This is a genomic window from Herbaspirillum sp. FG34 (assembly GCF_057809315.1).
In genome coordinates this window covers 56791-113590 of record NZ_JBMDJS010000005.1, presented here as the reverse complement: position 1 = coordinate 113590, position 56800 = coordinate 56791, and the positions used below count along the sequence as shown (strand labels likewise).

General features: G+C 62.5%; 53 protein-coding genes (2 of these 53 running past the window's edge). 35 read left to right on the top strand and 18 right to left on the bottom strand.

The annotated features are described in order from the left end of the window. Both ACODSZ_RS08455 and hrcA read left to right on the top strand, forming a co-directional pair. Nucleotides 1–485, top strand: the 3' portion of a protein-coding gene (locus ACODSZ_RS08455) for an HAD family hydrolase (RefSeq protein ID WP_488927392.1). It extends 244 nt beyond the left edge of the window; only the last 485 of its 729 coding nucleotides appear in the window; its start codon lies off the left edge, out of view; its stop codon occupies nt 483–485. 70 nt (nt 486–555) lie between these two features. Next, the gene (gene hrcA / locus ACODSZ_RS08450; RefSeq protein ID WP_008325480.1) at nt 556–1584 is read left to right on the top strand and encodes a heat-inducible transcriptional repressor HrcA; all 1029 of its coding nucleotides are present in this window, start codon (nt 556–558) and stop codon (nt 1582–1584) included. A gap of 118 nt (nt 1585–1702) precedes the next feature. Here the strand turns inward: hrcA and fur are convergent, their stop codons facing one another. Then, complete coding sequence (gene fur, locus ACODSZ_RS08445; RefSeq protein WP_008325479.1) at nt 1703–2128, bottom strand: ferric iron uptake transcriptional regulator; 426 nt, start codon at nt 2126–2128, stop codon at nt 1703–1705. A 212-nt stretch (nt 2129–2340) separates the two neighbouring features. Between fur and ACODSZ_RS08440 the strand changes: the two genes are divergently transcribed. From ACODSZ_RS08440 to ACODSZ_RS08420, 5 genes are all read left to right on the top strand, one after another. Then, entirely contained in the window at nt 2341–2889 is a 549-nt protein-coding gene (locus tag ACODSZ_RS08440; RefSeq protein WP_008325478.1) for an outer membrane protein assembly factor BamE, read from the top strand. Nucleotides 2890–2925: 36 nt separating this feature from the next. Next, nucleotides 2926–3732 (top strand): 4-hydroxy-tetrahydrodipicolinate reductase, encoded by an 807-nt coding sequence (dapB, locus tag ACODSZ_RS08435; RefSeq protein ID WP_008325477.1) that lies wholly within the window; start codon nt 2926–2928, stop codon nt 3730–3732. 157 nt (nt 3733–3889) lie between these two features. After that, nucleotides 3890–4585 (top strand): MotA/TolQ/ExbB proton channel family protein, encoded by a 696-nt coding sequence (locus ACODSZ_RS08430; protein WP_008325475.1) that lies wholly within the window; start codon nt 3890–3892, stop codon nt 4583–4585. A 33-nt stretch (nt 4586–4618) separates the two neighbouring features. Beyond that, nucleotides 4619–5062, top strand: coding sequence for an ExbD/TolR family protein (locus tag ACODSZ_RS08425; protein ID WP_175344238.1), 444 nt, complete (start codon nt 4619–4621; stop codon nt 5060–5062). 12 nt (nt 5063–5074) lie between these two features. Further along, the gene (locus ACODSZ_RS08420) at nt 5075–5401 is read left to right on the top strand and encodes a barstar family protein (RefSeq protein WP_175344239.1); all 327 of its coding nucleotides are present in this window, start codon (nt 5075–5077) and stop codon (nt 5399–5401) included. A gap of 63 nt (nt 5402–5464) precedes the next feature. Here ACODSZ_RS08420 and ACODSZ_RS08415 read toward each other — a convergent pair whose 3' ends face one another. The 6 genes from ACODSZ_RS08415 to ACODSZ_RS08390 all read right to left on the bottom strand — a co-directional run bounded on the left by ACODSZ_RS08415 (nt 5465) and on the right by ACODSZ_RS08390 (nt 11221). Beyond that, nucleotides 5465–6286 (bottom strand): phosphodiesterase, encoded by an 822-nt coding sequence (locus ACODSZ_RS08415; protein WP_175344240.1) that lies wholly within the window; start codon nt 6284–6286, stop codon nt 5465–5467. Continuing rightward, a complete protein-coding gene (locus ACODSZ_RS08410; RefSeq protein ID WP_488927391.1) occupies nt 6283–7377 on the bottom strand; it encodes an ABC transporter ATP-binding protein in 1095 nt (364 codons plus the stop codon). The genes ACODSZ_RS08415 and ACODSZ_RS08410 overlap by 4 nt, the downstream gene beginning before the upstream one ends. Further along, entirely contained in the window at nt 7374–8177 is an 804-nt protein-coding gene (locus ACODSZ_RS08405; protein WP_008325465.1) for an ABC transporter permease, read from the bottom strand. Before ACODSZ_RS08405 ends, ACODSZ_RS08410 begins: the two co-directional genes overlap by 4 nt. Before the next feature lie 10 nt (nt 8178–8187). Continuing rightward, nucleotides 8188–9045, bottom strand: coding sequence for an ABC transporter permease (locus ACODSZ_RS08400; protein WP_008325462.1), 858 nt, complete (start codon nt 9043–9045; stop codon nt 8188–8190). 21 nt (nt 9046–9066) lie between these two features. Continuing rightward, nucleotides 9067–10074 carry an ABC transporter substrate-binding protein gene (locus ACODSZ_RS08395; RefSeq protein WP_008325461.1) on the bottom strand — a complete coding sequence of 336 codons (1008 nt, stop codon included), beginning with the start codon at nt 10072–10074 and terminating at the stop codon, nt 9067–9069. A 61-nt stretch (nt 10075–10135) separates the two neighbouring features. Next, nucleotides 10136–11221 carry a LacI family DNA-binding transcriptional regulator gene (locus ACODSZ_RS08390; protein ID WP_008325460.1) on the bottom strand — a complete coding sequence of 362 codons (1086 nt, stop codon included), beginning with the start codon at nt 11219–11221 and terminating at the stop codon, nt 10136–10138. Between the two features lie 523 nt (nt 11222–11744). On the opposite strand from ACODSZ_RS08390, the gene leuS reads away from it, so the two are divergent. The 15 genes from leuS to ACODSZ_RS08315 all read left to right on the top strand — a co-directional run bounded on the left by leuS (nt 11745) and on the right by ACODSZ_RS08315 (nt 27309). Then, entirely contained in the window at nt 11745–14393 is a 2649-nt protein-coding gene (gene leuS / locus ACODSZ_RS08385; protein WP_488927390.1) for a leucine--tRNA ligase, read from the top strand. Nucleotides 14394–14421: 28 nt separating this feature from the next. Further along, a complete protein-coding gene (locus ACODSZ_RS08380) occupies nt 14422–14967 on the top strand; it encodes an LPS-assembly lipoprotein LptE (protein WP_175344243.1) in 546 nt (181 codons plus the stop codon). Between the two features lie 18 nt (nt 14968–14985). Continuing rightward, the gene (holA, locus tag ACODSZ_RS08375; protein ID WP_175344244.1) at nt 14986–16005 is read left to right on the top strand and encodes a DNA polymerase III subunit delta; all 1020 of its coding nucleotides are present in this window, start codon (nt 14986–14988) and stop codon (nt 16003–16005) included. Between the two features lie 48 nt (nt 16006–16053). After that, complete coding sequence (locus ACODSZ_RS08370; RefSeq protein WP_488927389.1) at nt 16054–17322, top strand: glutamate-5-semialdehyde dehydrogenase; 1269 nt, start codon at nt 16054–16056, stop codon at nt 17320–17322. A gap of 27 nt (nt 17323–17349) precedes the next feature. Next, the gene (locus ACODSZ_RS08365; protein ID WP_008325441.1) at nt 17350–17775 is read left to right on the top strand and encodes a CopD family protein; all 426 of its coding nucleotides are present in this window, start codon (nt 17350–17352) and stop codon (nt 17773–17775) included. 70 nt (nt 17776–17845) lie between these two features. Further along, nucleotides 17846–18451: a 2-hydroxychromene-2-carboxylate isomerase gene (locus ACODSZ_RS08360; RefSeq protein ID WP_008325439.1), complete on the top strand. Its 606-nt coding sequence runs from the start codon at nt 17846–17848 to the stop codon at nt 18449–18451. 99 nt (nt 18452–18550) lie between these two features. Continuing rightward, the gene (locus ACODSZ_RS08355; protein ID WP_175344246.1) at nt 18551–19807 is read left to right on the top strand and encodes a THUMP domain-containing class I SAM-dependent RNA methyltransferase; all 1257 of its coding nucleotides are present in this window, start codon (nt 18551–18553) and stop codon (nt 19805–19807) included. A gap of 175 nt (nt 19808–19982) precedes the next feature. Next, complete coding sequence (locus ACODSZ_RS08350; protein ID WP_008325429.1) at nt 19983–20396, top strand: DoxX family protein; 414 nt, start codon at nt 19983–19985, stop codon at nt 20394–20396. A gap of 167 nt (nt 20397–20563) precedes the next feature. Further along, on the top strand, nt 20564–21421 hold the full coding sequence (locus ACODSZ_RS08345) for a dioxygenase family protein (RefSeq protein WP_488927388.1): 858 nt from the start codon (nt 20564–20566) through the stop codon (nt 21419–21421). Between the two features lie 52 nt (nt 21422–21473). After that, nucleotides 21474–22385, top strand: coding sequence for a LysR family transcriptional regulator (locus tag ACODSZ_RS08340; RefSeq protein ID WP_008325420.1), 912 nt, complete (start codon nt 21474–21476; stop codon nt 22383–22385). A gap of 332 nt (nt 22386–22717) precedes the next feature. Then, nucleotides 22718–23254, top strand: coding sequence for a 2,4'-dihydroxyacetophenone dioxygenase family protein (locus ACODSZ_RS08335; RefSeq protein WP_008325415.1), 537 nt, complete (start codon nt 22718–22720; stop codon nt 23252–23254). A gap of 11 nt (nt 23255–23265) precedes the next feature. Further along, a complete protein-coding gene (locus ACODSZ_RS08330) occupies nt 23266–24000 on the top strand; it encodes an SDR family NAD(P)-dependent oxidoreductase (protein ID WP_175344248.1) in 735 nt (244 codons plus the stop codon). A 228-nt stretch (nt 24001–24228) separates the two neighbouring features. Further along, nucleotides 24229–25518, top strand: coding sequence for an MFS transporter (locus tag ACODSZ_RS08325; protein ID WP_488927387.1), 1290 nt, complete (start codon nt 24229–24231; stop codon nt 25516–25518). Between the two features lie 95 nt (nt 25519–25613). Continuing rightward, a complete protein-coding gene (locus ACODSZ_RS08320) occupies nt 25614–26339 on the top strand; it encodes an SDR family NAD(P)-dependent oxidoreductase (protein ID WP_175344250.1) in 726 nt (241 codons plus the stop codon). Nucleotides 26340–26511: 172 nt separating this feature from the next. Next, complete coding sequence (locus ACODSZ_RS08315; protein ID WP_175344251.1) at nt 26512–27309, top strand: IclR family transcriptional regulator; 798 nt, start codon at nt 26512–26514, stop codon at nt 27307–27309. A gap of 45 nt (nt 27310–27354) precedes the next feature. On the opposite strand, the gene ACODSZ_RS08310 is transcribed toward ACODSZ_RS08315, so the two are convergent. Continuing rightward, nucleotides 27355–28974 (bottom strand): alkaline phosphatase D family protein, encoded by a 1620-nt coding sequence (locus ACODSZ_RS08310; protein WP_488927386.1) that lies wholly within the window; start codon nt 28972–28974, stop codon nt 27355–27357. A gap of 180 nt (nt 28975–29154) precedes the next feature. Further along, on the bottom strand, nt 29155–29997 hold the full coding sequence (locus ACODSZ_RS08305; protein WP_488927461.1) for an oxidoreductase: 843 nt from the start codon (nt 29995–29997) through the stop codon (nt 29155–29157). 162 nt (nt 29998–30159) lie between these two features. On the opposite strand from ACODSZ_RS08305, the gene ACODSZ_RS08300 reads away from it, so the two are divergent. Together ACODSZ_RS08300 and ACODSZ_RS08295 are read left to right on the top strand one after the other, a co-directional pair. Then, nucleotides 30160–31104 (top strand): AraC family transcriptional regulator, encoded by a 945-nt coding sequence (locus ACODSZ_RS08300; RefSeq protein ID WP_175344254.1) that lies wholly within the window; start codon nt 30160–30162, stop codon nt 31102–31104. Nucleotides 31105–31441: 337 nt separating this feature from the next. Continuing rightward, nucleotides 31442–32644, top strand: a complete 1203-nt coding sequence (locus ACODSZ_RS08295; protein WP_008325388.1) for an ammonium transporter — start codon at nt 31442–31444, stop codon at nt 32642–32644. Nucleotides 32645–32810: 166 nt separating this feature from the next. On the opposite strand, the gene ACODSZ_RS08290 is transcribed toward ACODSZ_RS08295, so the two are convergent. Next, the gene (locus tag ACODSZ_RS08290; protein WP_175344255.1) at nt 32811–33410 is read right to left on the bottom strand and encodes a TetR/AcrR family transcriptional regulator; all 600 of its coding nucleotides are present in this window, start codon (nt 33408–33410) and stop codon (nt 32811–32813) included. Between the two features lie 206 nt (nt 33411–33616). On the opposite strand from ACODSZ_RS08290, the gene ACODSZ_RS08285 reads away from it, so the two are divergent. From ACODSZ_RS08285 to ACODSZ_RS08275, 3 genes are all read left to right on the top strand, one after another. Then, the gene (locus tag ACODSZ_RS08285) at nt 33617–34402 is read left to right on the top strand and encodes an SDR family NAD(P)-dependent oxidoreductase (RefSeq protein ID WP_488927385.1); all 786 of its coding nucleotides are present in this window, start codon (nt 33617–33619) and stop codon (nt 34400–34402) included. 87 nt (nt 34403–34489) lie between these two features. After that, on the top strand, nt 34490–35302 hold the full coding sequence (locus tag ACODSZ_RS08280; RefSeq protein WP_175344257.1) for an oxidoreductase: 813 nt from the start codon (nt 34490–34492) through the stop codon (nt 35300–35302). 356 nt (nt 35303–35658) lie between these two features. Next, nucleotides 35659–36672, top strand: a complete 1014-nt coding sequence (locus ACODSZ_RS08275; RefSeq protein WP_175344258.1) for an NADP-dependent oxidoreductase — start codon at nt 35659–35661, stop codon at nt 36670–36672. 292 nt (nt 36673–36964) lie between these two features. Here ACODSZ_RS08275 and ACODSZ_RS08270 read toward each other — a convergent pair whose 3' ends face one another. The 3 genes from ACODSZ_RS08270 to ACODSZ_RS08260 all read right to left on the bottom strand — a co-directional run bounded on the left by ACODSZ_RS08270 (nt 36965) and on the right by ACODSZ_RS08260 (nt 39612). Continuing rightward, nucleotides 36965–37993, bottom strand: a complete 1029-nt coding sequence (locus ACODSZ_RS08270) for a methionine synthase (RefSeq protein WP_175344259.1) — start codon at nt 37991–37993, stop codon at nt 36965–36967. A gap of 26 nt (nt 37994–38019) precedes the next feature. Beyond that, nucleotides 38020–39003, bottom strand: coding sequence for a DUF1852 domain-containing protein (locus tag ACODSZ_RS08265; RefSeq protein ID WP_488927384.1), 984 nt, complete (start codon nt 39001–39003; stop codon nt 38020–38022). 276 nt (nt 39004–39279) lie between these two features. Continuing rightward, complete coding sequence (locus ACODSZ_RS08260; RefSeq protein WP_488927383.1) at nt 39280–39612, bottom strand: hypothetical protein; 333 nt, start codon at nt 39610–39612, stop codon at nt 39280–39282. Nucleotides 39613–39906: 294 nt separating this feature from the next. Here ACODSZ_RS08260 and ACODSZ_RS08255 point away from each other — a divergent pair, with 294 nt between their 5' ends. After that, nucleotides 39907–40659 carry a GAF domain-containing protein gene (locus tag ACODSZ_RS08255; protein ID WP_008325383.1) on the top strand — a complete coding sequence of 251 codons (753 nt, stop codon included), beginning with the start codon at nt 39907–39909 and terminating at the stop codon, nt 40657–40659. A gap of 59 nt (nt 40660–40718) precedes the next feature. Here ACODSZ_RS08255 and ACODSZ_RS08250 read toward each other — a convergent pair whose 3' ends face one another. Together ACODSZ_RS08250 and ACODSZ_RS08245 are read right to left on the bottom strand one after the other, a co-directional pair. Beyond that, nucleotides 40719–42524 (bottom strand): putative bifunctional diguanylate cyclase/phosphodiesterase, encoded by a 1806-nt coding sequence (locus tag ACODSZ_RS08250; RefSeq protein ID WP_175344261.1) that lies wholly within the window; start codon nt 42522–42524, stop codon nt 40719–40721. Between the two features lie 3 nt (nt 42525–42527). Beyond that, on the bottom strand, nt 42528–44105 hold the full coding sequence (locus ACODSZ_RS08245; protein ID WP_488927382.1) for a methyl-accepting chemotaxis protein: 1578 nt from the start codon (nt 44103–44105) through the stop codon (nt 42528–42530). Between the two features lie 32 nt (nt 44106–44137). Here ACODSZ_RS08245 and ACODSZ_RS08240 point away from each other — a divergent pair, with 32 nt between their 5' ends. Beyond that, nucleotides 44138–44635, top strand: a complete 498-nt coding sequence (locus ACODSZ_RS08240) for a hypothetical protein (RefSeq protein WP_488927381.1) — start codon at nt 44138–44140, stop codon at nt 44633–44635. Here ACODSZ_RS08240 and ACODSZ_RS08235 read toward each other — a convergent pair. The 3 genes from ACODSZ_RS08235 to ACODSZ_RS08225 all read right to left on the bottom strand — a co-directional run bounded on the left by ACODSZ_RS08235 (nt 44623) and on the right by ACODSZ_RS08225 (nt 48584). Beyond that, entirely contained in the window at nt 44623–46578 is a 1956-nt protein-coding gene (locus ACODSZ_RS08235; RefSeq protein WP_488927380.1) for a putative bifunctional diguanylate cyclase/phosphodiesterase, read from the bottom strand. The two genes, ACODSZ_RS08240 and ACODSZ_RS08235, sit on opposite strands and share 13 nt — an antisense overlap. A 348-nt stretch (nt 46579–46926) precedes the next feature. Beyond that, nucleotides 46927–47787 carry an IclR family transcriptional regulator gene (locus ACODSZ_RS08230; RefSeq protein WP_175344264.1) on the bottom strand — a complete coding sequence of 287 codons (861 nt, stop codon included), beginning with the start codon at nt 47785–47787 and terminating at the stop codon, nt 46927–46929. After that, nucleotides 47784–48584: an IclR family transcriptional regulator gene (locus tag ACODSZ_RS08225; protein WP_488927379.1), complete on the bottom strand. Its 801-nt coding sequence runs from the start codon at nt 48582–48584 to the stop codon at nt 47784–47786. Before ACODSZ_RS08225 ends, ACODSZ_RS08230 begins: the two co-directional genes overlap by 4 nt. A 339-nt stretch (nt 48585–48923) precedes the next feature. On the opposite strand from ACODSZ_RS08225, the gene ACODSZ_RS08220 reads away from it, so the two are divergent. The 6 genes from ACODSZ_RS08220 to ACODSZ_RS08195 all read left to right on the top strand — a co-directional run. Next, nucleotides 48924–49883, top strand: a complete 960-nt coding sequence (locus ACODSZ_RS08220; protein WP_008325343.1) for an MBL fold metallo-hydrolase — start codon at nt 48924–48926, stop codon at nt 49881–49883. Between the two features lie 54 nt (nt 49884–49937). Continuing rightward, a complete protein-coding gene (locus ACODSZ_RS08215) occupies nt 49938–51683 on the top strand; it encodes an FAD-dependent oxidoreductase (RefSeq protein ID WP_488927378.1) in 1746 nt (581 codons plus the stop codon). Between the two features lie 41 nt (nt 51684–51724). Next, nucleotides 51725–51952 carry a DUF2783 domain-containing protein gene (locus tag ACODSZ_RS08210; RefSeq protein ID WP_008325340.1) on the top strand — a complete coding sequence of 76 codons (228 nt, stop codon included), beginning with the start codon at nt 51725–51727 and terminating at the stop codon, nt 51950–51952. Nucleotides 51953–52019: 67 nt separating this feature from the next. Continuing rightward, a complete protein-coding gene (locus ACODSZ_RS08205) occupies nt 52020–53387 on the top strand; it encodes an MFS transporter (RefSeq protein ID WP_008325338.1) in 1368 nt (455 codons plus the stop codon). A gap of 359 nt (nt 53388–53746) precedes the next feature. After that, nucleotides 53747–55492, top strand: coding sequence for an ABC transporter permease (locus tag ACODSZ_RS08200; RefSeq protein WP_488927460.1), 1746 nt, complete (start codon nt 53747–53749; stop codon nt 55490–55492). A gap of 14 nt (nt 55493–55506) precedes the next feature. Next, nucleotides 55507–56800: the 5' portion of an ABC transporter ATP-binding protein gene (locus ACODSZ_RS08195; protein ID WP_008325332.1), read on the top strand. The gene runs 44 nt beyond the window's last position; only the first 1294 of its 1338 coding nucleotides appear in the window; it begins with the start codon at nt 55507–55509; its stop codon lies off the right edge, out of view.

Sequence of the window (56800 nt, the reverse complement as noted above, 5' to 3'; positions counted from 1 at the left end):
AGCTGCGCCATACGGCGCTGTCCGAGGTCTTCCGCGAGCATGACGTGGACCTGGCGCTGGTCGACCCGGCCATGGCCGTATTCTCCGAGGCGCGCAGCACGGTGGCGCTGTTCGATGACGTGGAACCGGCGCTGCTGCGCATGAGGGGACGGCTGACGCTGGGCTCGGTCTCCAACGGCTTTGCCGACCTGGATCGCATCGGCCTGGCCGGTCACTTCGGCGTCTCGATTGCCGCGCACCGCTTCGGCCGCGCCAAGCCCGACCCGGCCATCTTCCATGCCGCCTGCGAAGCGTTGCAGGTTGCCCCGGCGGCCACTGTCTACGTGGGCGACGACCCGCTGCTGGACGTACAGGGCGCACAGCAGGCCGGCCTGCGGGCGGTGTGGATGAACCGTTTTGAGCGCACGCTGCCGGCAGGCATCACGCCGGACGCCATCTGCCGCGACCTGCATGAGCTGCATGACTGGCTGCAAACGCAGGCCTGATTCTTCGTACAATGTCCCCCAGGACGGAGTCGCCGTCACATTTGGCGGATATGCCGCTAGAATATGCCCCATGCAACTCGATAACCGCGCCCGCACACTTTTGAAGGCCCTGGTCGAACGGTACATCGCCGACGGCCAGCCTGTGGGCTCGCGCGCCCTGTCGAAACTGTCCGGTCTGGAACTGTCCCCGGCGACCATCCGCAACATCATGGCCGATCTCGAAGAGATGGGCTTCGTCGCCAGCCCGCACACCTCGGCCGGGCGTGTGCCCACGCCGCGCGGCTATCGCATGTTCGTCGATACCCTGCTCACCGTCGAGGCCATCGACGAAAGCGCCCTCGAAGGCCGCCTGCAGTCGCGCCTGCAGCACAGCGGCTCGTCCCAGAAGATCATCACCAATGCGGCCCAGGTGCTGTCCTCGCTGTCGCAGTTCGCCGGTGTGGTAATGACTCCCAAGCGCGAATCGGCGTTCCAGCAGATCGAATTTCTGCGGCTGTCGGAAAAGCGCATCCTGCTGGTCATCGTCGACCAGGGTGGCGATGTGCAGAACCGCATGCTCTTGACCGAGGTCGATTACACCCCCAGCCAATTGACCCAGGCCGCCAACTACATCAACCAGCATTACGCCGGCCAAAGCTTCGACCAGGTGCGTGTGCATCTGCAGGGCGAGCTGCGCCAGCTGCGCGACGACATGACCACGCTCATGCAGGCCGCCGTCGAAGCCGGCAGCGACGCCATGAGCGAAGAGGCAGACAACAGCGTGGTCATCTCCGGCGAGCGCAACCTGCTGTCGGTGACCGACCTGTCCTCCAACATGAATTCGCTGCGCCGCCTCTTCGACATGTTCGAACAGAAGACCGGGCTGTTGCAGCTGCTGGATGTCTCCAGCAAGGCCACCGGCGTACAGATCTTCATCGGCGGCGAATCCCAGCTGGTACCGATGGACGACATGAGCATCGTCACCGCGCCCTACGAGGTCAACGGCCGCATCGTCGGCACCCTGGGCGTGATCGGGCCGACCCGCATGGCATATGAAAGGGTCATTCCCATCGTCGACATCACCGCCAAACTGCTCTCCAGCGCGCTGAGCCAGCACTGAGCCCGGCCAGCACAACCATCCCGCCAGAACGCAAAAAAGCCACGTGCGACCACACGTGGCTTTTTGCATTTTGCTTCACGCTGCCTTGCTCAAATCGAGCCAGGAAGCGATGGCGGGCTTATTTCTTCACTTTCTTGCAGTTTTTGCAATGACCGTAGAGGGCCAGGGCGTGGTCGGCGATCTCGAAACCATGCTCCTGGGCAATCTTGATCTGGCGCTTTTCGATCTCGGCGTCGAAGAATTCCTCGACCTTGCCGCAATCCAGGCAGACCAGGTGATCGTGGTGCGAGCCTTCGTTGAGTTCGAAGACGGCCTTGCCGGTTTCGAAGTGATTGCGCTGGAGCAGGCCGGCCTGCTCGAACTGGGTCAGCACACGGTACACGGTGGCCAGACCCACGTCCAGGTTGTCGGAGAGCAATTGTTTGTAGACGTCTTCGGCGCTGAGGTGGCGCACCGAAGTGTTCTGGAAGATCTCAAGGATCTTCAGGCGCGGCAGGGTCGCCTTCAGGCCGCTGGCCTTCAGTTCGGATGGATTGTTCGGCATGGTAGAGTGGGTTCCCGGGGTTTACTGGTCTCGAACAGGCGCGGCGGTCCACTGGGAAGACCTGGCGGACCGTTCCGGCGGGGCGGTGGGGAACGCCCTTTTACACCCGGAACGCACTCATGCCTATTTAAGAAGTAAGTTCTAGCTTATCATATAGTGCTTTAGGCTCATGGCTCAACCCGGTTGAAATCTTTATGCGCATGCTTTCCCGAATGAAGTCCCGTCATCACACCGCTGCCCTCGGCCTGTTGGCCGCACTGGCCGTCACGCTGGCCGGCTGTTCCTCGACCAAGGCGCCGGAACAGGCGGCGCCCACCGATACCTCGGGCGTGAAGGTGACCGGCAAGAGCAACAGCCTGTTCGGCTTCCTCAAGCCCTATCGCATCGACATCCAGCAGGGCAACTTCGTCTCCAAGGAAATGGTGGCGCAACTGCGCCCGGGCCTGACCCGCGACCAGGTGCGCTTCGTGCTGGGTACGCCGTTGCTGACCGACATGTTCCACAGCAACCGCTGGGATTACGACTTCCGCCTGGCCAAGGGCAATGGCGAGATCATGACCAGCCGCGTCTCGGTGTTCTTCAAGGATGACCTGCTGGATCACGTCGAAGGCGGCCAGAACCTGCCCACCGAAAGTGAATACCTGACCCTGATCACCGATGCCAAGGTCGGTTCCAAGGCCAGCTTCACTGACAAACCCAAGGATGAGAGCGAGATCAAGCCGGCCTCGCCGGTGGCGCCTTCCTCGGCCACCAACAAGTAAGCCCTGTCTCCTGCACTTCCTTCTTCCGAGTTTCACATGACTGCATTGAATATCGCGGTGACCGGCGCCTCCGGGCGCATGGGCCGCATGCTGATCGAAGCCATCCTCAACGCCGAGGATCTCAAGCTCTCCGGCGCCCTCGATACGCCCACCTCAGCGGCCATCGGCACCGATGCCGGCCTGTTCCTGGGCAAAACCACGGGCGTGATCATTGAATCGGACCTGGCACGCGGCCTGGCCGGGGCTGACGTACTGATCGACTTCACCCGTCCGGAAGGCACCCTCAAGCACCTCGAATACTGCGCCGCCCATGGCGTGAAGGTCGTCATCGGCACCACCGGCTTCGAAGCCGAAGGCAAAGCGGCCATCGCCGAATTCGCCAAGCGCACCGCCATCATGGCCGCCCCCAACATGAGCGTGGGCGTCAACGTCACCATGAAGTTGCTGGAACTGGCGGCCAAGAATTTCTCGCACGGCTACGACATCGAGATCATCGAAGCCCATCACCGCCACAAGGTCGATGCGCCTTCCGGCACGGCGCTGAAGATGGGCGAAGTCATCGCCGATGCGCTGGGCAAGAAGCTCGATGACGTCGCCGTCTACGCCCGCGAAGGCGTCACCGGTGAACGCGATCCGTCCTCCATCGGCTTTGCCACCGTGCGCGGCGGCGACATCATTGGCGATCACACGGTGCTGTTTGCCGGCATCGGCGAGCGCATCGAGATTTCGCACAAGTCGTCCAGCCGCGTCTCGTACGCCATGGGCAGCCTGCGCGCCGCGCGCTTCCTGGCCGACAAAGAGACCGGCCTGTATGACATGCAGGATGTGCTGGGCTTCAAGTAAGCCTGGCCCGCCACCACAGGAAATGCCCGACGCTGCCGCGCCCCACCAGGTCCGGCAGCGAATTTTTTTGGGGCCGGCCGCTCCAAGCGACTGCCCCGGACTTCACCGTCATTGACTCCCTGCCGCAAGCGCGGCGTCTTTCCCGAAAGCACCTACCATGGAACAGAACATTGGATTTGCCCACTACTGGGCGCAAGGCGATGCCGTTTCCCACTCGGTGGCCTATCTGCTGTTGCTCATGTCGATCGCCAGCTGGTTCTACATCCTCTCCAAGGCCTGGGCCGCCTGGCGCATCCGCCGTGGCAGCAATGCGCTGGAACAGTTCTGGCAGGCACCGACCCTGGCCGATGCCACCGCCGCCATGCAGCGCGTGGACAGCGAACTGATCTACACCCCCATGGCCGAACGCGCCGCCGAAGCCGCCGACATCGGCACCCGCCAGCAAGGTACGCCATCGCTCAACGCCGCCACCGATCCGGGTGAACTGATCACGCGCACCCTGCGTCGCGAAATCAACCGGGTCTCGGCGCGCCTGGAACGCGGCCTCACCCTGCTGGCCTCGGTCGGCTCCACGGCCCCCTTCGTCGGTCTGTTCGGCACTGTCTGGGGTATCTATCATGCGCTGGTGGCGGTCTCGGCCAGCGGCACGGTGCAGATCGACAAGGTGGCCGGCCCCGTGGGCGAGGCGCTGATCATGACCGCGCTGGGCCTGTTGGTAGCCATCCCCGCCGTGCTGGCCTACAACGCCTTCACCCGCATCAATCGCGTGGTGCTGGCCGAACTGGATGGCTTCGCGCACGACCTGCATGCGTACCTGACCACCGGCGAGCGCGTCGGCGGCATGCGCAAATAATTTCTTCGACACGACCTTCGAGAGGAGTCCATCATGAGTTTCGGCGGATTCAACGACAACCACAACTCGGGCCCGATGGCCGACATCAACGTCACCCCGATGGTGGACGTGATGCTGGTGCTGCTGGTGATCTTCATCATCACCGCGCCCATGTTCACCCACGCCCTGAAGCTGGACCTGCCCACCGCGCAGTCCAGCCCGGCCCCGGAAAAACCGGAGACCATCACCCTGGGCATCGATGCCGCCGGCAAGCTGTACTGGGACGACCAGCCGGTCAGCGAAGCGGACATGGATGCGCGCCTGGCGGCTGCCGCGGCCAAAAAACCGCAGCCCGAGCTGCAGTTGCGCGCCGACAAGTCGACCCGTTATGAAATGATCGCCGAAGTGATGTCAGCCGCGCAGGGTGCGGGGCTGACCAAGCTGGGCTTCGTCACCGATCCCAAGGACGGCGGCAAGCGCGAGAAGAAAGCAAACTGAAAGAGAGCAGGCATGGCCACCGTACAACTGGCGGGCGACCGCATCACCGACTGGGAGAGCTTCCACACCGAAAGCGCGCAAGCCTTCGGCTTCCCGGATTTCTATGGCCGCAGCATGGATGCCTGGGTCGATTGCCTGTCCTATCTGCGCGATGACGACGGCATGTGCAAGTTCAGGCTCAAACCCAAGGAAGTGCTGACCATCGAGATCAGCCACAGCGCCGACCTGCACCAGCGCCTGCCGGCGCTGGTGGAAGATGTGGAATTCTGCTGCACGGCCATCAATGACCGTTGCGAGGATTATGGCGAGCCGCCGGTGATTGCGCTGGTCTGGAAGTGATATCCCCTACTTCCATTCATCGCCGCCATCGCTGCGGCGGCCCCGATTGATCTATTGCACAGATCAATCGATCAACTCATCCCCATCATAAAACGGATACGGCCCATCGAATTCCCCGATGAAGGCCGTATGGCTGACCAGACTCCCCGCCGCCGCATCCCACCAGTGCAACTGGAAACCCGGCGGCTCCATCACGAAGCAGGACGGTGCCTGTGCATCCAGATCCAGTTGCACCTGATGCGACACCCCCGGACAAGTCGTCGCCAGCGTCCCGCCAAAGCGGCGCTGGATGGAGCGATGCAGGTGCCCGCACAGGATACGCTCGACCTGCGGATGCTTGCGTACTACCGCTTCGAGCGCCTGCGGATTGACCAGCCCCATGTCATCCATGTGTCCGATGCCGGTGGTAAAGGGCGGGTGGTGCATGGCAATCACGGTCGGACGCTGCGGCTGCTGCGCCAGCACCTCATCCAGCCACAGCAGGCTGGAGGCAGCCAGTTCGCCACCGCTGGCACGCGGGATCACGGTATCGAGCGCAATGATGCGCACCGGATACTGCTCGATCACATACTCGATGCGCTCGCCCCCCTGCTGCAGGTAGGCATGGTCGGCAAACGCGGCACGCAGCGCACGGCGCTCGTCATGGTTGCCCGGCAACAGGTAATAGGGCATGGTCAGCGGCGCCAGCAATTGACGCAGGCAGGCATATTCGGCGGGCTTGCCAAAGTCCACCAGATCGCCGGTGATGACCAGCACATCCGGCTTCTGCTTCAGTGCATTGACCTGCCGCACGCAGCGACGCAAGGCCTCGGCGGTATCCACCACGCGATAGGATTTCTTGCCATCGGTCTTGATGTGCAGGTCGGAAATCTGACCCAGGATCATGCGGTCTCCTTCTCGGCGCGCGGCGCCAGTTTCACCAGTGCCTCGGCGGGCACGCGAATAGCGATCTGCTGCCCGGCCTCCCACCAGCCACGGCGGCTGGTCTCTGCGATGACGGGACGCTCGGTACCGATCTCGATTTCAAAACGGCTGCGGTCGCCGAGGAAAAAGATGTTGAGCAACTTGCCGCGCACGCACTGGGCATCGGCTTCGGTGACATCCACTACCTCGACATCTTCGGGACGGAACAACGCGCAGGCCTGCTGCCCTTGTTGTGCCGCATCGATCTGCTCCAGCAGCGGCAGGCTTCCGCTGGGCAACAACAATCTATCTCCTGAAACGATACCTTGCACGCGATTCATCGCACCGATGAAATCGGCCACGAAGTCATTAGCCGGATGATAGTAGATTTCACGCGGCGTGCCGATCTGCGAGATCCTGCCACGTTCCATGACCACGATGCGGTCTCCCAGCGCCATGGCCTCGCCCTGATCGTGGGTGACGTAGATGGCGGTGATGCCAAGACCGCGCAGCAGCTTGTTGAGATCGCTGCGCACGGCTTCGCGCAGCTTGGCGTCCAGAGCGGTCAGCGGTTCGTCCAGCAGCAGCACGCGCGGCTCCATGGCCAGTGCGCGCGCCAATGCCACGCGCTGCTTCTGGCCGCCCGAGAGCTGGTCCACGCGGCGATGCGACAGGCCCTGCAGATGCACCATGTCCAACAGGCGTTCCACCTGCTCGGCGCGTTCGCCGGCGGGGATCTTGCGTATCTTCATGCCATAGGCGATGTTCTCGCCCACGCTCATGTTGGGAAACAGCGCATAGTTCTGGAACACCATGCCCACACCGCGCTTTTCAATCGGCAGGGCAGTCACGTCTTCGTCACCGAAGAAGACTTGCCCGCCCGTATCGGGAAACTCCAGCCCCGCGATCATGCGCAGCGTGGTGGTCTTGCCGCAGCCCGAGGGCCCCAGCAGGACCAGGGTTTCACCGGGATGGATATCAAGGTCCAGCGGCTGCAGCGCACGCGTACCGTTGGAAAAGGACTTGGCGCATTGCTGCAGGCGGATGGAAACGGCTTCTTGCTTGGGCTTCATAGACTGACTTTCTTGCGTGTTGCCTGGGTCGCCCACTGCATGCCGATCAGGAGCGGAATGATCATGAAAAAGAAGATCAGCGTATAGGCCGATCCCACCTCCAGCCGCATCGATGCGTAAGCATCGGCCAGACCCACCGGCAGAGTCTGGGTCAGCGGCGTGTGCAGCATCCAGGTGATGTTGAATTCGCCGATGGACAGTGTCACGACCATGAGCGCCCCGGCCAGAATGCCCGAGGCCGCATTGGGAATGACGATGCCGAAGAATCGACGCAGGCGCCCGGCACCGAGGCTGGCGGCGGCTTCTTCCAGTTGCGCCAGCTGCGAGGACTGCATCACCGCCAGCACCGGCCGCACCATGAAGGGCAGCGTGAAGATGACATGGCCGACCAGGATGAAGAAGATGCTGGCGCGGAACTCGCGCAGCTGACCATAGGCCATGATCAGCGCCAGCGCAGTGGCCAGCCCGGGCACGGCCACCGGCATCATCAGCAATTCTTCGATGATGCGCGCCAGGCGACTGTGACCACCGCGATAGCGCGCCAGCATGTAGGCCAGCGGCACACCCGCCACCAGCGTCACCGCCAGGCAGGCCAGCGCGATGATGAGCGAGCGCCAGATGGTGGGCTGGTACATGTCCCACACCTGGGCTACCCAGCGCAGCGTGAGCCCGCTGGACAAACCGACGAAGAAATTCTCGGTCACACCGGCCAGCATCGACAGCACTACCGGCACCACCAGGAAGGCGCAGACCAGCAGCGTGAAGGCCAGCTGAAGATAAAAACGGAAACGATTCTGCATGGCCTCTTCCTTATGCCGCCGCCGCAACGCCGCTGCCGGTGAGCGAACGCGCCAGCGCCAGCACGGCCCAGGTGAACAGCCCCAGCACGATGGACAGCGAAGCGGCCGTGGCAAAGTTGGCGTAGCCGGTAAATTCGTTATAGATGGTCATGGGCAGTACATCGATATTGGCCGCCAGCGTGAAGGCCGTCCCGAAGGCACCGACGCTGGTGGCAAAACAGATCGCACCCGACGAGATCAGCGCCGGCAGCAGTGCCGGCAGCACCACGTGCAGCAGCACCTGCCAGGGCCTGGCGCCCAGCGAGCGCGCCGCTTCTTCCAGCGACGGGTCGAGCTTTTCGGCGGCGGCCACCACGGTCAGGATCACACGAGGAATCGAGAAATACAGATACCCCAGAAACAGCCCCGCCAGCGAATACGCAAACACCAACGATTCACCGAAGAGCCAGTTGGTCAATGAACCGATCAGACCCTGGCGCCCGGCCAGCATGATGACCATGAAGCCGACCACCACGCCGGGAAACGCCAGCGGGAAGGTCAGCATGGCCAGCAACAGCGACTGGCCGGGAAAGCGATTGCGTTGCAGGAACAAGCCCACGAACACCGAGATGGCCAGCGTGGCAGCCGTCACCACCGCCGACAACAACAGCGTGGAGACCAGGCTGGTGAAGTAATGACGGTTGGTCAGCACCGCCAGATAGGCCATCGCCCCCTCCGGTCCCGAGGCGCCCACACCGACCAGCCGCACCATGGGCAGCAGCCAGAAGGCGCAGAAGATCGTCAACCCGGGCAGGGCGAACCACAGCCACACGCCGTTGCCTGCGGTCCGAGGGCGCGCACCGGAGACGGAGGGGATCATGCTTTTCATGCTTGCTCCTGCGGTCTGCATTCAACGCACTTCGGCCAGGTAACGCTCGCCGAACTTGCGCTGGGCTTCGGCCATCTTGCCGTAGTCCACCGACTTGGCACGGGCGTATTCAGCAGCCGGCAGGAAGCGCGCTTGAGCTTCCTTGGACATGGCCGAGGCACGCACCGGACGCAGGTAGGCATTGGCCCAGATGGCCTGGCCCTGGTCGGACAGCAGGAAGTCCAGCACCTTCTTGGCGTCGGCCTGGTGCGGACCGTTCTTCACCAGCGAGACCACGTAGGGCACGGTGACGGTCCCTTCGGTGGGGATCACGAAGGCCACGTTGGCGTGGTCCTTGTACTTGGCACGATAGGCGTCGAAGTCATAGCCCAGCAGGATGGGGATCTCGCCCGAGATCAGACGCGCGTAGGAAGTCTGCTTGGGGACGATGGGCTGGTTCTTCTGCAGGTTCTTGAAGTAGGTGATGGCCGGCGAGAAATCGTCCAGCGTGCCGCCCATGGCCTGGTTGATGGCCACCGCGCCGACATAACCGACGAAGGCCGAGGCCGGGTCGAGGTAGCCGATCAGGCCCTTGTATTCGGGCTTCTGCAGGTCGGCCCAGGACTTGGGCACGGGCTTGCCCTTCAAGGCATCGACGTTGACCATGATGCCCAGGGTGCCGGAGTGGATGGTGACCCAGTAACCGTCAGGATCCTTCAGTCCGTTGGGAATGTCATCCCAGTGCGCCGGCTTGTAGGCGGCCACCAGGTCCTTTTTCTTCGCTTCGATGCCGAAGGACACGCCCAGGTAGGTGAAATCAGCCACCGGACTGGCTTTCTCGGCGGTCAGCTGGGCCAGGGCCTGGCCGCTGTTCTTGTTGTCGGGCGGCACGGTGATGCCGGTCTTGTCCTTGATGGCCTTGATCTGCGCGGCCCAGTCGGCCCACTCGGGCGGACAGTTGTAGCAGATCGCGGTCTGGGCCGATGCAGCCAGGGAAGCCGACAGCAACAGCGCGCCGGCAGCAGTTTGAATAACACGTTTCAGGAACATGTCAGATCCTTTCCTAGAGGTTGAACAACGAAGGGACAACGAATGAGCCATTGCGGATACATCACGACGAAAGCGGTGCAGGCGGCGCCACCGACCCGCCCGCGCGCAGGACGTGCGGGAGGATGTGGCGCACGGCGTCGGTGGCGGCAGTGCTGATGGCGGGACCCTCCCCGGCGGCAGCCACGGCCGCCGCAGGCACCGCACGCTCGATGGCCTCGACCAGGGTGCGCAGGGCGACATCGCCAATCTGCTCCGAAGGTTGAACCACGCTGGCCAGCACCGGCTCGATGAGGGCCCCCACGGGAATGCCGTCGAAACCCATCACCGAGATATCGCCCGGCACCTGCAAGCCCAGCGCGCGCAGGTCGCGCATGGCACTCAGGGCCAGCAGGTCGTTGGAACAGAACAGGGCCGTGGGACGGTGCAGCGGATCGGCCATCATCTGCTGATAGTCGGTGGCGGCCGTGAGCGTATGGCGCTCGACCTCGATGGCCGGCAGCGGCGTGAGACCTGCGGCCTGCATGGCATCGAGATAGCCGCTATGGCGCTGCATGGCGCGATCGGAGGCATTGAAGCGCCCCGAGAGCATCTGGATGCGGCGATGCCCCAGCGCGATCAGGTGGCTGACGGCATCGCAGGCAGCGACGCGGTTGTCTACCGAAACTGAAGCGCGGTGGCTGGCCGCACCGGTGGCGGCCAGCTGGTTGTAGGCCAGCACGAAGGGAATGCGTTCGCGTTCCAGCAGGTCCAGCGTGGCATTGGCGCCGGCATCGGCCACCGTCAGGATCACGCCATCGACGCGATGCCCGAGCAGCAGTTCGACTGCGGCCGATTCGTCTTCCGGCAGGTACTCGGTGGTGGTGAACATGACCGAATAGTCCAGCGCCCGCGCTGCCAGCTCGATACCTTGCAGGCACTGGGCGAAGACCGTGTTGGACAGGGTCGGCACCACCACCCCGACCGTGCGCGAATTGCCGGCGCGCAGGTTGCGCCCGGTGAAATTGGGACGAAAGCCCAGCTCGGCGATGCTGCGATGGATCTTCTCGGCGGTTTCCGCACTGACCGAGCCTGGCTTGTTGAGCAGGCGCGAGACGGTGGCAATGGAGACGCCAGCCAGATGGGCAACTTGTTTGATGGACGGACGCACGGGGGTTTCCGGGGCAAATGAAAACGATTTCATGATGCCGCCCGATTGTTACGCCCTCATGACCACTAAAGCCTACGAGATGTGAACGAAAAATTCATAACTGCCTGGTCCGGGAGACTTTCAATTGAAGGACAAGCGACGCGGCCAAATTCTCCCCAACCCGAATAAAAAATTGCTTTTTCACAATTTTTCGAGAATTAACAAGAATACTTTCGAGAACACGCCACTCGGCGGCTGTCGATGGTTTCATACGCCATGCCAGCTCCCATGCAGGCCAGCAACACCGACCCAGTCCGTCGCCCCCTCGTAGGCGGGAACCGTGTAGCTGCTATCCCTGTTGCCACACTGCTCAGGCACAGGGGTCTTGGCCCGCCTCTTTACCGAGGCGGGTTTTTTTTCGGGCAGGCGGGTCGACGGTCGGCCAAGGCGGGCCGGAATGCCGCGCCGGGGCGGCGAGCCGGTATAATGCAGGGTTTCGAATTGCAATCCCCTCCCAACCGAATTCCATCCGTATCAGCCCGTCATGCAAGATAAATACAGCCCAGCCGAAGTCGAACAGTCCGCACAGCAGCACTGGAACGCCATCGACGCCTACAAGACCGTCGAAAACGCCCGCGACAAGGAAGGTCGCGACAAGAAGAAGTTCTACGCCTGCTCGATGCTGCCCTATCCCTCCGGCAAGCTGCACATGGGCCACGTGCGCAACTACACCATCAACGATGTGATGTACCGCTACCTGCGCATGAACGGTTACAACGTCCTGATGCCCATGGGCTGGGATGCCTTCGGCATGCCCGCCGAAAACGCCGCCATGGCCAATGGCGTGCCGCCGGCGCAGTGGACCTATTCCAATATCGACTACATGAAGTCGCAGATGCAGTCCATGGGCCTGGCCATCGACTGGTCGCGCGAGATGACGGCCTGCCGCCCCGAGTACTACAAGTGGAACCAGTGGATGTTCCTGAAGATGCTGGAGAAGGGCATCATCTACAAAAAGACCGGGACCGTGAACTGGGATCCGATCGACCAGACCGTGCTGGCCAACGAGCAGGTCATCGACGGCCGTGGCTGGCGCTCGGGTGCCGTGATCGAAAAGCGCGAGATCCCGATGTACTACGCCAAGATCACCGACTACGCCGACGAACTGCTGGAACACGTCGAGACCAAGCTGCCCGGCTGGCCCGAGCGCGTACGCCTGATGCAGGCCAACTGGATCGGCAAGTCCACCGGCGTGCGCTTTGCCTTCCCGCACCAGATCAAGGGCGCGGACGGCCAGCTCATCAACGACGGCAAGCTCTTCGTCTTCACCACCCGCGCCGACACCATCATGGGTGTGACCTTCTGCGCCGTCGCCCCGGAACACCCGCTGGCCACGCTCGCCGCAGAAAGCAACCCGGCCCTGCAAGCCTTCATCGCCGAGTGCAAGCAAGGCAGCGTGATCGAAGCCGACATGGCGACCATGGAAAAGAAGGGCATGCCCACGGGCCTGTTCGTCACCCATCCGCTGACCGGTGAGCAGGTCGAAGTCTGGGTCGGCAACTATGTCCTCATCACCTACGGCGACGGCGCCGTGATGGGCGTGCCGGCGCATGACGAGCGCGACTTTGCCTTCGCCCGCAAATACAATCTGCCGATCAAGCAGGTCATCGCCGTGGAAGGCAAGACCTACTCCACCGAGGCTTGGGAAGAGTGGTATGGCGACAAGGAAGCCGGCAAGACCATCGCTTCGGGCAAGTACGATGGCCTGGGCTATCAGGCCGCCGTCGATGCGGTCGCCGCCGATCTGGCCGCGCAGGGTCTGGGCGAGAAGAAGGTGACTTTCCGCCTGCGCGACTGGGGCATCTCGCGCCAGCGCTACTGGGGCACCCCCATCCCCATCATCCACTGCCCCGATTGCGGCGACGTGCCCGTGCCCGAGAAGGACCTGCCGGTGGTGCTGCCGGAAGACTGCGTGCCGGACGGCAGCGGCAACCCGTTGAACAAGCATGAGCAATTCCTCAAGGTCGACTGCCCTTGCTGCGGCAAGCCGGCGCGCCGCGAAACCGACACCATGGACACCTTCGTGGATTCGTCCTGGTACTACATGCGCTATACCTCGCCGGGCAGCAACGAGGCGATGGTGGACTCCCGCAACGATTACTGGATGCCCATGGACCAGTACATCGGCGGCATCGAACACGCCGTGCTGCACCTGCTGTATGCGCGCTTCTGGACCAAGGTCATGCGCGACTTCGGCCTGGTCAAGTTCGACGAGCCCTTCACCAACCTGTTGACGCAAGGCATGGTCTTGAACGAGACCTACTATCGCGAAGACGCTGCCGGCAAGAAGACCTGGTACAACCCGGCCGACGTCGACCTGTCCTTCGACGACAAGGGCCGTCCGGTCTCGGCCGTGTTGAAGGAAGACGGCCAGCCGGTGATGATCGGCGGCACCGAGAAGATGTCCAAGTCCAAGAACAACGGCATCGACCCGCAAGCGCAGATCGACCAGTACGGTGCCGACACGGCCCGCCTGTTCACCATGTTTGCCTCGCCGCCGGAGCAGACCCTGGAATGGTCCGGTGCCGGCGTGGAAGGCGCCAACCGCTTCCTGCGCCGCGTCTGGGCCTTCGGCTACAACAACGCCGCGCGCATCACCGCAGCCGGTGCGGTCGATGCAGCCCAGCTCGATGATGGACTGAAGACCCTGCGCCGCGAAGTGCACAAGGTCCTGCAGCAAGCCGACAACGACTTCAAGCGCATCCAGTACAACACCGTGGTCTCGGCCTGCATGAAGATGCTCAACACGCTCGAAGCCGCCAAGCCGGCTGCCGGTGCCGCGGGTGATGCGGTGATTGCCGAATGCTTCTCGATCTTCCTGCGCGTCTTGAATCCGGTGGCCCCGCACATCACCCATGTGCTGTGGCAGGAACTGGGCTATGCCAAGGCACAGGGCGACATCCTCGATGCGGCCTGGCCGCAGGTCGATGCGGCGGCGCTGGAGCAGAGCGAGCTGAAGCTGGTGGTGCAGGTCAACGGCAAGCTGCGCGGTGAAGTCACCGTCCCCAAGGATGCCGACAAGGCCGCCATCGAAGCAGCTGCGCTGGCCAATGAAGACGTCAAGAAATTCCTGACCGGCGCACCGAAGAAGGTGATCGTGGTGCCGGGCAAGCTGGTCAACATCGTTGCCTGATCCGGCCCAACCTCAACGACGGAACTCCATGCACGCTCAAGTCCAAATCAAGCGTTTCTCGCAATGGCTGCTGCTGCTGGCCGCGGCCGTGATGCTCACGGCCTGCGGCTTCCATCTGCGCGGCGCCGCCGACCTGCCCTTCAAGACCATCTACCTGGGCTTCACGCCCAACTCGGTGGTCGGGGTGGAACTCAAGCGTAACATCGAGGCCAGCGGTGCCAGGGTGGTGAGCGAACCCAAGGAGGCTGAAGCCAACCTGAAGGTGCTGACCGATACCCGCGACCGCCAGGTACTGACCTTGAACACCGATGGCCGCGTGCGTGAATACGCGCTGTTCCAGCGCTTCACCTTCTCGGTCACCGATGCCAAGGGCGTGCTCGTGATCCCTCCCACGGCCATCACCCTGCGTCGCGTCATCACCTATGACGAGAACCAGGAACTGGCCAAGCAGGCCGAAGAAGCCCTGCTCTACCGCGACATGCAGTCCGACCTGGTGCAGCAGATCCTGCGACGCCTGTCGGCCTCCAAGACGGCCATCCGCAACGAGAAGGCTGCGGCCGGTGCGGATTCCTGACCGGCGCACGGGATCACCATGCAGCTGCGCCACGACTCCCTGGACGCCCATCTCGGCAAATCGCTGGCCTCACTCTATGTGATCGCCAGTGACGAGCATCTGCTGGCCCTGGAAGCGGCTGACAAGATCCGCCGCAGCGCCCGCGCCAACGGTTATACCGAGCGCGAGGTGCTGGTGGTGGAGCGCAGCTTCAAGTGGGGCGAACTGCTGGCGGCGAACCAGTCGCAATCGCTGTTCGGCGACAAGAAGCTCATCGAGCTGCGCATCCCCACCGGCAAGCCCGGCAAGGATGGCGGCCAGGCGCTGCAGGATTACGCGGCCAATCTGTCGCCCGACAATCTCACCATCATCAGCCTGCCCAAGCTGGACTGGGCCACGCAGAAGGCGGCCTGGGTCGGCGCGCTGCAACAGGCGGCGGTCTACATCGACATCCCGCTGGTGGAACGCGCCCAGTTACCGGGCTGGATCGGCAACCGGCTGGCCGCCCAGCAGCAGAGCGCAGACCGGGCCTGCCTGGACTTCATCGCCGACCGCGTGGAAGGCAACCTGCTGGCCGCACACCAGGAGATCCAGAAGCTGGCCCTGCTGCATCCGCCCGGCCAGCTCGGTTTCGACCAGGTGCAGGATGCGGTGCTCAACGTGGCACGTTACGATGTCTTCAAGCTCAACGAAGCCATGCTCTCCGGCGACATTGCGCGCCTGACGCGCATGATGGAGGGTCTCAAGGGCGAAGGCGAGGCCCTGCCGCTGGTGCTGTGGGCCGTCACCGAAGAAATCCGCACCCTGCTCAAGCTCAAGTCCGGCATGGCCCAGGGCAAGCCGGTGGGGGCACTGTTGAAGGAATACCGCATCTGGGGCCCGCGCGAACGCCTGATGGAACCGGCCCTGCGCCGCATCAGCCTGGGCGCGCTGGAACAGGCCCTGCAGCAAGCCGCCCTGGTGGACCGGATGGTCAAGGGCCTGCGCGCCCGCAGCTTTGCCGGCGACCCATGGGACGCCTTGCTGCAGCTGGGACTGAAACTGGCACGCGGACACTGACATCACCCGCATTGAACCCGACGCGCAGCGCGCCCCGGAGAAAACCCTATGGAAAACATCGACCTCTACATGAACCGCATCGGCCAGCAGGCCCGTGCCGCCTCGCGCGCCATGGCGCGCGCCGATACCGCCGCCAAGAACCAGGCGCTGCTGCTGATCGCCGCCGCCATCCGTCGCGAGGCTGACGCCCTGCGCGCGGCCAATGCGCTGGACCTCGACGCAGCGCGCGCCAATGGCCTGACCGAGGCCATGCTGGACCGCCTGACCTTGTCGGACAAGGCCATCGCCACCATGGCCGAGGGTCTGGAGCAGATTGCGTCCCTGCCCGACCCCATCGGTGAGATCAGCAACATGAAGTACCGCCCCACCGGCATCCAGGTCGGCCAGATGCGCGTACCGCTGGGCGTGATCGGCATCATCTACGAAGCCCGTCCCAACGTCACCGTGGATGCTGCCGGCCTGTGCATCAAGAGCGGCAACGCCACCATCCTGCGCGGCGGTTCCGAAGCCATCCATTGCAACCAGGCCCTGGCCAAGCTGGTCAAGGAAGGCCTGGCCGGTGCCGGTCTGCCGGAACAGGCCGTGCAGGTAGTCGAGACCACCGACCGTGCTGCCGTGGGTGCGCTCATCACCATGCAGGAATACGTGGACGTGATCGTCCCGCGTGGCGGCAAGGGCCTGATCGAGCGCCTCATGAAGGAAGCCAAGGTGCCGATGATCAAGCACCTCGACGGCATCTGCCACGTCTACATCGACGATAAGGCCGACAGCCGCAAGGCGCTGGATGTGGCCTTCAATGCCAAGTGCCATCGCTACGGCACCTGCAACACCATGGAAACCCTGCTGGTCGCGCGCAACATTGCCGCCACCATCCTCCCGCCGCTGTCCGAGTTGTATCGCGTCAAGGAAGTGGAACTGCGCTGCGATGCCGAAGCTGCCGAGATCCTGGCCGGGTATCCGCTGCTCAAGGCGGCCACCGAAGAGGATTGGGACACCGAATACCTGGCGCCCATCCTGGCCGTGAAGGTGGTGGCCGACATGGATGAGGCCATTGAGCACATCAACCGTCATTCTTCGCAGCACACCGACAGCATCGTCACCGAGGACTACACGCGCGCCATGCGTTTCCTGCGCGAGGTGGATTCGGCCTCAGTCATGGTCAATGCCTCGACCCGCTTTGCCGATGGCTTCGAATACGGCCTGGGGGCGGAGATTGGCATCTCCAACGACAAGCTGCATGCACGCGGCCCGGTGGGACTGGAAGGACTGACCTCGCTGAAGTACGTGGTGCTGGGCCAGGGACAGGTACGCCAGTAATCTCTTACGCCAACCACAAGGACCGCCATGCTCTGGATCAAAGCCCTGCACATCGTCTTCATCGCTTCCTGGTTCGCCGGCCTGTTCTACCTGCCGCGCATCTTCGTGAACCTGGCCCAGGAAACCGACCTGGTCGCGCGCGAACGCCTGCTGGGCATGGCGCGCCGCCTGTACCGCTTCACCGGCATGATCTCGCTGGTGGCACTGGTGCTGGGCGTGTGGCTGCTGGCCATCACCTGGTCATTCTGGAAAGGGCCGGGCAATGGCTGGCTGCATGCCAAGCTGTTCCTGGTGGTGCTGGTCATCGGCTACCAGCACGCCTGCGGCTCGCTGCTCAAGAAATTCGAACACGGCAAGAACGTGCGCAGCCACGTCTGGTATCGCTGGTTCAACGAAGTGCCGGTGCTGCTGATGCTGGCCATCGTGATCCTGGTCGTGGTCAAGCCATTCTGATCCAAGCAATCGTTCTGCATTTTTCTGTCGTCATCCGCGTCATTCCACACCCATCCTTCCGGAGCCGGTCATGAGCAAAGTCTGTGAGTACTTCTTCGCGCCGCATTCGCCCTTCGCCTATCTGGGCCACGATCGTTTCGTCGCCCTGGCGGAAAAATACCAGGTGCAAATCCTTCCCAAACCCTTCGATCTGTCCAGGATCTTCGGTGTCTCCGGCGGCCTGCCCCTGGCCAAGCGCGCACCGCAGCGCCAGGCCTATCGTTTGAAGGAACTGGCACGCTGGAGCGAATTCCTCGGCAAGCCCATGATCCTGCAACCGACCTATTTCCCGGTCAACAGCGACAATGCCTCGCGCCTGATCATCGCCACCCAGCTGGCACACGGTACCGCGGCCGCGCTGCGCATGACCGGTGCCATCATGCGCGCGGTGTGGGAAGAGCAAAAGAACATCGCCGATCAAGACACCCTGGTGGCCATCGCCAATGCCCTGGAACACGACGGCGCCGCCCTGCTGAAGTCGGCTGAAACGGCCAGCGTGCAAGCCGAGTTCGACCGCTTCACCGATGAAGCCAATGCCGCCAGCGTCTTCGGCGCACCGTGGTACCTCTACCAGGGTGAAGGCTACTGGGGCCAGGACCGCCTCGACTTCGTCGAGCGCGCCTTCGCGAAGGGCTGAGCGAGCAGCGTACAATGACGCCGGAGTGCGCTACAAGCAGCGCACTCCGGCTTTTTCCATTTTTGATACTTTGTTTTCCAACGGACAAAAGGTACTCCCATGCAATCCCCCGACACCCATTACTCTTATTTCTGCCCCTGCCCGCGCGGCCTGGAAGCGGCCCTGGCCGAGGAACTCAACGAGATCGCCCAGCACGCCGGCCCCGCCGCCAACCTCAAGGTGCACAACCAGGTGCCCGGTGGCGTGCATTGCTCCGGCACGCTGCTGGCGGCCTACCAGATGAACCTGCACTCGCGCATCGCCAGCCGTGTGCTGCTGCGCATGGGCCATGGTTCCTACAAGAACGAGAATGACATCTACGACCTCACCCTCGCACAAGCCTGGGAAGACTGGTTCAAGGTCTCGCACACCATCCGCGTGGACCTGACCGCCGTGAAATCGCCGCTGCGCAGCCTGGAGTTCAGCACCCTCAAGATCAAGGATGCGATCTGCGATCGCTTCCTCGACCAGTTCAAGCTGCGCCCCTCGGTCAACACCCGCACGCCTGACATGCGCATCGCCGGTTTCGTCGATGCCCACAATTTCACGGTCTATCTCGACACCTCCGGCGAGGCGCTCTTCAAGCGCGGCTGGCGCGAAGAAACCGGTGACGCACCGCTGCGCGAGAACCTGGCGGCGGGCCTCTTGCGCACCGCAGGCTGGAAGCCGGGCGTGCCACTCTTCGATCCCATGTGCGGTTCCGGCACCATCCTGGCCGAGGCCGCGCAGATCATCGCCGGGGTGCCGCCAGGTGCGCGCCGCCGCTTCGCCTTCGAGAAGTTCAGCAACTTCGATGCCGATGCCTGGTTCGCCATCAAGGGCGATTTCAAACCCAATCCGATTCCGACCACGCCTACGCTCTTCGGCAGCGACATCTCCGGCGACATGGTGGAACTGACCCGCAAGAACCTGGTGCGCGCCGGCGTGCACTTCGAGGTACCGCTGAAGCAGATCGAAGCACAGGAAATCAAGCCGCCGGTCGATGCCGAGGGCAAGCCGCTGGTCGGCATCATCCTCTCCAATCCGCCTTACGGTGAGCGTATCGGCGTGCGCGGCGACCGCGCCTTGCCGACCGAGGAATTGTTCGCGCAGTTCTTCAGCGCCTTCTCCAGCACCTTGAAGCAGCGCTTTGCGGGCTGGAGCGTATTCCTGTTCTCGGCCGACCTCGGCCTGCCCAAGCTGATGCGCCTGAAGGAAGCCCGCAAGACGCCGTTCTTCAACGGCGCCCTGGAATGCCGCCTGTTCCGCTTCGACATGGTGGCCGGCTACAACCGCCGCGAGGAAGCCAAGCCGGTCCCGCGCGACGGCGAAGACTGATCCTCTCCGGCGCGGATGGATTGTCAACTTCTTCAAGACGATCCATCCCGCCGCAGCCGGTTTATCCGGCTCGCATTCTTCCCTACAGTGTGGACGTGGCCGCTGCCGATTGCGCAGGCAGAAAAAGGCGCAAGGCCGGCCATCCTTCATCCACTCCACACTTTCCGGGATCATCATGACCACCGTTACCGTCAACACCCGTGCCGACTACGCCGCCTTCCTGCTGCGCGTCACCATGGGCATTTTCTTCCTGGTCCACGCCGGCCTGAAACTCTTCGTCTTCACTCCGGCTGGCACGGCCGGCTTTTTTGCCTCGCTGGGCGTGCCGGGCTGGTTCGCCTATCCGGTGATGGCACTGGAAGTCATCGGCGGCATCGCGCTGGTGCTGGGCTACTATGGCCGCTGGCTGGCCCTGCCGCTGGCAGCAGACCTGCTGGGCGCAATCGTGCTGGTGCATGGCAAGGCCGGCTTCTTCTTTACCAACCCCAAGGGCGGCTGGGAATACCTGGCACTCTGGATCGTCGGCCTGATCGCCGTGTTCCTGCTGGGTGACGGGGCCTTTGCCCTGAAGCGCGAAACGCAGCGCTGATGCGCCATCGATGGCAACATGGGCAGCACGCATCGATCAATGCCGGGCCTGTGCCCGGCTTGGTTCATCAATGCAACTAAGCAACCAGGCAACCAGGCATCACGGCAGCAAAAAGCCAAATGCTATAAATGTTTTATATCCTTTTCCGGGATTCCAAGGAAATCATCATGTCCACCGTGTCCACCACAGGCCGCACCACCGATAGCCTCCCCCTGCCCTCGCTGTTCGTCTCGCACGGCTCGCCCATGCTGGCCGTCGAACCGGGTCGCACGGGACCGCTGCTGGCCAGTATCGGTGCGACGCTGCCACGTCCGCGCGGCATCGTGATGGTGTCGCCGCACTGGGAGACCTTTACCCCGCGCGTGGGCAACCAGAGCAAGCCGCGCGTGATCCATGATTTCGGCGGTTTCCCGCAGGCGCTCTATGAACTGGATTACCCGGCCCCAGGCGCACCGGCCCTGGCCGAGCACGTGGCGCAACGCCTGCGCGAGGGCGGACTGCCAGCCAATACCGATGGCGGCTGGGGGCTCGATCACGGGGCCTGGGTGCCGCTGCGCTACCTCTATCCGCAAGCCGATGTGCCGGTGATCCAGCTGTCGCTGCAATCCCAGCAACCGCCCGAGTATCACTACCAGGTTGGCCGCCTGCTGGCGCCGCTGGCCAGCGAAGGCATCCTGCTGATCGGCTCGGGCAGCTTCACGCACAACCTGCGCGAACTGCGTCGTACAGAGGCCGATGGCGGCGACGCGCCGCATACGGTGGAATTCCTGGGCTGGTTCCTCGAACGCATGCAGGCCGGTGATCTGCAGGCTCTGTTTGGCTACCGGACTACGGCCCCGCATGCGGTGCGCAGCCATCCCACCGACGAACATCTGCTGAGCCTGTTCTTCGCCATGGGCGCGGCCGATGACTGGACCCGACTGGTTCACCTGGACAGCGGTTCCACGTATCATAGCCTGCGCATGGACGCCTTCGCCTTCGGCACCGGCTCCCGCCTGCTGGCACAACTACCGGCCGCTGCCTGAGCCCCCGTCTTGCCGACGGCGCCAGCGTGGCGCCATTACGGGGAAAGACGATTTGAACAAACTGCGCGAAATCGAATGCTTCATCGCCGTGGCCGAGCTCGGCAGCTTCGTCAAGGCCGCCGATGCACTGGGCATCTCCAAGGCGGCGGTTTCACGCACGGTACTGGAACTGGAGGCACGCCTCGGGTCACGCCTGATGCAGCGAACCACGCGCCGACTTTCGCTCACCGAGGCCGGCAGTCTCTACCTGGAGCGCTGCAAGCAGATCGTGACCGCCCTGGAAGAAGCCGATGACCTGCTCTCGGCAGGCAGCGCCAAGCCCGTCGGGCTGTTGCGCATCAATGCCCCGGTCACCTTCGGCATCCTGCACCTGGCACCGCTATGGCCGATGTTCCTGGACCGGCATCCGGAAGTGGAGCTGGACATCACCTTGTCGGACCGCATCGTCGACATCATCGACGAGGGCTATGATCTGGCGATCCGCATCGCCAGGCTGGCCGATTCCACGCTGATCCATCGCAAGCTCACCAGCACCAGCCTGCCCATCTGCGCCTCACCCGCCTACCTGGAGAAACACGGCACGCCGCATCATCCGCACGAACTGGCACAGCACCAGATCATCAGCTACAGCTACAACCAGGGCAAGGACGAATGGCAGTTCAGCGGCCCGGAAGGTCCGGTGAGCGTGCGTATCCATGCCCGCATGCACGTCAACAATGGGGACAGCTGCGTGCAGGCGGCCCTGGGCGGCATCGGCATCACACGCCAGCCAACCTTCATGATCGACCAGTACCTGCGCAGCGGGCAGCTGGTTCCCCTGCTCCCCGACTACACCGTGCCGGACCTGGGCATCTATGCGGTCTACCCCAGCCGCGCCCACCTGCCGGCCAAGGTGCGCGCGATGCTGGACTTTCTTTCCGAAGCGTTCTCCCAGGTGCACTGGTCCGCACCGGACGCCCACTGATCGGCGGATCGCCCGATACCGCACTGGTAGCACAGCGGGCATTCTCGCGGGGCGACCGCCTTCTCCCGCAGGCTGGCTTGAACGGCAGCCACGCATAATTTTCACGCATCCTCACCAAAGCTTGCCGGCTCGCCTTGTGCCGTGTGCGCTCGGCTTCGCACGCTTGCTGAAACACCGGAAAACCGACACCCAGCTCGCTTTCGTGCCGCCCCAACCTGGCCTGACCCGCCATTGACACATCGTCTTCTATAGCCGACATTGACCATATAGCGAACGCATTGTCCATATAGCGGACAGCACGCAAATTCAGCAGAACAACGACAGGAGACCCCATGACGACCCTTGACACCCCCATGCCCGCCGATCTGAAGATGAAGCCCTACCAGCTCCCCAACCCGAAGGAAGCGCCGCTGGAGATCGTGGTCAATCCGGCCGTGCCGGAGGACGAACGCATCTGGGTGCCGCAGGCGGAGAACGTGTGGTTCCGTCCGCTGTGCCTCAATGTCTCGCAGGGCTACTGGACCAACCTGCTGCGCGTGCGCAAGTCCGGCGTGCTCTCGCGCCACCGTCATCCGGCACCGGTGCATGGCATGGTGCTCAAAGGCCGCTGGCGCTATCTGGAACACGAATGGATCGCCGAACAGGGCAGCTATGTCTTCGAGCCGCCTGGCGAGACCCACACCCTCTACGTGCCTGAAGACGTGGAAGAGATGATCACCTACTTCCACATCACCGGCGTGATGTTCTATTGCGACCCCTGGGGCAAGTTCGAAGGCTATGAGGACGTCTTCACCAAGCTCGACATGTGCCGCAAGCACTATGAAGCGGTTGGACTGGGCAGCGACTACGTCAATCGCTTCGTACGCTGAGGATGCACGAAATGACTTATTCCCGCGCCTCCCATGACTTTGGCGACTGCGTGGCCGTAGTCACCGGCGGCCATGGCGGCATCGGCGCGGCCATCGGCGCACGTCTGGCCGCGGGGGGCGCGCAGGTCGTCGTCTGGGACCAGCAGCACGATGCTGCCTCGCCCTATCGGCAAGAAATCCTCGACATCACCGATGCCGCTGCGGTCATGCAGGCCGCACAGCGACTGCTGGCCGACACCGGGCGCATCGATTTCCTCATCAACAACGCCGGTTACGCCGGCCCTACCGTGCCGCTGGACGAGTACGACGTTACCCAATGGCATCGCATCGTGCAGGTCAACCTGCTGGGCGTCTTCCATGCCTGCCGCAGTGTGACGCCGGCCATGCGCGCAGCCGGGCGCGGACGCATCGTCAACATCGCCTCGCTGGCCGGCAAGGAAGGCACGCCCAATGCCTCGGCCTACAGCGCCGCCAAGGCAGGCGTCCTGGCGCTGACCAAGTCCTTGGGCAAGGAGCTGGCCGAGACCGGCGTGCTGGTCAACGCCATTGCACCGGCCGCCGTGAAGACCGCACTGCTGGAGCAGATGTCGCCGGAGCATGTGCAGACCATGATCGCCAAGAGCCCCATGCGTCGCCTGGGCACGGTCGATGAGGTCGCCGACATGTGCGCATGGCTGTGCTCCGGGTCCTGCAGCTTCAACACCGGTGCCGTGTTCGATCTTTCGGGCGGGCGCGCAACTTACTGAGCGGCTTGCCGCTCGGCCACCAGAATCATCCGGGCAAGCAAGGATCGCATGCCTGGGCAGGCACAAGCAGCCCAGGCAGCGCCGGAAGAGCAACACGCGGGGACGGACTCCACACCGTCCTCAAGACCGCATCCTTGCATGACGCTTCGGCCATGTAGCTGCGCGACAGACGCAGCCGGTACGAAGCACGCCAATGGCAGCACATCATTCACACTGGAGACGTAACCCATGGAAGTCCAAAAGGAAAAGAGCCCCCGGCTCAAACGCATACAGGTAGTCGCACTGAGCTTCCTGATGCTGGCAGGCATCGTCAACTACCTCGACCGCAGCACGCTCTCCATCGCCAATCACTCGGTGAGCCAGGAACTCAATCTGTCGGCCTCGCAGATGGGCCTGCTGCTGTCGGCCTTCTCGCTGGCCTATGCCTTCTCGCAATTGCCCATCGGCGCCATGCTCGACAAGTTCGGCGCGCGCGTGATGCTGGGGGCGGGCATGTTCGTGTGGTCGGTGGCACAGCTGGCGGGCGGCTTCGTGAGCAGCCTGCAGCAGTTCCTGGTGGCGCGGGTGTTCCTCGGCCTGGGTGAGGCGCCGCAATTCCCGGCCGGTGCCAAGGTGGTCTCGGAATGGTTTGCCATGCGCGAGCGCGGCGGGCCGACCGGCATTTTCGTGGCCTCCTCCACCATCGGTCCGGCGCTGGCGCCGCCCATCCTCACGATCCTGATGCTCTCCTTCGGCTGGCGCATGATGTTCGTCATCATGGGCGTGATGGGTATCGCGGTGTCGGTGGGCTGGTACCTGTTTTACCGGAATCGCAACGAAGTCCAGCTCACGCCTTCCGAGGTGCTGTACCTGGCCGACGACCATGACAACGAGCCCAACGCCAATGCCAAACTGAGCTGGTCAGAATGGAAGAGCCTCTTCACCTATCGCACCACCTGGGGCATGCTGTTCGGCTTCATGGGCGTGATCTACATGGTGTGGCTGTACCTCACCTGGCTGCCCGCCTACCTGGAACATGAACGCCATCTCTCCATCGCGCGCACCGGCTGGGTGGTGGTGATTCCCTACATCTTCGGCACGCTCGGCATGCTCTCCTCGGGCTACATTGCCGATGGCCTGATGAAGCGCGGCATGCCTGCCATCCGCAGCCGCAAGTGGCCGATCTGCGCGGGCTTGATCGGTGCCGGCGCCTTCACCATTCCGGCCGCCTATACGCCCAGCACCACCATGGCCATCGTCTACATCTCGCTGGCCATGGCCTTCGTGAACATGGCTTCCGGTGGCGCCTGGGCGCTGGTCTCGGTGGCCATTCCGCGGCGCCTGGTGGCTTCGCTGGGCAGCATGCAGAACTTCGGCGGCTATCTCGGCGGCTCGCTGGCACCGGTCATCACGGGCGTGGTGGTGGACCAGACCCACTCCTTCGTCAATGCCCTCCTGATCAGTGCCGCCGTGGCCTTTGCCGCCGCGCTGGTCTACATGTTCGTGGTGGACAAGCCGATCGACGCACACGCCGCCTGAGGCAAAACTTCACTCGTCAGTAGCCTGACCCGATGCCGCCGCCCGTTGGTAGCGGCATCCAGCCAGTCTCCTGCCACTCACAAGAAGGAACCTTCATGAGCTTCATTCCCGACCTGCTCCGGGGCAAGACCGCCCTCGTCACCGGCGGCACCCAAGGCATAGGCGCGGCCGTCGCATGCCAGCTCGCCGCACTGGGTGCACGCGTCATTGCTGCCGGCCTGCCGCCCTTGGCGCATGAGCCATTCGAGGGCAGCGGCATCACCCTGGCGGAGATGAACGTGGCCAGCGAAGACAGCGTGCGCGCGGTGCTCGCCGGCCTCACGCAACTCGATATCGTGGTCAACTGCGCCGGCATCATCAAGCGCGGGGAAGAGCTGGAGACCGAGGTCTTCGAGCAGGTCATCGCGGTCAACCTCACCGGCACCATGCGCGTCTGTGCTGCCAGCCGCGAACTGCTCAAGCAGTCCGGGGGCTGCATCGTCAATACTGCCTCCATGCTCAGCTTCTTCGGCGGCGGGCTGGTGCCGGGCTACAGCGCCAGCAAGGGCGGCGTGGCGCAGCTGACCAAGTCGCTGGCCATCGCCTATGCGGCCGACGGCATCCGCGTCAATGCGGTGGCGCCGGGCTGGATCGCCACCCCGCTCACGCAAGCCCTGCAGGACGACCCCGTACGCGCCGGGCCAATCCTGGCGCGCACACCGCTGGGCCGCTGGGGCAAGCCGGAAGACATCGGTCAGGTGGTTGCTTTCCTGTGTTCACCGGCGGCCTCCTTCATGACCGGTGCCATCGTGCCGGTCGATGGCGGCTATCTGGTGGCCTGACACCACCGCAATCGTTTCACGTGCAATGCCATTTGCCCGCGCCGGCTCCAGACGGCGCGGGATTTTTTGCAAACGGGCTCGGCTATAATCTGGCCCGAATCCGGTAACCCATTCCGTACCGCCATGTGGTCCGTTTTCTGGTCCGATCCCCGTACCGTTTCCTGCACCGCTCATGCCCGACCAAGACCAACAACCCGACGACGCCAACAAGATTGCAGGCACGGCCGCCTTCTCCAAGTTCATGGCGGTGCTGCAGCTCATCGCCGACCAGGAAGCGCCGCTCTCCATCGCGCAGCTGGCTGCGCTGTCGGGCTATCCGCGCCCCACGGTCTATCGCATCCTCGGCGCGCTCATGGCCGAGGGCATGGTGGTGGAGAACCCGCGCAGCAAGCAATATGAAGTCGGGCCGCGCCTGATCCATCTGGCCAGCCGCGCCTGGGACCGCAGCGACATCCGCACCACGGCCATCGAGCCGTTGCGCCAGCTGCGCGACATCACCCGCGAGACCGTGCATCTGGCCGTGCCCAGCGACCACAGCATGGTCTACATCGAGAAACTGGAAAGCCCGCAAGCCGTGCGCATGGATTCGCGCATCGGTACGCGCGTAACCTTGTATTCGAGTTCAGTGGGCAAAGCCTACCTGGCCGCACTGGAACAAGCGCAGCGCGAGCGCCTGATGCGCGCGCTGCATCTGCAAGCCTTCACGGCCAACACGCACACCACGCTGGAGGCCCTGCGTGCCGATGTCGACGAGACCCGCACGCGCGGCTATGCCGAAGATCGCGAAGAGAACGAAGCCCAAATTTTTTGTTATGGCGCGGCCATCATCGGTGCTGATGGCGTACCGGTGGCCTGCGTGAGCGTGAGCATTCCGCTGTATCGCCGCCTGGCCGATGCGCAGCAAGCCTATGTGATGCCGCTGCTGCAAGCCTGCGCGAACATCTCGCGCAGGCTTGCCGGACCGGGCTGAATCCGGTCCGCTTCCGCCCTCACTCTCTGCACTACCCGCAGGCGATCAAGCCTCGGGCGGCAATTCCACCTTGTAGATTTCCTTGCCTTCAGTGTTGTGGAGGGTGACTGTCAGGGTCTTGCTCCTCGCATCGATCTTGCCGATCCCGAAGAACTGCAACAGTTCAACCGGTGAGCGGTTCTGCTTCATGTCAGCCGGGACGCTGACGAAGCGCACGTCCGGACCGAAGGTGCGATCGATCTCGCCTGGTCCGAAGGTACCTGCATTGATCGGGCCGCCGACGAATTCCCAGAACGGTTTGAAGTCGGTGAACTGGGCGCGCTCCGGTGCGTAGTGCGTGGCCGAGGCGTAATGCACATCCGCTGTCACCCATACCACGTTCTTGATGTCATGCTGCTTGATGAAGCGCAGCAGTTCGGCCACCTCCAGCTCGCGTCCGGAGGGCTTGCCATGGTCGGCATTGGCCCAGGCCTCGAAAGTCCCCTTGGGGACATCGGCATTCAGATCGGGGACCACGATGGAGAGCGGCATGTCGCTGGCGATGAGCTTCCAGGTCGAGCGCGAACGCAGCAGCGCCTGCTTGATCCAGCGCATCTGCCCGGGGCCGAGGAAGTCGGCGTCGTGGCCGCCCTTCTGGCGGTTGGGAGTATTGCGGCCGCGATAGCTGCGCTCGTCCAGCATGAACACCTCCAGCAGCGGACCGTGGTTGAAGGCGCGATAGATGCGGAAGGGATCGGCGCTGTCGATGCGGAAGGGATTGTGTTCGAACATGGCCTGGCGCGCGCGGGCCGCCAGCACGTCGATGTTGCGTTCGTCGTAGCGCTTTTCGGCCGCACCGATCACCTGGCCGGGATACCAGTTGTTGCGCACCTCGTGGTCATCCCACTGCACCAGGAAGGGCACCTCGGCGGCGAAGCGGCGCTTGTTGGCGTCCAGCATGTTGTAGGCGAAGTTGCCGCGATAGTCGTCCAGCGTCTGCGCGACCCTGGACTTGGCTTCGGTCACCACGTTGCGCCACAGCGTTCCGTCCTCCAGCTTCACTTCGGCCTGGATGGGGCCATCGGCATAGATCTGGTCGCCCGAGTGGATGAAGAAATCCGGACGGAAGCGGCGCATGCTTTCATAAACACGATAACCGCCCCACTGCTCATTGATGCCCCAGCCCTGCCCGGCTTCGTCGCCCGAGAAGGCGAAGGTGATGTCGCGCGCCTGGCCCTGTGCAGAGGCAGGCAGCATGAGGCTGCCGGTCAGCGTTTCGCTCAGGGCCGATTCATGCTGCAGGTCCTGGAAGCGCACGCGATAGTAGACGCGTTCTCCGGCCGGCAGGCCACGCAGGTCCACGCGCGCAGTGTAGTCCTCGCGTGCCAGCGCGGTAGGGCCGACGATGCGCACGGGATTGCTGAAGTTCTCGCGGGTGGAATACTCGACCAGCATGCGCGCACTGCGATCGGTACGCGCCCAGAGCATGGCGCTGTCACGCGTCACATCACCGCTCATGACGCCGCCGGGCAATTGCGGGCGCAGGCGTTCGGAGGTGATGATGGCCGGTGCGGCGGAAAAGGCGGCCGGGGCGCTCAAGGTGGTGGCGGCGGCCACCGTGGTCAGTGCGCTGTCGCGCAGGAAGCGGCGACGGCTGTGGTCGGCTGGCGGGTATTGGTCTGGCATGGCGGCTCCTGTGAAGGTGAGGGATACACGGGGGGAGCTGCAATCTAGCAATCCAATATGACCGTCCAATGAAACCATGATGACCAATCCTGACCGCAGCTGAAATGCAGTCAGTCGCTCGAAAATATACGCCCCCTCCGCGCAGTGATGTTCTTCGGTGGACCCGTCACGCAAGGGCATTTACGGAAAGTCGGTGGAGACGGAGACCTGTTCCCATGCGTCGATCTCCTGACTCATCTTCGTCAGCTTTTCCCGCACCAGCCTGACTGCATCGCTGCCCAGCAGGAGATGCTCCGGGGCGTTGACATCGCCGGCCAAGGCCAGGATTACCTGCGCCGCCTTCGCCGGATCGCCGAGCTGGTGACCGCTCTTGGCCTGACGCGCAGCGCGGATCGGATCGATCACTGCGTCATAGTCGGAGAGGCTGCGCGGCGAACGGACCATGGAGCGGCCTGCCCAGTCGGTGCGGAACGAGCCTGGCGCTACCGCCGTGACCTTGATGCCGAAGTCAGCCACTTCCTTGGCCAGGGTCTCTGAAATGCCTTCCAGAGCAAACTTGCTGCCACAGTAGTAGGCGATGCCCGGCATGGTAATGAATCCACCCATGGAGGTGATGTTGATGACATGGCCGCGTCGCCGCGTCCGCATGGCCGGCAGCACGGCCTTGATCATGGCGACGGCACCGAAGACATTGACGTCGAACTGATGCCGCATCTGCTCCAGCGAAGACTCTTCCAGTGCCCCTTCATGACCGTAGCCGGCGTTGTTGACCAGGACGTCGACAGGACCAAGGCGCTCGGTCGCGCTGCCGATGACACTGTCAATGGAAGGAAAATCGGTGACATCGAGCACCACTGCCGTCGCCCGCCCCGGTGCGAGGTGCTCGAAGACCGCTCGCGCCTCCTCGTTGCGCACTGTGCCTATTACTGTATGTCCCGCCTGCAAGGCCGCATGGGACAGCGCACGTCCAAAACCTGAGCTGACACCCGTAATCAGAAAATTCAATTTGTCGGACTTCTGCATGACCATCGCCACATCTCCCGTGAAACCGCCCTCCTGACGAACCAAACCGGTTCATCACCCGGGAAGGCGACGGCTTCAATGATAGGCAGGTGCACTTGACTGCACCATGTCGGTTGGCATTCAATGTTTGCCTAAACCTATCAATTGACGATGACGGGACGCATGAAGACATCTCAAGCTTTGACCTCGGGTGTGCACCAGCGCATGGTGGACCTGCTCATGCAGCTCGCGCCTGAAGAGGGCTACAACCTCTCGCTGCTGCCGGATGTGCGCCTGCTGCGTTCCAATCGCCGCCTGCGTGAAACACCGGTGCTCTACGAGCCGGGCATCGTCGTGGTCGTGCAGGGAAGAAAGCGCGGCTACCTGGGCGGGAAGACCTATCTCTATGATGCCCGCCACTATCTGGCCGTCTCCGTGCCGGTGCCATTCACGATGCAAACCGATGCCAGCGCGAAGGCGCCACTGCTGGCGATCTACTTCCGGCTGGACTTCCAGCTGCTGGCCGAAGTGCTCTTGCAGATGGACCAGACCGATGTGCGCGCCAGTCCGCAAACCATGTTCGCTACCCGGATGGACGAGAGGATGTCGGCCTCCGTCCTGCGCCTGCTGGAGGCCATGTGCATTCCGATGGAGGCCCGCATACTGGGCCGCTCCCTGGTCAAGGAAATCTACCTGCGGGTACTCAGCGGCGAACAGGGCGCCTCCATGCGAGCCGCATTGCGCAATGACGGACAGTACGCAAAGGTAGCTCGCGCCATCCGGAAGATCCATGCCGCCTACGCGGACAAGCTGGACGTGGAACAGCTGGCGCAAGAAGCCGGGATGAGTCCGCCATCCTTTCATGCGCATTTCAAGGCGGTCACCGCCACCTCGCCCATGCAGTATCTCAAGTCCACGCGTCTGCATCAGGCGCGTCTGCTGATGTTGCGCAACGGCCTGACGGTAGCCGCAGCCAGCGCCACCGTGGGCTACGAAAGCGCATCCCAGTTCAGCCGTGAATTCAAGCGATTGTTCGGCATGACGCCCGTGCAGGAGGTCACCAGAATGAAGACCGCCTACGCGCTTCCCGCGCCGGATCCTGCTGCGCTGTTCGTATCATCGCACTAGGCGGGCCCTAGGTACGCGGCGTTTCCTGCGGCTCCCACGGAGGATGACTGCCGAAGTCCTCGGCGAGATAGTCGACGAAGCGGCGCACTTTGATCGGAATTCCCCGCGCGCCGGGAAGGCGAAGACCATGGGACTCGCGCACCAAAATGCAGCTCATCAACCTGGAGCATGCCCGCAACGCACGAAGTTCGTGCGCAACGTTCACTGACAAGATCCTGATGCACCAGAAAAGTCGTTTCAAATCAAGGAACTGCGAATTTTTCACCAAAATGGAACGGAAATTGCTTTAGTCCTGGCTTTCAAGCATTTTCTTGCACACTTTTTGGGAGATTTTCTGGTGGACGATCACAAAAACGGCGCAGACGCCCTCTTCATCCTGCTGGGGGCGATCATGATTCTGGCCATGCACGCCGGCTTTGCCTTCCTTGAGCTGGGGACGGTACGCAAGAAGAACCAGGTCAATGCTCTGGTGAAGATCCTGGCGGACTTTGCGGTCTCGACCATCGTCTATTTCTTCATCGGCTACTACGTGGCCTATGGCGTGAGCTTCTTTGCGGGAGCCGAGACGCTGGCCCAGCGCAGTGGTTTCGAGCTGGTGAAGTTCTTTTTCCTGCTGACCTTTGCGGCGGCCATTCCGGCCATCATCTCGGGCGGCATTGCCGAGCGTTCCAAGTTCAATCCGCAGCTGGTGGCCACGGCCGTGCTGGTGGGTGTGGTCTATCCCTTCTTCGAGGGCATTGCCTGGAACCAGCACCTGGGTGTGCAAGCCTGGCTGGCGGCGACCTTCGGTGCGCAGTTCCATGACTTCGCCGGTTCCATCGTGGTCCACGCCGTAGGCGGCTGGATCGCCCTGCCTGCGGTGCTGCTGCTGGGTGCGCGGCGTGGCCGTTACAGCAAGGAAGGTGCGGTGGCGGCGCATCCCCCCTCCAACATACCCTTCCTGGCCCTGGGCGCATGGATTCTGACGGTGGGCTGGTTCGGCTTCAACGTGATGAGCGCGCAGACGCTGGACAAGATGAATGGCCTGGTCGCGATGAATTCGCTCATGGCCATGGCCGGGGGGACGCTGGTGGCCCTGATGATGGGACGCAACGATCCCGGTTTTGCCTACAACGGTCCACTGGCCGGACTGGTAGCGGTATGCGCTGGCTCGGACCTGATGCACCCGCTGGGCGCGCTGGTCACGGGTGGCATTGCAGGCGCGATTTTCGTATGGATGTTCACCCGCACGCAGAACAAGTGGAAGATCGACGATGTGCTGGGCGTATGGCCGCTGCACGGGCTGTGCGGACTGTGGGGCGGACTCGCAGCCGGCATCTTCGGCTTGCAGGCCCTGGGCGGAAGGGGCGGTGTGTCGTTCATGTCGCAGCTCATCGGCAGCCTCATGGGCATTGCCATTGCGGCGGCAGGAGGCTGGATCGTATATGGCTTGCTGAAGAAAATGGTGGGGATTCGTCTTGATCCGGAACAGGAATTTGAAGGCGCGGATCTGGCCATTCACAAGATTTCTTCGACCGCTGAAAGGGAGACCAGCTGGTAAGTCCGGTGAGGCAATGCAGATGAAGTCCGTTGATTGCGGCAAACGCTGACGGACGCATTGATTGCGACGCGAAAACGCCAACACAAAAGAATCAAGCCAAACAATTTCCCGCCTGCACTTGCACTTCTGCGAACTCGTGCATTTGACGATCAAATGCACAAGAGTTCTATGAAGACTGGAAATCCTGATTCGTTTCAGCTGCATTCAATGTGGCCATGAGCCGGTCCCGGACAACCGACAGGATTTCGTCTGCCAGAGGGAGATCATCCGGACATGCGCGCGACATGACGAGTGCACCGACCGCACACGCCAAGATGCTCAGGTTTTGAGCCCTCTCCTCTCTCCCCTCGAACGAATCCGATTCTGCGCTGAGCTTGCTTAGCGTTGCCAGCATCTTTTCGATACCTGCTGCAAAGCTGGCTCGAACAGCCTCGGGCTGGCGCGCAGCGTCCCCGCCTAGCGCAGCGATCGTGCATCCATTCGTCCGGTTGTCCCGATGGGCGCGAGAGAGATAGTGCCTTACCAGCTCAGCAATCTCGATGCCCACGGATTGCTCTGCAGTCTGTGCGAGACCACAAGCCGCCGATTCTGCAATGAGGTCGGATTTGGAGGCGAAGTGCTTGTAGAACCCGCCATGAGTAAGACCCGCGGCGGACATCAAATCGGCAATGCCGACCCCATCATAGCCGTGCTCACGAAACAACAGAGACGCAGTTTCAACAACGCGCGCACGGTTTGCCTGTACCTGGGCCTTTGTAACCTTCATGGATATCTCATCGTGAAATGTTCAGCAGTGAGAATCCTACCACATTTTGATTATGACTATAATCAAAGTATTGACATCAATGATTATGATCATCATCATTGCATCTCTACCTGCCTCGACTCTTTGCCCCCTGCTCCACGCGATCAGGGCGCCGGGGGAGTGGGGAATTTAAACAACGCAATCGCCAGCGAACAAGGAAACCCGCCATGAGCAAGTTACCGACAGCCCTTATCACCGGAGCCTCCAGCGGCATCGGTGCCACCTATGCCCAACGTTTGGCCCGGCGAGGTCATGCACTGGTGCTGGTAGCACGGGATCATGAACGTCTCAACAAATTGGCAGCCAGCTTGCACGATGACACCGGCGTGGCCGTCGAAGTCTTGCCCGCTGATTTGACGAACCCGACCGACCTGGTCGGACTCGAAACCCGCTTGCGCGAGGACTCCGACATCGAAGTGCTTGTCAACAATGCCGGAATTGCTCAGTCAGGCCGGTTTGTTGAGCAGACGGCGCAAGGCATTGATCGCCTGATTGCACTCAATACGACGGCGCCCACCCGCCTTGCGGCCGCAGTGGCGGGCCGTTTTGCCGGGTCCGCGAGAGGCGCTATCGTCAATATTGGCTCCGTCGTGGGTTTCGCTCCCGAGTTCGGAACCGCGATCTATGGCGCCACCAAGGCCTTTGTCCTGTTTCTGTCCCAGGGACTGCACCTGGAGCTTTCTCCCAAGGGCGTCTACGTTCAAGCGGTTCTGCCTGCGGCGACGCGCACGGAAATCTGGGAGCGTGCAGGAATCGATGTCAACACGCTGCCTGAGGTCATGGATGTCGGCGAACTGGTCGATGCCGCGCTGATCGGATTTGATCGCCGCGAACTGGTCACGATCCCGCCACTTCATGTCGCCGAACGATGGGAAGCGTTGGAGCAAGCTCGTCTATCTCTGCTGGGAGATATCCGGCAAGCGCATGCCGCACAACGCTATCAACTCAAGTAAGTATCCGCCTATAACCGCTCTGTCACGCACTCCCCTTTCACGGGCGAGTGCAAACAACGAGCAGCAATAAATGAACAGGAGTCCGGGATGTCGAAGCAAAACCGCATTGCACTTGTTACCGGTGCGTCATCAGGGATAGGCGAGGCCACCGCTGAGCGGTTCGCGGCACTCGGCTATCGCGTTTACGGAACAAGCAGGCGTGGCAAGCAGGCCAGCCAGGGGGCGTTCCCTTTCTTGCGCATGGATGTCACGGATGACGAGTCAGTGAAAAACGCCATTGATGAAGTGCTCCGCCAGGAAGGCCGCATCGACGTACTGGTCAATAACGCGGGATTTGGCCTCGGACCGGCAGCGGCGGAGGAAAGCTCCCTTGATCAGGTAAGAATGCTGTATGAGACGAACGTCTTCGGGCTCATCAGAGTGACCAATGCAGTACTTCCGACGATGCGCAAGCAAGGCAGCGGTCGTATATTGAATGTTGGCTCGGGACTGGGGATTATTCCCGCTCCCTACAATGCGCATTACTCCGCAACCAAGCATGCCATCGAGGGTTACTCCGAATCTCTTGATCACGAGGTTCGTGAATTCGGAGTACGTGTGCTGGTTATCGAACCCGGCGTGACACGGACCTCCTTCGACACGAGCGTTACCCCACCCGACCGCCCCCACCCGGCCTACGACCGCAGCCGTCAACGATACCTTGTCGCCTACAACACCGCGATGGCTGCAGCCGATAGCGCGGAGAGCGTGGCAGAAACCATCATCCAGGCTGCTGGGGCAGGGTCTCCATCGCTCCGCTATCCCTCTGGGAAAGTGGCACGTCAGGGCGCTTTTGCAAGGCGATTCTTGCCTCGGGCTTTCCTGGACAAAATTCTTCACAAGCAATTTGGTCTGGGGTGATTCACCGCCCACGCTGGATCCATCGCGACCGAAACAGTGCTGTGGTCTGCCCTTCACATCCTCATTGCACACGGATGCTCCACGTACAAGGCTTATCACCATGGTGTTGAGAAATCGTAACGGAGCACGGCCGGGTCCAAGCGAACCAGGACATCCGGACGTGCTGAAATCAGGGCGGACTGCCGTCGCTGCAGGCCAGTCTCGGAGCGCAACGCAACTCGTGAAGAACCCGGATACCGCTGCAACCGACAAGTTCGCAACGATGAATGCGTTTGAGATGCGGGCCCTTTTGATGATTCTCTAGGCCTGCTGCTCGCTCGGGCGCCGAGTCCCCTCAACAGAAAAAAGAAGGAAGTATGAAAGCACTCATTCTGAAGCGTTATGGCAGCCTGCAAAATGTAATGTTCGAGGACATCTCCAAACCTGTCATTGCTCCCGATGAAATTCTCGTCGAGATCCATGCGGCAGGATTGAATCCAATCGACTACATGATCCCCAAGGGCATATTCAAGCCTATCCTGAAGTTCAACATGCCGGCAACGCTGGGAAGTGACCTGGCCGGCGTTGTCGTCGAGGTCGGCAGCAAGGTAACGCGCTTCAAAGCGGGCGACAAAGTCTTTGCGAGCATTTTCGATCTGGGCAAAGGCAGTCTGGCCGAATACGCCGCCGTGCCTGAGTTTGCAGCCGCCCTGAAGCCCGACAACTTGAGTTTTGCCGAGGCAGCCTCGGTTCCGATGGTGGGACTGACTTCGTGGCAGGCCCTGGTCGTACGTGCGCAGACCCGAGCAGGCCACAAGGTTTTCATACCAGCCGGCTCGGGGGGCATTGGAACCTTTGCCATTCAGCTCGCCCAGCGACTGGGGGCCACTGTCGGCACGACCACGAGTACGAGCAATATGGAGTGGGTACGTACTCTCGGTGCAGACGAAGTCGTGGACTATAAGAAACAGAATTTCGAGGATGTCATGCAGGGCTATGACACCGTGCTCGGCACCGTTCGAGGCGACGCATTGGAGAAAGCGCTACGCATACTCAAGCCGAAGAGCAAGATCGTTTCATTGATCGGCCCGCCCGATGGAGCATTTGCTTCTCGGAGAGGCATGAATCTACTGATGAGAATCGTCTTCAGCTTGTTGAGCAGAAGAATAATCCGCCTGGCCAAACAACAGGATACGCACTACTCGTTCCTGTTTGTTCAACCGAACGGGGAGCATCTGGCAATCATCGGCTCCATGCTCGAGAGTGGACAGATTCGTCCCGTCATTGACAGGATTTTCTCATTTGAGAATGCAAAGCTTGGACTGGAATATCTGGAAACAGGCCGTGCAAAAGGCAAGGTCGTCATCGAGCTGAAAGATACGACGATCTGAACGCACTGCCTTTCTGCATGGCAGCGTGCCCCCACTGCTACAGGACAGTCTGATTCATGCGCCCGGACAGGTCCGCGGCGCATTCTCTTGGCTCGCCATAGCAATCCGTCAGGGACCTGCCTTTTGACGCAGGGCTTCGCGCACCGCGAGACCGGCATCCCGGATCAGCTTGACCAACTGCTCGTGGCTGGGGGGTACTGCAGACAGTCGATGATCGTCGGTGCTTCACCGCTGTTGCAAATCGTGGTCACGACGAATGCCTGCGTCGACGTTCAGAGCGTGGGCAAGATGATCAAGCCCCCAGCTCCCGGCGCACAATCTCCGCCCCCGCGCACAAGGCATCGAGCTTGCCGGCCGCTACCTCCCTGGGCAGCGGCGCCATCCCGCAATTGGTACAGGGATAGAGCTTGTCCGCCGCCACGAACTGCAATGCCTGGCGCAGGGTGGCCGCGACTTCCTCAGGCGTTTCGATGGTGTGATTGGCCACATCGATGGCTCCCACCATCACCTTCTTGCCGGCAATGAGTTCGATCAGATCCATGGGAACGCGCGCGTTGTGGCATTCCAAAGAGACGATGTCGATGCCCGATGCCTGCAATTTGGGGAAGGTCTCCTCATACTGTCGCCACTGCGAACCCAGTGTCTTCTTCCAGTCCGTGTTGGCCTTGATGCCGTAGCCATAGCAGATGTGCACGGCGGTCTCGCACTTGAGCCCCTCAATGGCCCGCTCCAGCGTGGCCACGCCCCAGTCGTTGACCTCATCGAAGAAGACATTGAAGGCCGGTTCATCGAACTGGATGATGTCCACTCCCGCCGCCTCCAATTCGCGCGCTTCCTGGTTGAGGATCGTGGCGAATTCCCAAGCCAGCTTCTCGCGACTCTTGTAGTGGCTGTCGTAGAGGGTGTCAATCATGGTCATCGGTCCGGGCAGGGCCCACTTGATCGGCTGCCGGGTCTGGCTGCGCAGGAAGCGCGCATCGTCGACGAACACCGGCTTCTGGCGCGAGACCGCACCGACCACCGTCGGCACGCTGGCATCGTAGCGATTGCGGATGCGCACCGTCTCGCGCCTGGCAAAATCCACCCCGTCAAGATGCTCGATGAAGGTGGTCACGAAATGCTGGCGCGTCTGCTCGCCATCACTGACGATATCGATACCCGCCCTTCGCTGTTGCTGCAACGACAGGCGCAACGCATCGCGCTTGGCTTCCAGCAGTTCATCCCCCTGCAGCTTCCAGGGGGACCAGAGGGTCTCGGGCTCGGCAAGCCAGACGGGCTTGGGCAGGCTGCCGGCGGTGGAGGTGGGCAATAGTTTTTTCACGATGGAGAACCTTGTGGGTGGAGAGATCAATGGGTGCAAGCAGACGACCACTGTTCGAGCACGCTGCGATACGGCTTGATGAAGTGCTCCTCGGCAAAGCGTCCCTGCTGGAGCGCCAGACGACTGCGCTCCTGGCGGTCATAGACGATGCGCGTGAGGGAATAGTCCTCATGCTGCAGACTGGGGCGGTAGGTCTTTCCGGCGGCGGAATTGGCGTTGTAGATTTCGGGGCGATAGATCTTCTGGAAGGTCTCCATCGTGCTGATGGTGCCGATCAGCTCCAGATTCGAGTAGTCGCGCAGGAGGTCGCCGCTGAAGTAGAAGGCCAGCGGAGCGGCACTGTCGGGCGGCATGAAGTAGCGGACCTTCAGGCCCATCTTGGCGAAGTAGGCATCGGTCAGTGAGCTTTCGTTCTGGAGATACTCCACGCCCAGTACCGGATGCACATTTTCGGTACGGTGATAGGTCTTGCTGCTGGCCACGCTCAGGCAGATCACGGGCGGCTTGCTGAAGTGCGCCCGGTAGGCCTCCGATTGGACGAATTGTTTGAACAGCCTGCCATGCAGTTCGCCGAAATTCTCCGGCACGCTGAAGCTTGGCTGCTGCTTCGTGTGCTCCAGCAAGACGACGCTGAAATCGTAGTCGCGCACGTAAGAAGAAAAATTGTTGCCAACGATCCCTTCGATGCGTTCACCGGTCCGGTGATCGAGGATGTTGGTCTTGAGCACCTCGATCAATGGCAGTGCCTGGCCGGTATCCTGTCCTGCCAGGCCCATTTCCACCGAGATGATCTCCAATGCCACGGCATAACGGTCGGCCTTGGGATTATCCCAGTGGGCCAGTGCATTGAAACGGTTGTTGATCATGCGGAAGGTGTTGCGCAGGTTCTCCTGACGCTGCGCGCCCCTGGCCAGGTTGGCGAAGTTGGTGGTGATGCGCGTGTTGTCGGCGGGATGATAATCCTCGTCGAAACAAATGCTCTTGATGGCAAATGCGAAGTCCTTGCTCATGATGTTTCTGCGCCCCTGTGCTGAAGTCGTGTCTGCCGACAGCGCGGCGGACTCGATGCGGTCAATGTACCGGGCGAATTCTATGCTGCCCAATCCATGAATAAAAATGATTTGATCTCATTGACCAATGAGATTGGCTCATACATTTCCATTCCCGGCCCGGGGCGCGGGCGAAAAAAAGCCCCGCTCCTCGCGGAGCAGGGCAAACGCCTTCTCGGGGGGATGAGAAGGCGGGACAGCGTTCCGGCGCGGAGGATGCGCCGGAGCAGTTGCGTTCTATTGCACGTGAGCCGGGGGCAGCTTGCCGAAAAAGTCGGCCATGTTGCCCTCGGTCCAATCCTTCACCAATTCGCCATCGCACCAGACGCGATAGGCATACAGCCGATGTTCGTCAGGCCCGCCCGAGGCGCGGCTTTCGATCAGATAGGTGGTACCCCCGATTCGGATTTTCATCTCATGAGAAATCGAGGAGGGCTGCTCTTGCACCCCCATGGCTTCTCCCGTTTCTTCCACAGCGTTGCCCTCCCTTCCCCGCTCCAACCAGCCTGCCGGCCCCCAAGGCTTGACGCAGGTCAGCTTCCGGACAAAACGCGGGCGCTTGTCCGACATCTTTTCGCAATGCGCACTACAATGCCCGCTTGGCAAGGACATCCCTGCAAGATGGCGCACATCCACGCATTCCCGCAGAGCGAGAATCCGGTAATGACAAGGAACACGTAAGCTCCCCTGACTACAGTATGAAGCTTTGTTTATTTCATATTTTGCCCACAGCATATGCTCCGGAAAGTGAAAGATATTAAAGAATCTACGATTCGTTGCATTTCTGCCATGCGAAAAATATTAAATATGTGAAATATACAAATTCACTCACCGCACAGCTATACTTTTACAAGGATCAATCAAATGGGTCGTGCAGTACCATCTGATGACAACGAGATGCCCCCCGGGGACCCGGCGATGACTTCGCGAGAAGCTGCCAGACTGCTGGGGGTCTCGATCACGACCGCCCAGATGTGGATGGAGAGCGGCATGCTGGCCTCCTGGAAAACGCCGGGCGGCCATCGGCGCACCCGGCTGAGCTCGGTCATGACCTTGCTTGGCCATCGTGAAGTGAAACAACCCGAGCCCACTGCCGGTCACGCTGGGCCACAGATCGAGGTTCCTTATCCGGTCAGCCCGAACGAGCCAGAACGTGCGCGCTTTGTTGAACAGACAATGGAAGACACACATTCCGAGGCCCGCTTTCATCGCCTGACATGGCTCGCCAGCGAACTGCTGGATGTACCCATTGCCCTGGTCACTTTCCTGACCTCGGAGCTGCAGATCTTCCGTGCGGCACATGGCCTGAACATCAGCTCCACGCCGCGCTCGTGGGCCTTCTGCAATTACGCCGTGATGCAGGAGGAAATCTTCACCGTCTCCGATGCCACCAAGGATCCCCGCTTCGTCAATAACCCGATGGTCACGGGCGTACCCTTCATCCGCTTCTATGCCGGCATCCGCCTGATGTACCAGGATCGTGCCTTTGGCTCGCTGTGCGTGATCGACACCGAACCGCGCATCTTGCGCGCCCACGAACGACAGGCACTGGAAGAACTCGCGGCCCTGGCGACCGACATCCTGTCGCTGCAACTGCTGGAATCGAAGCGCCAGTGACTTCTCCACCCTGAGCAGCGTGCAGGCGCTTACGCGCAAGCTCAAGAAGCAGCCGCTGCTCATCGCACCATCCCCAGCCACTCCTCCAGTTCCTCTGCCGGCATCGGTCGCGCAATCGCATAGCCCTGGGCGAAGTCACAGCCCAGGTGATGCAGGATCCTGGCGGTTTGCTCGCTCTCCACACCTTCGGCCACGACGCTGAACCCCAGCTGATGGGCCAGATGGATGATGGAAGGCACGATCACCTGATCGGCCTCGTTTTCGACCAGTCTGCTGATGAAGGAACGATCGATCTTCATGATGTCAGCCGGAATGCTCTTCAGGTAGGACAGATTGCTGAAGCCGCTGCCGAAGTCATCGATGGCCACCTTCACGCCCAGCTCGCGGATGGCCTGCACGCGCTGGCGCACCACTGCAGGATTGCTGGCCATGGCGCTTTCGGTGAATTCGATTTCAATCAGACCCGGCGGGACCGCATGCTGCTTCAGCTGGGCGGCCAGCAGGCGCAGGATGTCGTCGGACTCGAAATCGCGCGCCGAGGTATTGATGGCAATGGGCACCCGATGGCCGCGCGCATGCCAGGCGGCCGCCTGCACCACCGCATGGCGCACGACCCAGGCCGTGATCTGGCGAATTTGCGCCGTCTTCTCGGCCAGCGCGATGAAGATCGCGGGCGAGATGTTGCCCAGGACAGGGTGATGCCAGCGGATCAGTGCTTCCACCCCCACGCAACTGCTGTCGCGCAAGCGCACCTTGGGCTGGTAATGCAGGCTCAGTTCATCGGAAGAGTTGAAGGCCATCGGCAGCGCCGACAGCAACCAGAACGCATTGCGCTGGTTTTCCGCATGTACCGATTCGAACTGGCGCGGACAGACGCCCTCCTCGCGACCCACGTCGATGACGGTCAGCAGCGAGCGTACGACGTCGCTGCCGGCAATGTCATCCACCGCCGGCAGTACGCCGATGGCGATGTCGAGCTGATGCGGAATGCCGTGGATTTCCAGCGCCTGGACGAACTGTTGACGCACGTTGGCGATGTGCTCTTGTCGCTGCGCGGCAGTTCCTTCGTGGAGGAAGACGAAGGTGGTCGTGGTCACACGATAGACCGGCTGGTAGTCCAGCGCTTCGCACAAGGCACGACTGACCTGTACCAGGAAGGACTCGGCATAATCCCAGCCGAGTGCCTTGACCATGTCGAACAGATATTCACGTGAACAGATGTCCACGCCCAGCGCTGCGCACGGCAAGCCGGTATCGCCCTTTACATGCGCCCGTGCGCGCAGCACTTCCATGAGCCGGGCGCGATTGGGCAAACCCGTCACATGGTCGGTATAGCCCCGGTTGCGCAGCTGTTCGAGCCGCTCCATGACCATGCAGGCCAGTTGCTCCAGCCTGGCCATCTCGGCCGGCCCGAAGTGCTCGCGGGGACGCGGATCGATCAGACAGAGCGTACCCAGCGCATGACCTTGCGACGATCTCAGCAGCGCGCCTGCGTAGAAGCGGATGCGCGGTGCAGCAGTCACCAGCGGGTTGTTGCGAAAGCGCCCATCCTGATGCGTATCGAGCACTACCAGGCTGCCGCGCGCCAGAATGGCATGGGCGCAGAAGGACATCGAGCGCGGAGTCTCCTGCGCCGACAGACCAGCACGGGACTTGAACCACTGCCTGTCCTCATCCACCAGCGAGATCAGGGCGATCTCCACGCCAAAGAGCGTGCGCGCCAGTTCGGTGATCTGGTCACAGGACTTGTCGGGCAGCGTATCGAGTACGCAATATCCCTGCAACGCCGCCAGGCGTGCATCTTCATCGTCCGGCAAGGCGGCCGGGGCTGCACAGTAGGCGTGGCCGGTATTTTCAAGAAGCACGAATCAACCCGCCACGAGCGCCGTACGCCCGCTCGGCGCCAGCTTGAAGGTGGAAACCAGGCGCGCCAGGGCACCGGCCTGCGAGGTCAGCGCCTCTGCTGCCGCAGCGGCCTGTTCCACCAGTGCCGAATTCTGCTGGGTCGCTTCATCCATGTGACCGATGGCATCGTTGACCTGCTCGATACCCTCGCTCTGTTCGCGGCTGGACAGACTGATCTCGGCGATCACCTCAGTCACCTTGCGCACGCTGGCGACGATCTCTTCCATGGTCCGGCCGGCATCCTTGACCTGGTCGCTGCCACTATCGACCTTGGCCACCGAGGCGCCGATCAGTTCCTTGATTTCCTTGGCCGCCGAGGCGCTGCGCTGGGCCAGGGTACGCACCTCCGAGGCCACCACCGCAAAGCCGCGTCCGCCCTCGCCCGCCCGAGCCGCCTCGACGGCGGCATTGAGCGCCAGGATGTTGGTCTGGAAAGCGATGCCATCAATCACGCTGATGATATCCACGATCTTGACCGAGGATTGATGGATGTCTTCCATCGTCGCCACGACATTGCCCATCATGTCGCCGCCCCTGACCGCGATATCCGAGGCCGAGGCCGCCAGTTCATTGGCCTGTACCGCGTTGGCCGCACTCTGTCGCACGGCCGAGGTGATCTGCTCCATGGCGCTGGCGGTTTCCTCCAGCGAGCTGGCCTGACGTTCCGTGCGGCCGGAGAGGTCCGTGTTGCCCGAGGCGATTTCAGTGGCCGCACGTTCGATCGCATCGGTTCCCTGACGTACCTGGCCGACGATGGCAGCCAGGCTGTCGCGCATTATGCCCAGCGCATGCAGCAGGCTGCTCCGGTCGTTGGTTCGGGTGACGACCTCCACGGCCAGGTCGCCATGCGCAATGCGTTGCGCGATGGCCATCGCATAGGCCGGTTCACCGCCGAGCTGACGCAACAGTCCGCGGGTGATGGTGAAGGCCACCCCCACCGCAATCAGGATCGCCACCGCCGCCAGCATGGCGATGAAACGCAGAGCGTCGGTCGCCGAGCGCTCGACCTGCGCGCCTGCTGCCGTACTTTGTGCATCGATCTGCTCGATGAGCAGGTTGATGTCACCCACGATCTTGCGCCGCAAGGGACTGCAATCATTGACCAGGAAATCGCGATACGCCTCCATCGCCCCGCTCTCGCGATATTGACGCGGACGCTTGAGTTCATCAGCCATCTGCAGCAAGCCGGTGCGCACGATGGCGAACTGCGGGAGGCCGGCCAGGCGCGGTTCCAGCTTCTGCAACAGCTTGAGATAGAGCGCCTTCTGCTGGTCGAGGATCTTCAGTTCGGATTGCGCATCGGCGTCGCTCAGGAAGACGTACGCATTGCGTGCGGCCAGACCGGTCTGATCCAGCGCTTCGCGCGCCTCGTAGAGCGGTTTCAGACTTTCGTTCTGTTCTTCATTGGCACGCGCGATCGAGGCGCGCAAGGCATTGATCCCCACCATGGCCACCCCGACCAGTACGAGCATCATCACCAGCAGACTGGCGAACCCCAAGCTCAGCTTCACGCCGATCTTCATGTTTGACAAGGCCTTCATTCACTTTCCCGGATCACGTTTGCGATAAAAATATGAAAAATATGCAAATAATCACGAAACATCGCGATGTTTTATTCGCATATTTCATAATTTTTGCAGTATTTACTCACACAAAGGTCTTACCAGCAAATGAAACTTGCGGACGTGTCTCGTTTCCATCACGTTATGACATGCTGATGACGCCAATGCGAGTAGTTGGCAGATCGCTGGCGCTCGAGCATCTGTGGCATCAGCGCAGAAGGGCCAGGTGGGGGAAAACAGAAAGGCTGGACGGCAGCGGGCATCCGTGGAGAGCGAACCGCTCAGCAATGCAGAAAAAAAGCGACCGGCCAAGCGATCGCTTACATGGGGAGAAGAATGTCAGCGCGTCACGTAGTGAGCACCACCTTGCGACAATTCTCGCGCTTCTCGTTGAAGATCCGATAGCCTTCGGCCGCTTGGTCCAGGGGCAGGCGATGCGTGATAATGGCGCGCCGATTCGACAAGGACCATGCCGAGACGGCCCCAACGCAGCGCGTCAGCTACGCTGAGGTGTGGCAGCCGACCGGTTCTCGATCCAGGGCTGGACCTGGCCGGCCGCCAGCGGTACCGAGAACAGGTAGCCCTGGCCATAGAGCGCACCGAGCTCGCGCAGGCTCTGCAGATGCGCGGATGTTTCCACGCCCTCCACCACGCAGGTCAGCTGCATGTCATGCGTGAGCGCCAGCAATGACTTCACGATCTTGTGGCTGACCTCGTTGTGTTCGATGTCGGCGACGAAACTCTTGTCGATCTTGATACGCGTCAGCGGCAAGGCATGCAGGTGGCTCAGGCTGGCATAACCGGTTCCGAAGTCATCGAGCGTGATACCGCAGCCGAGCTTGCGCACGGCACTGAGCAGCTGGCGTGATTTCTCCAGATCCTGCAACACGGCCGTCTCGGTGATTTCCAGATCCAGCCGCGCAGGACAAAACCCCGAGCTGGCGATCACCTGCACGATCTGTTCCATGCCTTCGCTGGTGTTGATGTCGTTGGCCGAGAGATTGAACGACAGGCGGATCGCGGACGGCCAGGTGACTGCGGCCTGCAGGGCTTTCTTCAGCAGGATCACGCTCAACGGGTTGATGATGCCCATGCGCTCGGCAGCGGGAATGAATTCGACCGGCGCCACCACGCCCTTGACCGCGCTGTGCCAGCGCGCCAGGGCTTCGAAGGCGATCGGTCGGCCATCCTCCAGACTTACGATGGGCTGGAAGAATACCGACAGTTCGCGATCAAAGTCGGCCAGCCGCAAGGCCTGCTCGATGTTGGCATTGCGCTGGATCTGCGCCTTGTCCTTCTCCGAAAAGAGCGTGACGGTACCGCGCCGTTCGCGCTTGCCCTGATACAGCGCATAGTCGGCATGTTCATAGAGCGAACTGGCATCAACCGCCATGTCGGGGAAGGTGGCCACGCCCACCGAGGCAGCGATTTGCACCGTCGCCTTGTAGAGCACGAAGGGGCGGCGCAGCGCAGCGCAGATGCGATCCCCGAAACCGGTCAGGGCCTCATCGCTTAGGCCGGCGTCGATGATGATGGCAAACTCGTCGCCACCCAGGCGCGCCAGGTGGAAGCGCTCGTCCAGGCACACTGCTGTCAGACGCTGGCCCACTTCCACCAGCAGCTGGTCACCGTGGGTATGACCATACAGATCATTGACGGCCTTGAAACCATCGAGGTCAAGAATGGCGACGGCAAAGCGCTGCCCGTTGGCGGTGGCACGCGTACATATCTCGTTGAGCTGGGCGAAGAACTTGCGGCGATTGGGAATCTGCGTGAGCGAATCGAGGTTGGCCAGACGCAGGTTCTCATTGCCCAGGAGCGCCGTCCTGACCTGCGCATCAATGAGCCGGGTGAAATCGTTGTAATGGCTGTTGACGATGGCCAGCATGCCGATGGTCACCAGTACCACGTTCATGGCCGCGGCCACGAAGGTCGGAATATGCGTGCCGAGGAAGAAGACCGTGAAGATGCCATTGACGATCAACGCAACCGACAGTGCCGCCGAGCGCAGATACATCAGGCAGAAGATGCAGCAGATGACGGTGATGCCCATGTAGAACGCCACATGGGCCTGGGCATAACTGTCGCCATAAGGAAACATCAGCACCGACCACAGCGAGAAACTGAGCGCAATGGGTGCTGCCAGGAAATTGGTACGCTTGAGCGCCCTGGCAGCCATGCCGGGGGTCGGGTCCACGTGGCGCCCGCGCCACCAGAAACTCAAGCGCGTCACGCACAGGACCGTCAGCGCGGCCGGGAAATACAGCGTCAGCCAGTGCGGGGCCAGCGGGTAGTAGGTATGCGCCAGCGCCCAGCTGTTGATCAGCAGGATCAGATACATCATCGGCATCTTGCCGGAGAACGCGCGGTACTGCGCAATCAGCAGCTCGGGCTGATCATAATGGACACGCCAGTAGGCGCGCACCATGTTCATCAATGAGGAAGCAGACATCCTTTGCTCTATGCCTTTTCAACTTGTACGCCGCGACCAGGGCGTCATGAGGGCCGGGCATCAGCCAAGCAACCATTTGTCATCCGGGCATTGATTATAGGGGCGCCGGGGCTGCTGCAAACTCAGGAAAAGCCCGATGTAAACCCGCTTTCCGGGTAATGGCGCGACGCTGCGTATCCAGCATTGAGCAATGGCAACTTTCCCTGCGGCATGCAGCTGCTGACCAAGCCGTTCAAGATGGATACGCTGGCGCGGCGCGTCCAGCAGATCCTGCAGAGCAGCACCATGTACGATTGAAAAAACAATAAATAATATAAATTATATAAACAATATAGAAGATCTGAACATCTATTCGGCTGCCATCGGCGCAGCCTGTTCGAAGGCGCCCAGGCGCCATGACACGGTATGGGCTGCCGCCCGCAGCAGCTGTGCCACCTCACCCTCGATGGCCGTATCAAAGCTGCCGCTGCTGCCCATGACGGCCATCACCAGCGCCAGTTGTCCGGCGTGATTGAATACCGGCGCAGCCAGGGTATGGATCCCCGGCACCGGTCGCCCCAGCGCCTGGTCCATGGCCTGCAGGCGGATCTGGCGCAGCCGTTCGGCGTAGTCGTGGCGCAGGTTGCCATCGGCATGGCAGACGCTGTCGGGATGGGCGCCTTCCATGCGGATCGCATCCATGGCCAGCGCACCGGCCAGCATGTCTGATGGCAGGTGTGCGGCACACACACGTCCAATGGCGGTATGTACCATCGACAGCACCGTACCGATGCGCAGGCTTACGTGCTGCGGTCGCGAAGATTCCTCCAACCGCACTACCGTCGGGCCCAGCGGCCCGACCACGGCCAGCGCCACCGAAAGGCCCGTGGCCTGGGCCAGCGGAGCCACCTCGGCCTCAGCCTCACGCAGGGGCGAGAGTCGCTGCAGGGCCGCCAGCCCCAGTTCCAGCGAAAGCGTACCGGGGAAGAAACTACCCTGGGCATCGCGCGCCAGCAAACCGATCTTCTGCAGACTCACCAGGTGCGGAAAGGCCTTGGCTGCCGGCATCCCGGCCAGTCTGGCCAGGTCGCCCAGCGGGAGCGGCCGTCCGGCTTCCAGCAAGGCATCGAGCAGGGCGCCGGTGCTGTCGAGCGACTGGATACCGCGCTGACTGCGCTCACCTTCCTGATCGCCCTCCACCGTGGTCAAGGCGTGCGGCGTACTCTTCATGGGACAAACTCCCCTTCCTCGTCGGTCTGTTCTGCAGCCGCCAGCGTGGCCGCGATGGCCTCGATGCAGCTGCGCAACTGGCGCGCCACCACGCCGCGCCAGCCGGTATCGATGACACCACTGGGCCCGATCACGGTCACCAGCAGCAGCAACTGCTGCCGTGCATCCAGCAAGGGCATGCACAGACTGCTCACGCCCGGACTGGGCAGGTCGACCGCGCGCTCCATGCCGCGCTTGCGGATGGCATCGAGTTCTTGCTGGACATGCTTGAGCCGGCCCTTCGGCTGGGCGGGATGCTGCGCCTCCCACAGAGCCTGCCAGTCGGCATGTGGGGTAAAGGCGCAGTAGGTGCGTCCGGTGGCGGTTTCCGAGAGGGCCATGACGGTGCCCACATGCAGGTTCACGTGCAGTGGCTTGCCGGCATGGGCGTAATGCACGATGGTCGGGCCGGCCGGCGTGGGCAGGGTGACCGCCACGCTCAGGGCGGTCTCCTGGCTCAGTTGACGGACCTGCGGCAAGGCCTGGCGATAGGCCGGTTCCCGGGCCAGCCGCGCCATGCCCAAACGCAGGGCCAGCGGGCCGGATTCATAGTAGCCCTCGCCGGGGGTGCGTTTGATCAGGCCCAGCCTGAGCAGACTCACCAGGTAGGTATGGGCTTGCGCCGAGGACAATTCGGCCGCAGCCGCCAGCGCCACCAGCGGCAATGGCTGGCGCGCCTGGGCCAGCGCCTGCAACAGGCGCCCGGCCACTTCCACGCTCTGGATGCCGCGTTGTGTCTTGACGGGGGATGCGCTCATCCGATGATTCCAAGGTTTCTGATGACGGGCAATGGCAGCGGCAAGCATTGCTGCGCGTCCGGCTGCCCTGCGATACGAGACCCTGGATTCTAATCCAACTCCCGTCCGGCAAGACATCCTCCACGTCATGGTGCAGAAAACGTCAATTAACCTCTGACAAGCGTATTTGCTATTGACTAATCAAAACGCGCTGACTAAGATGCGATCAACCTGCTTGTCGCAGGCAACAACAACAAGATTTGACCCGCATTGATCCAAGACGGGTTGGACGGAGACTCCCCCGATGGCACACGCCATGTCCAGCCGCGTCCCCACCCAACGAACCAGAACGAGGCAGACATGGCCAAGGCTTTTGCATCCCAGGCGGATCTCGACGCCAAGAAGATCACCTTTGAACGCATCTCGGAAAACGCCTACGCGTACACCGCCGAGGGCGATCCCAACTCCGGCGTCATCATCGGCGACGACAGCGTGATGGTCATCGACACCACCGCCACCCCGGCCATGGCGCAGGACCTGATCGCGCGCATCCGCAGCGTGACCGACCTGCCCATCAAGTACGTGGTGCTGACGCACTACCACGCCGTGCGCGTGCTGGGCGCCTCGGCCTATTTCAAGGAAGGCGGCGAGCAGGTCATCGCCAGTCGCGGTACCTACGAGATGATCGTCGAGCGTGGCGAGGCCGACATGAAGTCCGAGATCGAGCGCTTCCCGCGCCTGTTCGCCGGGGTGGAAACGGTGCCCGGCCTGACCTGGCCGACCATGGTCTTCGAGAAGGAAATGACGATCTTCATGGGTCAGCTGGAAGTGAAGATCGCCCATCTCGGCCCTGGTCACACCAAGGGCGATACGGTGGTGTGGATCCCCGGTCAGAAGGTGCTGTTCTCGGGCGATCTGGTGGAATACGACGCCGCCTGCTACTGCGGCGATGCCCAGCTGGAACCCTGGCCGGCCACGCTCGATGCCCTGGCGGCCCTGCAACCGGAAGCCCTGGTCCCCGGCCGCGGGCCGGCGCTGCAAGGGCGCGAGCAGGTCACGCAGGCCATCGCCTATACCAGGGATTTCGTCTCCACCCTGCTGCGCGCGGGGCGCGAAGCCGTGGCCGGCAAGATGGGGCTCAAGGAGGCCATGGCGCACACCCGCAAGTTGATGGATCCCAGGTTCGGCCAGGTCTTCATCTATGAACACTGCCTGCCCTTCGATGTCACGCGGGCCTATGACGAGGCCTCCGGCATCACCCATCCGCGCATCTGGACGGCAGAACGCGACAAGGAAATGTGGGCCGCACTGCAAGCCTGAGCGCACCGCAAGCGCCCGCAGTCAGAAGAGAAAAGAACAGCGAGGAGACCGGCCATGAACCCCAGCCCAGCCATTGATTATCAGCAGCAACGTTTCAGCTACCAGCCCTGCCCGGAGCAAACCAGACCCGCCGGCGCCGCCGTGCATCCGGTGGTCGTCGTCGGCGCCGGCCCGGTCGGGCTGGTGACCGCCATCGACCTCGCCCGGCAGGGCATTCGCGTCGTGCTGGTCGATGACGACGATACGCTCTCCACCGGCTCGCGGGCGATCTGCTTTGCCAAGCGCACGCTGGACATCTTCGACCGCATCGGTTGCGGCCAGCGCATGATGGACAAGGGCGTGGGGTGGCATCGCGGCAAGGTGTTCCTGCGCGAGGAGGCCATCTACGAATTCGACCTGCAGCCCGAAAGTGGCCACGCGCGGCCGGCCTTCATCAACCTGCAGCAGTACTACGTGGAAGGCTACCTGCTGGAACAGGCGCGCAGCCATGACCTCATCGAGCTGCGCTGGAAGAGCCGGGTCAGCGCCATCGCGCATCACGCCGACCACGAAGTGCTGACGGTAGAAACCCCGGAGGACAGCTACCAGCTCAAGGCGCGCTACGTGGTGGCAGCCGATGGCTCGCGCAGCCCCTTGCGCCGGATGATGGGACTGGAAAGTGTGGGCCACACCTTCCGCGACCGCTTCCTCATCGCCGACGTCAAGATGGAAGCGCCCTTCCCGGCGGAACGCTGGTTCTGGTTCGATCCGCCCTTCCATCCCAACCAGTCGGTGCTGCTGCATCGCCAGCCCGATGATGTCTGGCGCATCGATTTCCAGCTCGGCTGGGACGCCGATCCGGTCCTGGAGAGAACGCCCGAACGCGTGATCCCGCGCGTACAGGCGCTGCTGGGCAAGCAGGCGCAATTCACCCTGGAATGGGTGAGCGTCTATACCTTTTCCTGTGTGCGCATGGACAGCTTCCGTCATGGCCGCGTCCTGTTCGTGGGCGACGCCGCGCACTGCGTCTCGCCCTTCGGTGCGCGCGGTGCCAACAGCGGCGTGCAGGATGCCGAGAACCTGGCCTGGAAGCTGGCCTTCGTCCTGCAGGGCAAGGCGCCCGAAAGCCTGCTGGACAGCTACGCCAGCGAGCGCCAATACGCCGCTGACGAGAACCTGCTCAACTCCACCCGCTCCACCGACTTCATCACGCCCAAGAGCGCCGTCAGCCGCCGCTTCCGCGATGCCGTGCTGGGGCTGGCGCGTGAGCATGTATTCGCACGCAGACTGGTCAACAGTGGCCGCCTGTCACTGCCCGCCACCCTGCACGACTCCTCCTTGAGCACCCGCGACAGTGCCCCTTTCCAGGGTGCCATGCAGGCCGGGGCCCCCTGTACCGATGCCCCTGTCTCGATGGACACCATGCCGGGCTGGCTGCTACCCCATCTGGGCGACCAGTTCGTGGCCATGATCTTCGCCCCGGCAGCCGCCCTGCCCGCCGTCCTGCTGCCGGCACTGGCCCGACTGAGCGACAACGGGGTGCCGCTACGCCTGCTGTTTGTCAGCGGCGTCGCGACCACCGCCGCCGACCGTGCCGTGCTGGCAACCCTGGGCCCCGACGCCGTCCAGGTGGAGGACATCGAGGGCCTGGTGGCACAACGCTATGACGGCCAGCCGCACACCTGCTATCTGATCCGTCCGGACCAGCACGTCTGCGCCCGCTGGCGCGGGATAGACGCGTCGGCGCTGGAACACGCCCTGCAGCGCGCCACCGGCCACAGCCACGACACCCTGTCCACGGCCGAACTGGATGCCGCCTGAACCCATCGCAAAACCACCCGCCCCTTCAACAAGGAGACACCATGAGCCTCAACACCGCGCCCAATCTGACGCACCCCGATGACTTCTACGAAGCCCTCATCGAAATCCATCGCGGCCTGGACGATGCCGCCAGCCAGGACCTCAATGCCCGCCTGATCCTGCTGCTGGCCAACCACATCGGCGGCCACGACGTGCTGATCGAGGCCATGCAGCGCGCCCGCGCCGGCCTGGCCCCGGCAGCCTCGGCGACGCTGGCCGAAGCGGCCTGAGTCATATCCATCCTTCCTCGACATCCACAAGAGCGCCGCCACAGGCGCCTATCCAACGGAGACATTCATGATGACCCCATCCCAGGGCGCCGGCACGCTGGCCGCCCCTTCCGCGCTCGATCTGGGCGTGGCGGCCGAAGACGCGATTTATCGCAAGGTCTGGCTGCGCATCATTCCCTTTCTCTTCATCTGTTACGTAGTGTCCTTCCTGGACCGTATCAACATCGGCTTCGCCCAGTTGCAGATGAAGCAGGATCTCGGCTTCAGCGACGCCATGTATGGTCTGGGCGCGGCCGTGTTCTATGTCGGCTACGTCCTGTGCGAAGTGCCCAGCAACATGCTGCTGGCACGTTTTGGCGCACGCCGCACCTTTTCCCGCATCATGGTGCTGTGGGGGCTGGCATCGGTGGGCATGATGGCGGTCAACGATGCCACGCACTTCTACATCCTGCGCTTCCTGCTGGGCGTATTCGAAGCCGGTTTCTTCCCCGGCATCGTGCTCTATCTCAGCTACTGGTTTCCGGCGCAGCGCCGCGCGGCGGTGATGGCGATCTTCTTTGCCGGGGTGGCGGTGGCGGGGGTATTGGGCGGACTGGTCTCGGGCTGGATCATGCGTGACATGGCTGGCGTGATGGGTCTGTATGGCTGGCAGTGGATGTTTGCCATCGAAGGTGCACCAGCGGTGGTGCTGGGCCTGCTGGTGATTTTCCTGCTACCCGACGGACCGGCACAGGCCAGGTGGCTGACCCCGCAAGAAGCCGGTTTCCTGCAGACCCGCCAAAACCAGGAAGCGCTGCGTACCCATCATGTGAGACCGCATTCGCTGATGGCGCTCAGGCAGGCGCTGTCGCATCCTCAGACCTACCTGTTCGCCTTCATCTACTTTGCGCTGACCTGCGGCTCGCTCACGCTGAACTTCTGGATGCCACTGATGATTCGCGACTTCGGCATCAAGGATGTGGTCGAGGTCTCGCTCTATACGGTCATCCCCAACGCCATCGGCGCCATCGGCCTGATCCTGATCGCGCGCCGCTCGGACCGCCGCAACGAGCGTCACGGCCACTTCCTGGTGTGCACCACCGGCGGTGCGCTGGCGCTGGCCGCGCTGACCCTGCATCCTTCCAGCTTTGCGGTCTCGCTGGGACTGCTGTCGATGGCGGCGGTGCTGATCTTTGCGGCCCTGCCGATCTTCTGGTCGCTGCCGCCCGGACTGCTCCCGAGCCAGACCATCGCACCGGGCATCGCCTTCATCTCCAGCGTGGGCATCACCAGCGGCATCGTCAGCCCCTGGCTGATCGGTCTGGTCAAGACGCGCACCGGCAATATCGATATCGCGCTGTATATCCTGGCGGGATTGCTGTTGCTCAGTGGCTTGACGATGTGGACGATGATTCCACGCAGAGCGACGCAGGAAGGGCCGCAGCATCGCGCCTGAAACGATCCGGCGGTCCGGGGAGAAAAGCCGTCCTGCGAGAGCAGGGCGGCTTTTTTACTATCGACATGCGAGACGAATCGGATCGCGTACGGTTCGCGTCAGCCGGGATGACAGTCCGTGCGTTAAGCGTCCACCCGGTCGCGTCAGGCAGTCAAGCAAATGTCGGCATCCGGGAAGGTGGTCAAGAAACTGTCAGAATTCCTTGCTACAGTGGCGCCGCCGGTCCCGGGGGGCGACTGATCCATCAGGCATGGGATCGCGCACGACCGGATTGAAGCCGTTGACCACGTCTTGCCCAGCCACGAACGCTACCACCGCGACCAACACCAACACCGCCATCCAGCCTCGCCGCCATGACAATGAAGACCACCTCGCCGCAACTGACGGCCTATGAAGAAGTCAAGCCTGGCTTCGGCTGGATCGATGCGCTGGTGCTGGCGGTGCTGTTCGGCCTGCTGTGGAGCGCGCTGCACTTCGGCCGTGGCATGCTGGTGCACTTCGACCCGTCCGACCAGCTGGAGGTCGACAGCTCGCCCGCCATGATCCCCTATTACGCCGGCCGCACCCTGCTGCGCATGTGGATCGCCTTTGCTTTCTCGCTCTTCTTCGCCATCGGCACCGGCTACCTGGCCGCCAAGAGCCGCCGTGCGCGCGCCCTCATCCTGCCTGCGCTGGACATCCTGCAATCGGTGCCGGTGCTGGGTTTCCTCTCGGCCACCGTGGCCGGTTTCATGGCGCTGTTCCCGGGTAGCCTGATGGGCGTGGAATGCGCGGCCATCTTCGCCATCTTCACCGGCCAGGTGTGGAACATGGCCTTCGGCTTCTATCACTCCATGGTCACCATCCCGACCGACATGCAGGAAGCCGCTACCACCTATCGCCTGACCGCCTGGCAGCGCTTTCGCACCGTGGAGCTGCCGGCATCGGCACACAGCCTGATCTGGAACTCGATGATGTCCTTCGGCGGCGGCTGGTTCTTCGTGGCGCAGAGCGAAGCCATCAGCGTCATGAACAAGGACCTGAAGCTGCCCGGCCTGGGTTCCTACATGGCGCAGTCCATCGCCCAGGGCGACCATACGGCAGCACTGTGGGCGGTCATCGCCATGCTGGCGCTGATCCTGGTGAGCGACCAGCTGGTGTGGCGGCCACTGCTGGCCTGGGCCGACAAGTTCAAGATCGAACTGACCGAATCGAGCTCGCCGCCGACCTCTTGGGTGTATGACCTGCTGCGCGGTTCCTACGTCTTTACCTGGCTCGATGAGAAATGCTGGCAGCCGCTGGGTGACTGGCTGGCGCGTCATCGTCCCGCCATCTCGGCAGCGCTCACGCCGGCGCGCATCACCCGCCAACGCTGGACCAAACGCGTGTTGACCGGCGCGATCTGCGGCCTGCTGATCTTCGAAGCCCTGCGCGGACTGGTCGCGGCCATCGATGCGCTGCACGGCGCGATGAGCTGGAGTCTGTTCGGTCACATCGTCTGGCTGGGCTTCCTGACCATGCTGCGGGTGCTGGCCATGACCGTCATCGCCACCCTGATCTGGACCCCGGTGGGGGTATGGATAGGCTCCAAGCCGCACATCGCCCGCTTCGCGCAACCGCTGGCGCAGATCGGCGCATCCTTCCCCGTCAACATGACCTTCCCGCTGGTGGTGGGCTGGTTCGTCGCGGCCAACGTCAGCATGAACTGGGGCAGCATCCTGTTGATCGCCATGGGCACGCAGTGGTACATCCTCTTCAACGTGATTGCCGGCGCCATGGCCATTCCCAATGACTTGAAGGAAGCCGCACGCATGTACGGACTGTCACGCTGGAACCTGTGGAAGACGCTGATCCTGCCGGCCATCTTCCCGTTCTGGGTGACCGGTGCATGTACCGCCGCCGGAGGGGCCTGGAACGCCTCCATCGTGGCCGAGCTGGCCAGTTGGGGGGATGTCTCGCTCAAGGCCGATGGCCTGGGCGCCTATATTTCGGCAGTCACCAAGTCCGGTGACACGCCTCTCATCATCGCCAGCATCGGCGTGATGTCGATGTTCGTCGTGCTGATGAACAAGTTTGTCTGGCGTCGCCTGTATGCCTTCGCCGAACGCCGTTTCCGCCTCGATTGATCGTGAGCCAACCCATGACACCCTCGCAACAACGCCCTGCCGTCGCCGAACTGTGCGCGGTCAGCAAATCCTACAATACCGCCGGCGGCCACGAGCTCAAGGTGCTCGACAACATCGACCTGGCCGTCCACGAAGGCGAACTGCTGGCGCTGCTGGGCCAGTCCGGCTCGGGCAAGTCGACCATCCTGCGCTGCCTGACCGGCCTGGTGGAACCCAGCTCGGGCCACACCATGGCCGCCGGCAAACAGCTCAATGGTGTCAATCGTGATGCGTCGGTGGTGTTCCAGACCTTCGCCCTCTATCCCTGGCTGACCGTGGAACAGAACGTGGCCGTAGGCCTGATGTCGCACAATCCGACCCGCGAGGAACGCGACGCGGCGGTCGACCGCGCCATCGAACTGATCGGCCTGGGCAACTACCATAGCGCCTATCCGCGCGAACTCTCGGGCGGCATGCGCCAGCGCGTGGGCATTGCACGGGCGCTGGTCTCCAAGCCCAAGCTCTTGTGCCTGGACGAAGCCTTCAGCGCCCTGGACGTGCTGACCGCCGAAAACCTGCGCCAGGAACTCATCAGCCTGTGGCGCGCACCGGACAGCGGCCTGACCTCCATCTTCATGGTTACCCACAACATCGAGGAAGCGGTGGAAATGGCCACCCGCATCGTCGTGGTGTTCCCGCGTCCGGGTCGCCTGGGTCTGGTGCTGGAGAACCCGCTACCCTATCCGCGCGACTCCAAGAGCCCGGAATTCCAACGTCTGGTCAACATCATCCACGAAGCCATCACCACCCTGACGCTGCCCGACCTGCCGCCGGAAGTGCACGTGCCGGGTGAGCCGATCTCGCGCGGACGCAAGCGCATGGAATCCATCCCGCTGATCCCGGTGGGGCAGATCCTGGGCCTGATGAGCCTGTTGAACGACGAACCGGAGTTGAACAACATCTACGACATCTCCGACGAGATCGGCAAGGAATTCGGCGAGACCATCGCTACCGTGAAGGCCGCAGAGATCCTGGAACTGGTGGACACCCCCAAGCAGGAGGTCTACCTGACCGATCTCGGCCGCCGCTTCGTGGCGGCCGACCGCCAGGGACAGCGCGCCATCTTTGCCGAGCAGGTCTACAAGCTGCGCATCTTCCACATCATCCTGGCGGTGCTGGGCGAGGCCGAGGAGATCGAGGCCGAGCGCGTATTGAAGGACATCGGCAGCGCCCTGCCCTATGACAATCCTGAAAAGACCTTCGAGACCATGATCGCCTGGGGCCGCTATGCCGGTCTCATGGATTACAACGCCAAGAGCGGCATGGTGT

What these genes read in the sequence shown, in the direction of transcription:
- hrcA (WP_008325480.1), top strand. Translation starts at nt 556, where the DNA reads ATGCAACTCGATAACCGCGCCCGCACACTTTTGAAGGCCCTGGTCGAA.
- fur (WP_008325479.1), bottom strand. Translation starts at nt 2,128, where the DNA reads ATGCCGAACAATCCATCCGAACTGAAGGCCAGCGGCCTGAAGGCGACC.
- ACODSZ_RS08440 (WP_008325478.1), top strand. Translation starts at nt 2,341, where the DNA reads ATGAAGTCCCGTCATCACACCGCTGCCCTCGGCCTGTTGGCCGCACTG.
- dapB (WP_008325477.1), top strand. Translation starts at nt 2,926, where the DNA reads ATGACTGCATTGAATATCGCGGTGACCGGCGCCTCCGGGCGCATGGGC.
- ACODSZ_RS08430 (WP_008325475.1), top strand. Translation starts at nt 3,890, where the DNA reads ATGGAACAGAACATTGGATTTGCCCACTACTGGGCGCAAGGCGATGCC.
- ACODSZ_RS08425 (WP_175344238.1), top strand. Translation starts at nt 4,619, where the DNA reads ATGAGTTTCGGCGGATTCAACGACAACCACAACTCGGGCCCGATGGCC.
- ACODSZ_RS08420 (WP_175344239.1), top strand. Translation starts at nt 5,075, where the DNA reads ATGGCCACCGTACAACTGGCGGGCGACCGCATCACCGACTGGGAGAGC.
- ACODSZ_RS08415 (WP_175344240.1), bottom strand. Translation starts at nt 6,286, where the DNA reads ATGATCCTGGGTCAGATTTCCGACCTGCACATCAAGACCGATGGCAAG.
- ACODSZ_RS08410 (WP_488927391.1), bottom strand. Translation starts at nt 7,377, where the DNA reads ATGAAGCCCAAGCAAGAAGCCGTTTCCATCCGCCTGCAGCAATGCGCC.
- ACODSZ_RS08405 (WP_008325465.1), bottom strand. Translation starts at nt 8,177, where the DNA reads ATGCAGAATCGTTTCCGTTTTTATCTTCAGCTGGCCTTCACGCTGCTG.
- ACODSZ_RS08400 (WP_008325462.1), bottom strand. Translation starts at nt 9,045, where the DNA reads ATGAAAAGCATGATCCCCTCCGTCTCCGGTGCGCGCCCTCGGACCGCA.
- ACODSZ_RS08395 (WP_008325461.1), bottom strand. Translation starts at nt 10,074, where the DNA reads ATGTTCCTGAAACGTGTTATTCAAACTGCTGCCGGCGCGCTGTTGCTG.
- leuS (WP_488927390.1), top strand. Translation starts at nt 11,745, where the DNA reads ATGCAAGATAAATACAGCCCAGCCGAAGTCGAACAGTCCGCACAGCAG.
- ACODSZ_RS08380 (WP_175344243.1), top strand. Translation starts at nt 14,422, where the DNA reads ATGCACGCTCAAGTCCAAATCAAGCGTTTCTCGCAATGGCTGCTGCTG.
- holA (WP_175344244.1), top strand. Translation starts at nt 14,986, where the DNA reads ATGCAGCTGCGCCACGACTCCCTGGACGCCCATCTCGGCAAATCGCTG.
- ACODSZ_RS08370 (WP_488927389.1), top strand. Translation starts at nt 16,054, where the DNA reads ATGGAAAACATCGACCTCTACATGAACCGCATCGGCCAGCAGGCCCGT.
- ACODSZ_RS08365 (WP_008325441.1), top strand. Translation starts at nt 17,350, where the DNA reads ATGCTCTGGATCAAAGCCCTGCACATCGTCTTCATCGCTTCCTGGTTC.
- ACODSZ_RS08360 (WP_008325439.1), top strand. Translation starts at nt 17,846, where the DNA reads ATGAGCAAAGTCTGTGAGTACTTCTTCGCGCCGCATTCGCCCTTCGCC.
- ACODSZ_RS08355 (WP_175344246.1), top strand. Translation starts at nt 18,551, where the DNA reads ATGCAATCCCCCGACACCCATTACTCTTATTTCTGCCCCTGCCCGCGC.
- ACODSZ_RS08350 (WP_008325429.1), top strand. Translation starts at nt 19,983, where the DNA reads ATGACCACCGTTACCGTCAACACCCGTGCCGACTACGCCGCCTTCCTG.
- ACODSZ_RS08345 (WP_488927388.1), top strand. Translation starts at nt 20,564, where the DNA reads ATGTCCACCGTGTCCACCACAGGCCGCACCACCGATAGCCTCCCCCTG.
- ACODSZ_RS08335 (WP_008325415.1), top strand. Translation starts at nt 22,718, where the DNA reads ATGACGACCCTTGACACCCCCATGCCCGCCGATCTGAAGATGAAGCCC.
- ACODSZ_RS08330 (WP_175344248.1), top strand. Translation starts at nt 23,266, where the DNA reads ATGACTTATTCCCGCGCCTCCCATGACTTTGGCGACTGCGTGGCCGTA.
- ACODSZ_RS08325 (WP_488927387.1), top strand. Translation starts at nt 24,229, where the DNA reads ATGGAAGTCCAAAAGGAAAAGAGCCCCCGGCTCAAACGCATACAGGTA.
- ACODSZ_RS08320 (WP_175344250.1), top strand. Translation starts at nt 25,614, where the DNA reads ATGAGCTTCATTCCCGACCTGCTCCGGGGCAAGACCGCCCTCGTCACC.
- ACODSZ_RS08315 (WP_175344251.1), top strand. Translation starts at nt 26,512, where the DNA reads ATGCCCGACCAAGACCAACAACCCGACGACGCCAACAAGATTGCAGGC.
- ACODSZ_RS08310 (WP_488927386.1), bottom strand. Translation starts at nt 28,974, where the DNA reads ATGCCAGACCAATACCCGCCAGCCGACCACAGCCGTCGCCGCTTCCTG.
- ACODSZ_RS08305 (WP_488927461.1), bottom strand. Translation starts at nt 29,997, where the DNA reads ATGCAGAAGTCCGACAAATTGAATTTTCTGATTACGGGTGTCAGCTCA.
- ACODSZ_RS08300 (WP_175344254.1), top strand. Translation starts at nt 30,160, where the DNA reads ATGAAGACATCTCAAGCTTTGACCTCGGGTGTGCACCAGCGCATGGTG.
- ACODSZ_RS08290 (WP_175344255.1), bottom strand. Translation starts at nt 33,410, where the DNA reads ATGAAGGTTACAAAGGCCCAGGTACAGGCAAACCGTGCGCGCGTTGTT.
- ACODSZ_RS08285 (WP_488927385.1), top strand. Translation starts at nt 33,617, where the DNA reads ATGAGCAAGTTACCGACAGCCCTTATCACCGGAGCCTCCAGCGGCATC.
- ACODSZ_RS08280 (WP_175344257.1), top strand. Translation starts at nt 34,490, where the DNA reads ATGTCGAAGCAAAACCGCATTGCACTTGTTACCGGTGCGTCATCAGGG.
- ACODSZ_RS08275 (WP_175344258.1), top strand. Translation starts at nt 35,659, where the DNA reads ATGAAAGCACTCATTCTGAAGCGTTATGGCAGCCTGCAAAATGTAATG.
- ACODSZ_RS08265 (WP_488927384.1), bottom strand. Translation starts at nt 39,003, where the DNA reads ATGAGCAAGGACTTCGCATTTGCCATCAAGAGCATTTGTTTCGACGAG.
- ACODSZ_RS08260 (WP_488927383.1), bottom strand. Translation starts at nt 39,612, where the DNA reads ATGTCGGACAAGCGCCCGCGTTTTGTCCGGAAGCTGACCTGCGTCAAG.
- ACODSZ_RS08255 (WP_008325383.1), top strand. Translation starts at nt 39,907, where the DNA reads ATGGGTCGTGCAGTACCATCTGATGACAACGAGATGCCCCCCGGGGAC.
- ACODSZ_RS08245 (WP_488927382.1), bottom strand. Translation starts at nt 44,105, where the DNA reads ATGAAGGCCTTGTCAAACATGAAGATCGGCGTGAAGCTGAGCTTGGGG.
- ACODSZ_RS08240 (WP_488927381.1), top strand. Translation starts at nt 44,138, where the DNA reads ATGAAAAATATGCAAATAATCACGAAACATCGCGATGTTTTATTCGCA.
- ACODSZ_RS08235 (WP_488927380.1), bottom strand. Translation starts at nt 46,578, where the DNA reads ATGTCTGCTTCCTCATTGATGAACATGGTGCGCGCCTACTGGCGTGTC.
- ACODSZ_RS08230 (WP_175344264.1), bottom strand. Translation starts at nt 47,787, where the DNA reads ATGAAGAGTACGCCGCACGCCTTGACCACGGTGGAGGGCGATCAGGAA.
- ACODSZ_RS08225 (WP_488927379.1), bottom strand. Translation starts at nt 48,584, where the DNA reads ATGAGCGCATCCCCCGTCAAGACACAACGCGGCATCCAGAGCGTGGAA.
- ACODSZ_RS08220 (WP_008325343.1), top strand. Translation starts at nt 48,924, where the DNA reads ATGGCCAAGGCTTTTGCATCCCAGGCGGATCTCGACGCCAAGAAGATC.
- ACODSZ_RS08215 (WP_488927378.1), top strand. Translation starts at nt 49,938, where the DNA reads ATGAACCCCAGCCCAGCCATTGATTATCAGCAGCAACGTTTCAGCTAC.
- ACODSZ_RS08210 (WP_008325340.1), top strand. Translation starts at nt 51,725, where the DNA reads ATGAGCCTCAACACCGCGCCCAATCTGACGCACCCCGATGACTTCTAC.
- ACODSZ_RS08205 (WP_008325338.1), top strand. Translation starts at nt 52,020, where the DNA reads ATGATGACCCCATCCCAGGGCGCCGGCACGCTGGCCGCCCCTTCCGCG.
- ACODSZ_RS08200 (WP_488927460.1), top strand. Translation starts at nt 53,747, where the DNA reads ATGAAGACCACCTCGCCGCAACTGACGGCCTATGAAGAAGTCAAGCCT.